This is a genomic window from Streptomyces sp. NPDC038213 (assembly GCF_055600495.1).
Window position 1 is genome coordinate 1 of sequence record NZ_JBVJYM010000029.1, and the last position, 55,069, is coordinate 55,069.

At 75.8% G+C, this 55,069-nt stretch carries 50 protein-coding genes (1 of these 50 cut by a window edge); 22 read left to right on the forward strand and 28 right to left on the reverse strand.

The genetic code is table 11. The features are described 5' to 3' along the window. Positions 1–92 precede the first annotated feature (92 nt). The 3 genes from ACZ7JZ_RS28835 to ACZ7JZ_RS28845 all read right to left on the reverse strand — a co-directional run bounded on the left by ACZ7JZ_RS28835 (position 93) and on the right by ACZ7JZ_RS28845 (position 2,166). Entirely contained in the window at positions 93–680 is a 588-nt protein-coding gene (locus tag ACZ7JZ_RS28835) for a hypothetical protein (protein ID WP_470944282.1), read from the reverse strand. Between the two features lie 149 nt (positions 681–829). Further along, positions 830–1,501, reverse strand: a complete 672-nt coding sequence (locus ACZ7JZ_RS28840; protein WP_470944284.1) for a hypothetical protein — start codon at positions 1,499–1,501, stop codon at positions 830–832. A 92-nt stretch (positions 1,502–1,593) separates the two neighbouring features. Further along, the gene (locus tag ACZ7JZ_RS28845; RefSeq protein ID WP_470944287.1) at positions 1,594–2,166 is read right to left on the reverse strand and encodes a TetR/AcrR family transcriptional regulator; all 573 of its coding nucleotides are present in this window, start codon (positions 2,164–2,166) and stop codon (positions 1,594–1,596) included. An 83-nt stretch (positions 2,167–2,249) separates the two neighbouring features. On the opposite strand from ACZ7JZ_RS28845, the gene ACZ7JZ_RS28850 reads away from it, so the two are divergent. Both ACZ7JZ_RS28850 and ACZ7JZ_RS28855 read left to right on the forward strand, forming a co-directional pair. Beyond that, entirely contained in the window at positions 2,250–2,843 is a 594-nt protein-coding gene (locus ACZ7JZ_RS28850) for a DUF2867 domain-containing protein (protein WP_470944290.1), read from the forward strand. A 74-nt stretch (positions 2,844–2,917) separates the two neighbouring features. Next, positions 2,918–3,859: a hypothetical protein gene (locus ACZ7JZ_RS28855; RefSeq protein WP_470944293.1), complete on the forward strand. Its 942-nt coding sequence runs from the start codon at positions 2,918–2,920 to the stop codon at positions 3,857–3,859. Between the two features lie 74 nt (positions 3,860–3,933). Here ACZ7JZ_RS28855 and ACZ7JZ_RS28860 read toward each other — a convergent pair whose 3' ends face one another. Together ACZ7JZ_RS28860 and ACZ7JZ_RS28865 are read right to left on the reverse strand one after the other, a co-directional pair. Beyond that, positions 3,934–5,937, reverse strand: coding sequence for an ATP-binding cassette domain-containing protein (locus ACZ7JZ_RS28860; protein WP_470944295.1), 2,004 nt, complete (start codon positions 5,935–5,937; stop codon positions 3,934–3,936). A gap of 363 nt (positions 5,938–6,300) precedes the next feature. Further along, the gene (locus ACZ7JZ_RS28865; protein WP_470944298.1) at positions 6,301–7,404 is read right to left on the reverse strand and encodes a DNA polymerase III subunit beta family protein; all 1,104 of its coding nucleotides are present in this window, start codon (positions 7,402–7,404) and stop codon (positions 6,301–6,303) included. A gap of 157 nt (positions 7,405–7,561) precedes the next feature. Between ACZ7JZ_RS28865 and ACZ7JZ_RS28870 the strand changes: the two genes are divergently transcribed. Further along, positions 7,562–8,224, forward strand: a complete 663-nt coding sequence (locus ACZ7JZ_RS28870) for a hypothetical protein (protein ID WP_470944300.1) — start codon at positions 7,562–7,564, stop codon at positions 8,222–8,224. A gap of 134 nt (positions 8,225–8,358) precedes the next feature. Here the strand turns inward: ACZ7JZ_RS28870 and ACZ7JZ_RS28875 are convergent, their stop codons facing one another. The 3 genes from ACZ7JZ_RS28875 to ACZ7JZ_RS28885 all read right to left on the reverse strand — a co-directional run bounded on the left by ACZ7JZ_RS28875 (position 8,359) and on the right by ACZ7JZ_RS28885 (position 12,600). Then, on the reverse strand, positions 8,359–9,546 hold the full coding sequence (locus ACZ7JZ_RS28875; protein WP_470944303.1) for a UDP-N-acetylglucosamine--N-acetylmuramyl-(pentapeptide) pyrophosphoryl-undecaprenol N-acetylglucosamine transferase: 1,188 nt from the start codon (positions 9,544–9,546) through the stop codon (positions 8,359–8,361). A 74-nt stretch (positions 9,547–9,620) separates the two neighbouring features. Beyond that, on the reverse strand, positions 9,621–11,249 hold the full coding sequence (locus tag ACZ7JZ_RS28880) for a flavin-containing monooxygenase (RefSeq protein WP_470944305.1): 1,629 nt from the start codon (positions 11,247–11,249) through the stop codon (positions 9,621–9,623). A gap of 349 nt (positions 11,250–11,598) precedes the next feature. After that, positions 11,599–12,600 carry an alpha/beta hydrolase gene (locus tag ACZ7JZ_RS28885; RefSeq protein ID WP_470944307.1) on the reverse strand — a complete coding sequence of 334 codons (1,002 nt, stop codon included), beginning with the start codon at positions 12,598–12,600 and terminating at the stop codon, positions 11,599–11,601. Between the two features lie 221 nt (positions 12,601–12,821). On the opposite strand from ACZ7JZ_RS28885, the gene ACZ7JZ_RS28890 reads away from it, so the two are divergent. Both ACZ7JZ_RS28890 and ACZ7JZ_RS28895 read left to right on the forward strand, forming a co-directional pair. Further along, positions 12,822–13,280 (forward strand): hypothetical protein, encoded by a 459-nt coding sequence (locus tag ACZ7JZ_RS28890; RefSeq protein ID WP_470944309.1) that lies wholly within the window; start codon positions 12,822–12,824, stop codon positions 13,278–13,280. 195 nt (positions 13,281–13,475) lie between these two features. Beyond that, positions 13,476–14,186, forward strand: coding sequence for a maleylpyruvate isomerase family mycothiol-dependent enzyme (locus tag ACZ7JZ_RS28895; RefSeq protein WP_470944310.1), 711 nt, complete (start codon positions 13,476–13,478; stop codon positions 14,184–14,186). A gap of 73 nt (positions 14,187–14,259) precedes the next feature. Here ACZ7JZ_RS28895 and ACZ7JZ_RS28900 read toward each other — a convergent pair whose 3' ends face one another. Next, entirely contained in the window at positions 14,260–15,708 is a 1,449-nt protein-coding gene (locus ACZ7JZ_RS28900; protein WP_470944312.1) for a M1 family metallopeptidase, read from the reverse strand. Between the two features lie 654 nt (positions 15,709–16,362). Between ACZ7JZ_RS28900 and ACZ7JZ_RS28905 the strand changes: the two genes are divergently transcribed. Next, positions 16,363–18,141 (forward strand): ABC-F family ATP-binding cassette domain-containing protein, encoded by a 1,779-nt coding sequence (locus ACZ7JZ_RS28905; RefSeq protein ID WP_470944315.1) that lies wholly within the window; start codon positions 16,363–16,365, stop codon positions 18,139–18,141. Positions 18,142–18,378: 237 nt separating this feature from the next. Then, a complete protein-coding gene (locus ACZ7JZ_RS28910) occupies positions 18,379–19,740 on the forward strand; it encodes an FAD-dependent oxidoreductase (RefSeq protein WP_470944487.1) in 1,362 nt (453 codons plus the stop codon). Between the two features lie 99 nt (positions 19,741–19,839). Here ACZ7JZ_RS28910 and ACZ7JZ_RS28915 read toward each other — a convergent pair whose 3' ends face one another. Together ACZ7JZ_RS28915 and ACZ7JZ_RS28920 are read right to left on the reverse strand one after the other, a co-directional pair. Beyond that, entirely contained in the window at positions 19,840–22,266 is a 2,427-nt protein-coding gene (locus tag ACZ7JZ_RS28915) for a caspase, EACC1-associated type (protein ID WP_470944318.1), read from the reverse strand. A gap of 2 nt (positions 22,267–22,268) precedes the next feature. After that, on the reverse strand, positions 22,269–22,904 hold the full coding sequence (locus ACZ7JZ_RS28920; protein WP_470944321.1) for an effector-associated constant component EACC1: 636 nt from the start codon (positions 22,902–22,904) through the stop codon (positions 22,269–22,271). Positions 22,905–23,174: 270 nt separating this feature from the next. Here ACZ7JZ_RS28920 and ACZ7JZ_RS28925 point away from each other — a divergent pair, with 270 nt between their 5' ends. The 3 genes from ACZ7JZ_RS28925 (at position 23,175) to ACZ7JZ_RS28935 (ending at position 32,085) form a co-directional block, all read left to right on the forward strand. Next, positions 23,175–30,413 (forward strand): RHS repeat-associated core domain-containing protein, encoded by a 7,239-nt coding sequence (locus tag ACZ7JZ_RS28925; protein ID WP_470944324.1) that lies wholly within the window; start codon positions 23,175–23,177, stop codon positions 30,411–30,413. Positions 30,414–30,415: 2 nt separating this feature from the next. Further along, positions 30,416–30,880 (forward strand): hypothetical protein, encoded by a 465-nt coding sequence (locus ACZ7JZ_RS28930; RefSeq protein ID WP_470944326.1) that lies wholly within the window; start codon positions 30,416–30,418, stop codon positions 30,878–30,880. Positions 30,881–30,960: 80 nt separating this feature from the next. Continuing rightward, positions 30,961–32,085, forward strand: coding sequence for a Dyp-type peroxidase (locus ACZ7JZ_RS28935; protein WP_470944328.1), 1,125 nt, complete (start codon positions 30,961–30,963; stop codon positions 32,083–32,085). A gap of 7 nt (positions 32,086–32,092) precedes the next feature. Here ACZ7JZ_RS28935 and puuE read toward each other — a convergent pair whose 3' ends face one another. Beyond that, positions 32,093–33,001, reverse strand: a complete 909-nt coding sequence (puuE, locus tag ACZ7JZ_RS28940; protein WP_470944330.1) for an allantoinase PuuE — start codon at positions 32,999–33,001, stop codon at positions 32,093–32,095. Between the two features lie 210 nt (positions 33,002–33,211). Between puuE and ACZ7JZ_RS28945 the strand changes: the two genes are divergently transcribed. Continuing rightward, positions 33,212–33,967, forward strand: coding sequence for a DUF4232 domain-containing protein (locus ACZ7JZ_RS28945; protein ID WP_470944332.1), 756 nt, complete (start codon positions 33,212–33,214; stop codon positions 33,965–33,967). Here ACZ7JZ_RS28945 and ACZ7JZ_RS28950 read toward each other — a convergent pair. From ACZ7JZ_RS28950 to ACZ7JZ_RS28960, 3 genes are all read right to left on the reverse strand, one after another. Then, positions 33,954–35,156 (reverse strand): NAD(P)/FAD-dependent oxidoreductase, encoded by a 1,203-nt coding sequence (locus ACZ7JZ_RS28950; RefSeq protein ID WP_470944334.1) that lies wholly within the window; start codon positions 35,154–35,156, stop codon positions 33,954–33,956. The genes ACZ7JZ_RS28945 and ACZ7JZ_RS28950 overlap by 14 nt on opposite strands. A gap of 123 nt (positions 35,157–35,279) precedes the next feature. Beyond that, complete coding sequence (gene sigJ, locus ACZ7JZ_RS28955; protein ID WP_470944337.1) at positions 35,280–36,224, reverse strand: RNA polymerase sigma factor SigJ; 945 nt, start codon at positions 36,222–36,224, stop codon at positions 35,280–35,282. A 210-nt stretch (positions 36,225–36,434) separates the two neighbouring features. Then, complete coding sequence (locus tag ACZ7JZ_RS28960; RefSeq protein WP_470944339.1) at positions 36,435–37,631, reverse strand: winged helix DNA-binding domain-containing protein; 1,197 nt, start codon at positions 37,629–37,631, stop codon at positions 36,435–36,437. A 161-nt stretch (positions 37,632–37,792) separates the two neighbouring features. Here ACZ7JZ_RS28960 and ACZ7JZ_RS28965 point away from each other — a divergent pair, with 161 nt between their 5' ends. The 3 genes from ACZ7JZ_RS28965 to ACZ7JZ_RS28975 all read left to right on the forward strand — a co-directional run bounded on the left by ACZ7JZ_RS28965 (position 37,793) and on the right by ACZ7JZ_RS28975 (position 40,267). After that, the gene (locus ACZ7JZ_RS28965; RefSeq protein ID WP_470944342.1) at positions 37,793–38,182 is read left to right on the forward strand and encodes a VOC family protein; all 390 of its coding nucleotides are present in this window, start codon (positions 37,793–37,795) and stop codon (positions 38,180–38,182) included. A gap of 109 nt (positions 38,183–38,291) precedes the next feature. Beyond that, complete coding sequence (locus tag ACZ7JZ_RS28970) at positions 38,292–38,918, forward strand: TOPRIM nucleotidyl transferase/hydrolase domain-containing protein (RefSeq protein WP_470944345.1); 627 nt, start codon at positions 38,292–38,294, stop codon at positions 38,916–38,918. A 104-nt stretch (positions 38,919–39,022) separates the two neighbouring features. Beyond that, positions 39,023–40,267, forward strand: a complete 1,245-nt coding sequence (locus ACZ7JZ_RS28975) for a serine hydrolase domain-containing protein (RefSeq protein ID WP_470944348.1) — start codon at positions 39,023–39,025, stop codon at positions 40,265–40,267. Between the two features lie 54 nt (positions 40,268–40,321). Here the strand turns inward: ACZ7JZ_RS28975 and ACZ7JZ_RS28980 are convergent, their stop codons facing one another. Beyond that, positions 40,322–40,684 (reverse strand): hypothetical protein, encoded by a 363-nt coding sequence (locus ACZ7JZ_RS28980; protein WP_470944351.1) that lies wholly within the window; start codon positions 40,682–40,684, stop codon positions 40,322–40,324. Positions 40,685–40,926: 242 nt separating this feature from the next. On the opposite strand from ACZ7JZ_RS28980, the gene ACZ7JZ_RS28985 reads away from it, so the two are divergent. Further along, positions 40,927–41,835 (forward strand): aminoglycoside phosphotransferase family protein, encoded by a 909-nt coding sequence (locus ACZ7JZ_RS28985; protein WP_470944354.1) that lies wholly within the window; start codon positions 40,927–40,929, stop codon positions 41,833–41,835. A 25-nt stretch (positions 41,836–41,860) separates the two neighbouring features. Here the strand turns inward: ACZ7JZ_RS28985 and ACZ7JZ_RS28990 are convergent, their stop codons facing one another. Both ACZ7JZ_RS28990 and ACZ7JZ_RS28995 read right to left on the reverse strand, forming a co-directional pair. Then, the gene (locus ACZ7JZ_RS28990; protein ID WP_470944357.1) at positions 41,861–42,202 is read right to left on the reverse strand and encodes a nuclear transport factor 2 family protein; all 342 of its coding nucleotides are present in this window, start codon (positions 42,200–42,202) and stop codon (positions 41,861–41,863) included. A 22-nt stretch (positions 42,203–42,224) separates the two neighbouring features. Next, entirely contained in the window at positions 42,225–42,845 is a 621-nt protein-coding gene (locus ACZ7JZ_RS28995) for a DJ-1/PfpI family protein (RefSeq protein ID WP_470944360.1), read from the reverse strand. Positions 42,846–43,001: 156 nt separating this feature from the next. Here ACZ7JZ_RS28995 and ACZ7JZ_RS29000 point away from each other — a divergent pair, with 156 nt between their 5' ends. Continuing rightward, positions 43,002–43,778 (forward strand): class I SAM-dependent methyltransferase, encoded by a 777-nt coding sequence (locus ACZ7JZ_RS29000; protein WP_470944363.1) that lies wholly within the window; start codon positions 43,002–43,004, stop codon positions 43,776–43,778. 143 nt (positions 43,779–43,921) lie between these two features. Here ACZ7JZ_RS29000 and ACZ7JZ_RS29005 read toward each other — a convergent pair whose 3' ends face one another. Continuing rightward, positions 43,922–44,812 (reverse strand): hypothetical protein, encoded by an 891-nt coding sequence (locus ACZ7JZ_RS29005; protein ID WP_470944366.1) that lies wholly within the window; start codon positions 44,810–44,812, stop codon positions 43,922–43,924. Next, positions 44,809–45,147, reverse strand: coding sequence for a PadR family transcriptional regulator (locus ACZ7JZ_RS29010; protein WP_470944367.1), 339 nt, complete (start codon positions 45,145–45,147; stop codon positions 44,809–44,811). Before ACZ7JZ_RS29010 ends, ACZ7JZ_RS29005 begins: the two co-directional genes overlap by 4 nt. A 289-nt stretch (positions 45,148–45,436) precedes the next feature. Here ACZ7JZ_RS29010 and ACZ7JZ_RS29015 point away from each other — a divergent pair, with 289 nt between their 5' ends. The 3 genes from ACZ7JZ_RS29015 (at position 45,437) to ACZ7JZ_RS29025 (ending at position 47,128) form a co-directional block, all read left to right on the forward strand. After that, positions 45,437–45,697: a hypothetical protein gene (locus ACZ7JZ_RS29015; RefSeq protein WP_470944370.1), complete on the forward strand. Its 261-nt coding sequence runs from the start codon at positions 45,437–45,439 to the stop codon at positions 45,695–45,697. A 233-nt stretch (positions 45,698–45,930) separates the two neighbouring features. Then, entirely contained in the window at positions 45,931–46,800 is an 870-nt protein-coding gene (locus ACZ7JZ_RS29020) for an arylamine N-acetyltransferase family protein (protein WP_470944373.1), read from the forward strand. A gap of 121 nt (positions 46,801–46,921) precedes the next feature. Beyond that, entirely contained in the window at positions 46,922–47,128 is a 207-nt protein-coding gene (locus ACZ7JZ_RS29025) for a cold-shock protein (protein ID WP_470944375.1), read from the forward strand. Between the two features lie 47 nt (positions 47,129–47,175). Here ACZ7JZ_RS29025 and ACZ7JZ_RS29030 read toward each other — a convergent pair whose 3' ends face one another. After that, positions 47,176–47,700 carry an RICIN domain-containing protein gene (locus tag ACZ7JZ_RS29030; protein WP_470944378.1) on the reverse strand — a complete coding sequence of 175 codons (525 nt, stop codon included), beginning with the start codon at positions 47,698–47,700 and terminating at the stop codon, positions 47,176–47,178. Between the two features lie 317 nt (positions 47,701–48,017). Between ACZ7JZ_RS29030 and ACZ7JZ_RS29035 the strand changes: the two genes are divergently transcribed. Further along, positions 48,018–49,010, forward strand: coding sequence for an RICIN domain-containing protein (locus ACZ7JZ_RS29035; RefSeq protein ID WP_470944381.1), 993 nt, complete (start codon positions 48,018–48,020; stop codon positions 49,008–49,010). A 62-nt stretch (positions 49,011–49,072) separates the two neighbouring features. Here the strand turns inward: ACZ7JZ_RS29035 and ACZ7JZ_RS29040 are convergent, their stop codons facing one another. The 3 genes from ACZ7JZ_RS29040 to ACZ7JZ_RS29050 all read right to left on the reverse strand — a co-directional run bounded on the left by ACZ7JZ_RS29040 (position 49,073) and on the right by ACZ7JZ_RS29050 (position 51,300). Next, the gene (locus tag ACZ7JZ_RS29040; RefSeq protein ID WP_470944383.1) at positions 49,073–50,131 is read right to left on the reverse strand and encodes a glycoside hydrolase family 43 protein; all 1,059 of its coding nucleotides are present in this window, start codon (positions 50,129–50,131) and stop codon (positions 49,073–49,075) included. Positions 50,132–50,225: 94 nt separating this feature from the next. Next, positions 50,226–50,555, reverse strand: a complete 330-nt coding sequence (locus ACZ7JZ_RS29045) for a branched-chain amino acid transporter permease (RefSeq protein ID WP_470944385.1) — start codon at positions 50,553–50,555, stop codon at positions 50,226–50,228. Then, positions 50,548–51,300 carry an AzlC family ABC transporter permease gene (locus ACZ7JZ_RS29050; RefSeq protein ID WP_470944388.1) on the reverse strand — a complete coding sequence of 251 codons (753 nt, stop codon included), beginning with the start codon at positions 51,298–51,300 and terminating at the stop codon, positions 50,548–50,550. Before ACZ7JZ_RS29050 ends, ACZ7JZ_RS29045 begins: the two co-directional genes overlap by 8 nt. A gap of 62 nt (positions 51,301–51,362) precedes the next feature. Between ACZ7JZ_RS29050 and ACZ7JZ_RS29055 the strand changes: the two genes are divergently transcribed. Next, positions 51,363–51,821, forward strand: coding sequence for an Lrp/AsnC family transcriptional regulator (locus tag ACZ7JZ_RS29055; protein ID WP_470944391.1), 459 nt, complete (start codon positions 51,363–51,365; stop codon positions 51,819–51,821). 47 nt (positions 51,822–51,868) lie between these two features. Here ACZ7JZ_RS29055 and ACZ7JZ_RS29060 read toward each other — a convergent pair whose 3' ends face one another. The 4 genes from ACZ7JZ_RS29060 to ACZ7JZ_RS29075 all read right to left on the reverse strand — a co-directional run bounded on the left by ACZ7JZ_RS29060 (position 51,869) and on the right by ACZ7JZ_RS29075 (position 54,337). Further along, positions 51,869–52,960, reverse strand: a complete 1,092-nt coding sequence (locus ACZ7JZ_RS29060) for a GNAT family N-acetyltransferase (RefSeq protein ID WP_470944393.1) — start codon at positions 52,958–52,960, stop codon at positions 51,869–51,871. Between the two features lie 207 nt (positions 52,961–53,167). Continuing rightward, positions 53,168–53,368 carry a hypothetical protein gene (locus ACZ7JZ_RS29065; protein ID WP_470944396.1) on the reverse strand — a complete coding sequence of 67 codons (201 nt, stop codon included), beginning with the start codon at positions 53,366–53,368 and terminating at the stop codon, positions 53,168–53,170. Continuing rightward, positions 53,365–53,598: a DUF6479 family protein gene (locus ACZ7JZ_RS29070; RefSeq protein WP_470944398.1), complete on the reverse strand. Its 234-nt coding sequence runs from the start codon at positions 53,596–53,598 to the stop codon at positions 53,365–53,367. The genes ACZ7JZ_RS29065 and ACZ7JZ_RS29070 overlap by 4 nt, the downstream gene beginning before the upstream one ends. A 142-nt stretch (positions 53,599–53,740) precedes the next feature. Next, complete coding sequence (locus ACZ7JZ_RS29075) at positions 53,741–54,337, reverse strand: hypothetical protein (RefSeq protein ID WP_470944400.1); 597 nt, start codon at positions 54,335–54,337, stop codon at positions 53,741–53,743. 354 nt (positions 54,338–54,691) lie between these two features. On the opposite strand from ACZ7JZ_RS29075, the gene ACZ7JZ_RS29080 reads away from it, so the two are divergent. Continuing rightward, on the forward strand, positions 54,692–55,069 hold the 5' portion of the coding sequence (locus tag ACZ7JZ_RS29080) for a hypothetical protein (protein WP_470944401.1). It continues 105 nt past the right edge of the window; the window shows 378 of its 483 coding nt (coding positions 1–378); it begins with the start codon at positions 54,692–54,694; the stop codon falls past the right edge of the window.

Here is a 55,069-nt window from a genome sequence, read left to right on the forward strand (position 1 = left end):
CAAACGAGCCGAGCATCGCAACGGGACACCACCCGCACCTGACACCGTCACCATCACTCGGCAGGACAGAACTTAAGTCACCAACATTGGGCCTAAGGGACCGCGGGCGGCAGGACGAGCGGCAGAGTCACGTCGTGGCCCGAGGGGGCCGGGGCGGCCTGCGGGTAGACCAGCCGGATCGAGGTGAAGCGGCTGGTGCCCGGACGGCCCGGCCAGGGCTCCGGCAGGCTCAGGGTGACCTCCACCGGGTACGGGCGGAAGCGCCCGGCCGCGCAGTACGGCACGCAGTCGTTGACCAGGTCGGTGCCGCGGGCCTTCGCCGTACGGGGGCCCCAGCTGGTCCACTCCAGGGAGACCAGGCGGTTGTTCCCGTCCCCGCAGGCCAGCAGGTACTCGGCGGGGCGCACGTGCGGCTCCCCGGCACAGTCCGCGACCGCGACCGCCACCGGCCCCGGGGTGCGGGCCGCGGGACCGCCGGACGGGACCGCGGCGGGGGCGGCCGAGGCCGCGGCCAGAACCGCGGCGGCGCAGACGAGCGCCGCCCTCCGGCCGCGGGCACCGGCGCCGCGCGCAGGCCGCCCCGCACCGGCGGGCCCCTCTGCGCCCGCCCCTGCACCTGCACCTGTGCCCGTACGGGATCCCGTACCCGGGCCGTCGCCCGTACCCGTGTCCGCGCCCATGGCCCCTCCTCGCCTCGCCCGGGACCCGCGGCCCGCCCGCCGGCCGCGTCCCGCACGGCCAGCATCCCCCAGGCGGGCGGGGCCCGCACCCGCTGCCGGGGCGGCGGGCCGGGGGACGGGGCGGATCCGCCGGGGTCCGCAGGGGCGGCCTACACGTGGGCCGTGCCGCCTCCGGCGGCCATGGCGGCCGCGATCCGGCGGTTGCCGTCGTCCCACTCCTCCCGGGGGACCTTCGGCAGGACGTCCCCCCACAGCGGCAGGCAGGTGCCGCGCAGCTGGAGCATTCCGGCGGGGCGGGCGATGAACCACAGGTGGAGGTGCGCGCCGCCGTCGCCCCAGCGGTTGACGTGGACCCGTGCGATCCCGCCGAGGGACATGACCGCCCGCTCGACCCGCTGCACCACCGGGCCGAACTCGGCCGCCCGCCCGGCCGGCATCCCGGACAGGTCCCAGTGGCCCCGCGGCATCAGCATCACCATGGCGGGCACGCCGCCCGGCTCGGCGAAGCCGCGGAGCTTCCAGTGCGCGTCGCTCCACAGGACGAGCCGGTCGGTGTCCGTACAGCCGTGGCAGGTGCCGCCGTCCTCGCCGTTGCGCGGCGGCTCCGGCAGGACGGGCTCCTCCAGCACGCGGATCCGCAGGTCGCCCTCGTACGGGAAGATCTCCCAGAAGGGGATCCCGTCGACGGGCATGGGGATCCGCTCGCCGATCGGGAGCCGCTTGACGTAGGCGCTGGGCCCGGCGGCGGGGGCGGGCCCGGCGGAGCGGGCCGGTCCTGCGGGTTCAGCGGGCTGAACGGGATCGTGGGATGCGACAGTCATGCCCCACCCTCGCACGGGCCGCTGACGGTCTCTCAGGCAGCCGGGGCCGCAGGGCCCGCGGGGAGGCGGATGACGGCCCGGCCCCGCAGTCCTTACGCGCCCGCCCGCGGCTCCGGCGTGCGCAGGAGCTGTTCGCCGGCGAGGCGGACCGCCTCGTCCCGGGTGCGCCCCGGGTGGTCCGCCGCGATGAAGTGCCGCCCGATCGCGAGGGCGAACGCCAGCACGCTGCGCGCCTCGACCTCGGCGGGGTCCCCGACGAAGGCGCCGAACATCTTCCGCAGGAAGTCCATGCGCTCGTTGTCGATGCGCCGCAGCCGGTCGGCCACGGCCGCGTCCTGCCGGGCCCAGACGCGCACCGCGATGTCGATCCGGTGCAGGTCCTCGGAGAAGGTGAGCTCTCCCGCGCGCCGGATCCGGTCGGCCGGATCGCCGCCCGCGGCCTCGACCAGCTCGATGACCTCGCGGGTGCTGCGGCGCTCCCACTCGTCGAGCATCTCCGCGAGCAGGGCGGGCCGGCCGTCGAAGTAGCCGTAGAAGCCGCCCTTGGTCACGCCGAGCGCGGCGGCGAGCGCCTCCACGCGCACCGCGTCGGGACCGCCCGCGGCCAGGGCGTCGAGACCGGCCTCGATCCAGCGGCCTCGGGGGGTGCGGGCCACTGCGGGCATCGGGTCGTCTCCTTGATCGCGTCGGAGTTGTACGTTAGCGTACAAATGAAGTGTACGGTGGCGTATAGAAACGAGGCCGGACCATGTCCCGCACAGCAGAGACCGCCTTCACCGAGCAGCCCTGGCGGATCCACGAGCTCACCCGCGATTTCACCGTCGAGGACGTCTGGTCCTTCCCCGCCCCCGGCGGCCGGGCCGACGAGTTCCCCGCCGCCTGCGCCGCCCTGCGCGCCTCCCTCGGCTCGAACGACTCCAAGGTCGCGCGCCTCCTCCTCGCCGCCCGCTGGAAGATCGGCGCCGTACTCGGCTGGGACGTCCCCGGGGAGGGGCTCGACGGCCGGGTGCCCTCGCTGCGCGACCGGCTCCCCGCCGACCTGCGCGACCTCCCGCACAGCCCGGAGGCCGGGGACGCCGCGTTCAGGACCGTCTACGAGCTGCCGTACGAGAGCGCCCGCGAGATCGCGAACAAGACCGTGCACGGGGTCATGCACCTGGGCTGGGTCGAGGCGCCGGACGGCGGGCGCGAGCTGCGGATGGCCGTGCTCGTCAAACCCAACGGCCGTGCGGGGCGCCTCTACATGGCCGCCATCCTCCCCTTCCGGTACCTCTTCGTGTACCCGGCCATGACCCGCCAGTGGACGCGTTTCTGGCGGGAGTACACGCGCGGGACGCGCTGAGCCCGGAGTACGGGCCACGGCCGGCGGGAAGGATCCGACCCGGTCGAACCGGACCCATCCCAGGAGGCGGGCCCATGCGCGCACGGGGCATCAACTACGACACCGGATTCCTGCCCGGCGGGGACCTCTCCCGCAAGGAGTTCGACCCCGGGGAGGTCCGCCGCGACATGGCCGTGATCGCCCGTGAGCTGCACTGCGATGCCGTACGCGTCTCGGGCCGCGACCCGGAGCGGCTGACCGCGGCGGCGCGCCACGCGGCCGGTGCCGGGCTGGAGGTGTGGTTCGCGCCGTTCCCCGTGGACCTCCCCGCCGACGGGGTGCTGCCCTTCCTGGCCGACTGCGCCGCCCGGGCCGAGGAGCTGCGCCGGACCGGCGCCGAGGTGGTGTTCGTCGCGGGCTGCGAGGCCAGCGCCTTCTGCCGCGGGTTCATCCCCGGGGAGACGTACGGCGACCGCCTGCGGACCATGGGGGAGGCCGACCTCGCCTGGTGGGGCTCGCTGGGCCCCGTACAGGAGCGGCTCAACTCCTTCCTCGCCGAGGCCGCGGCCGTCGTACGGGCCCGCTTCGGCGGCCGTCTCACCTACGCCTCGGGGCCCTGGGAGGCCGTGGACTGGAGCCCGTTCGACCTGGTCGGTGTGGATGCCTACCGGGCCGCCTACAACGCCGGCACCTTCCGCGAAGAGCTGCGCGCGCACCGCGCCCACGGCAAGCCGGTCGCCGTCACCGAGTTCGGAACCTGCGCCTACCGCGGGGCGGCCGGGCTCGGCGGCTCGGCCTGGCAGGTGCCCGCCGGCGCCGTTCCCGACGAGCAGGAGCAGGTCCGCTACCTCACCGAACTCCTCGCGGTCTTCGAGGAGGAGGGCGTGGACACGGCCCTGTGGTTCACCTTCGCGGGCTTCGGCCGGTCCGGCGCCGCCGACCTCGGCTCGTACGGGGTGGTGCGGATGCTCGACGGCACCCGCTGGGAACCGAAGGAGGTCTACCGGGCGATGGCGGCGGCCTACCGCCGGGACTGAGGGGGCTGGGCGGGGACGAGGGGCCGGGATCCGGTGCACTGCAGTCCCCGCCCCCCATCCGCCTACCCGCCCCGCTACCGGTCCGCGGACAGCCGGACCAGTTCCGCGAAGGTGCCGCCCTCGCGGGCCGCGAGCTGGTCGTACGTGCCCTGTTCCGTGATGCGGCCCTGGTCGAGCACGATGATCCGGTCGGCCAGCCGGCAGTTCTCCATGCGGTGGGTGACCACCACCGTGATCCGCTCCTCCTTCATGCCCCGCAGCCCCGAGAACACCATGTGCTCGCCCCGCGGGTCCATCGCCGAGGTCGGCTCGTCCATCACCAGGACCGCCGGGCGCCGGTGGAAGGCGCGGGCGCAGGCCAGCCGCTGCCACTGGCCGCCCGAGGGCTCGTGGCCGCCCCACAGGGAGCGGGCCAGCAGGGTGTCGAGCCCCTGCGGGAAGCGCTCGACGGCCTCCTTCATGCCGACCGAGCCCAGCGCGTCCCGGACCGCCTCCTCGCCGCGGTCCGGGTCCGGGCGGCCGAGGGTGATGTTCTCGCGCGCGGAGAACGGCCAGTGCCCGTACGACTGGGTGACCAGCCCGACGTGCCGCCAGGCCGAGCGCTGGTCGGCGGCCGAGGTCGCGACGCCGTCCCAGGAGACGCTGCCGCCGGTGGGGGCGGTGAGCGAGGTCAGCAGCCGGATGAACGTGGACTTGCCGGCCCCGTTCTCACCGACCAGCGCGACCACCTCGCCGCGGTTCAGGGTGAGGTCCACCGGCCCCAGCGCGGGGGAGTCCTTCCCCGGGTACGTGTACGTCGCCCCCTCGAAGCGGATCTCCTCCGGGCTCCCCATCGCGTGCGGGCCGCGCGGCCCCGACTGCTCGGCGGCCAGCACCAGGAAGGAGGCGTAGTCCCCGAGGTACAGGGCGTGCTGGAACATGGCGGCCCCGTAGACCACCAGCTTCGACAGGGCCGCCGTCGAGGTCCTCATGGCGACGATCGCGGTGGCCGCCGCGCCGAGGGCCATGTACCCGGCCGAGGCCAGCCCCGCGAGCGCCAGCCAGGTCAGCACGGTGAACAGGCCGGAGACCGCGGCGGCCGTCAGGTACACGGCCAGGTAGCGCGGTGCGGAGGCCACCATCCGGGAGTCGATGCGGGCGCAGACCGCCTCGTACCAGTGGTGGGCGTACGGGCGCATCCCGTTGCCGCGCAGCTCGTCCGCGAGCTTGTGGGTCGTGAGGTGCCAGCGCATCATGTGGCGGATGTTCCGGGAGGCCACGGTCTCGTTGTGGAGCCGGTAGTCGAGGCGGGCGGCGAAGACCGCGCCCAGCCCGCGGGGCACCACCGACAGCAGCAGGAGCGGCAACAGCACCGGGTGGACCACCGACAGCACGGAGGCCACCGCCAGGAGGTCGATCAGACCGCCCGTGAACCCGAGCGCGTCCTGGAGCAGCATCCCCGAGCGCGCCGAGCCGGTCTCCGCAGCCTCCGAGCGCTCCGTGAAGTCGGGCGCGTCGTACGCCGCGAGCTCCACGTCCATGTGCGCGTCCACCATCGCCAGATCGGCCCGCGTGGCCATCCCGGGATTGAGCCGCCGGGCCGCACTGCCCGCCGCGATCGACGACAGGGAGCCCAGCGCCGTCATCGCGGCGGCCGCGCACAGCGGCCACGCGGCCCCGGAGATCCGCTGCGCCACCGTGCCCTCCGCGAGCAGCGGGCCCATCGCCCGCGAGACGGCCGCCAGGGCCACCGCCGTGCACACCCCGCCGAGGAGCTGCGCGGACACCAGCCACACGAACGCGGCGCGGTTCACCTCCCAGGCCAGCCGGGCCGTCTGCACCAGTGCGGCCGGCACCCGGCGGGCCATCCGGGCCAGGGACAGCTGCTCCATCGCCTCCTTGTGGTGGCCCCCGGTGTACGTGAGCTCGGGCGGGGCCGGGAGCGCGGCCGCGCCGCCCGGATCCGCCGCCTGCTCCGCGTGGCCTGCCTGCTTCTGCGCGTTCTGCCGGTCCTGCGGGAGTCGGTGCTCCCGCCGCTCCTGCCGTGCTGACTGTTCCTCCGCGCGCTGCCGCGGCGGCCGGTACCCAGGTACGGACATGCCTGCTCCTCCAACGGGTCGGTGAAGACGGCCGGTCGGCCCCTCCGCCGCGCACCGCGCCGAGGCGCGGTGGAGCAGCCCGGCCCCGGGACGGGGCGGGCGGCACACGGAAGCGGAAGGGAACCGGAGGCAGTGAGTAGACAGCAGCCGGAGGGGCGGAGCAGTGCGATCCGGCCGACTCGGCCGCCCCGGCGCCACCGGCCCCCGGGCCCGCCGCGCAGGGCCGCCGCGAGGGTACGGGGAGCCAGGTTGGCCGGAACCCGCCGATGCCCGGGGCGCGCCGCGGGAAATGGCTTGCGGACCCCGCGGGCCCCGCTCCGGGCCCGGCCGGCCCGCACCCCCGTGACGGGCCGGCCGCACCGGTCAGTCCGCCAGGCGCACCGGCATGAGCAGGGAGAACGCCTCTTCGTCGTCGGTACGGCGGACCGCCAGCGGAGTCGTCGGCGACCCGGCCTCCAGCACCAGCTCGGCCCGCCCGGCCCGGTCGAGGGCCTCGATCAGGAACGCCCGGTTGACCGCCACCGCACCCTCGCCGGGCGCGTCCGGCGCGCACACCGAGGCCGTCCCCTCCGCCGTCACCCGCAGCAGGGCCACCTCGTAGGGCACGCCGTCCAGTTCGCGCGACTCGCCCGCCAGGACGGGGCCGTCCGCCACGGCCGCCCGGAAGGCCGCCGCGGCCACGGGCGCCCGCCGCCCGGCCGGGAGCCGCACGAGCCGCCGGTAGTCGGGGAACTCGTGCCCGGGGCACCGCCCGCCCGCCTCGCGGTCCCCGGCCTCCAGGTGCACCCGCCCCGCCGACAGGGCGAGCCCGACGGGCTCCCCGTCCCCGAGCAGCGCCCGCATCGCATCGACCAGCGCGGACGGTACGAGCACCTGGACGCGGCCCGGGTCGCCCGCCGCCGAGGCGTCGGCCCGGCCGACGGCCAGCCGGTACCTGTCGGTCGCCACCACGCGCAGCGAACCGCCCTCGAAGTCGAACAGGACCCCGCCCAGCATGGGCAGTTCGGGATCGGTGCTCGCGGCGAACCGGACCGAGTCCAGCGCGGCAGCCAATTCCACCCCGGACACGGTCAGTCGGGCGGACGGGGCGCCGGTGGTCGGTGAACTCATGGGAATCTCCCGCGTGTCGAGAAGGGAACGGACCGCGGAGAACTCGGCGCGCGCGGCGGACAGCCCGCCTTCGAGCCGGTCCAGGTGCGCCTGGAGCAGCTTCAGGACCAGCCCGCCGTCGGCGCCGGACCAGCCGGCCACCACCAGGCGGACGTCGGCCAGGGGCATCCCCGCCCGGCGCAGATGGGACAGCAGCCTGGCCTCCGCCAACTGCCCCGGCCCGTACCAGCGGTACCCGCTCACGGGGTCCACCCGGTCGGGGACCAGCACACCGGCCCCGTCGTAGAACCGCAGCGCACTCACGCTCAGTCCGCTGTCCCGGGCCGTCTCGCCGATACTGCGCATCTCGTTCTCCACACCCCGGACTCTGGTCCCTCCACCAAGTCGAGGGTCAAGCCCCGCTCCCGGCGGCTTCCGTACGGCTCCGGCGGGGTTCCCGCCGCCGTGACCCCCGAAGGCGTTAATCCGCGCGCCACCGCCCACGGCGCGGCGGACACTGCGCCACAGTGGGCGGATGCGCCGCCGCCAGCAGCTCCCGACCGTCCTCACGGCCCTGGCCGTGCTCGTCTGCCTCACCGCCACCGGATGCGTCTCCGTGGGCGGCCCGGCCGGTCCGGCCCGCCCGCCCGCCGACCCGAAACCCCCGGCCCCCCGGGCCGCCGCGGCGGCCTCGCCGCGCCCCGCAGCGGACACCGGCCGGGCGGCGGACACCGGCCCCGGCCCCGGGCGGTCGGACTGGTACGGAGCCCTGCCCCTCGGCCCCCTCCCCGGCGACGGCGGACAGCAGGAGCACGGGGAGCAGGGGGAGCAGCAGGACCGGCCGGCACCCCGGGCGCGGCGGACACCGGCGCAGCAGCAGACCGGGCAGCAGATCCGGCACGCGCCCCGGCAGCAGACCCGGCAGCGGACCCGGCAGGAGACGCCGCGGGCGAAGCCGCAGCGGAACCGGAAACCGGATGCGAAGCGGAAGAAGGGGTTGAAGGCGTCCGCGGCGCCCCGGCTGCGCCGTACGCCGCCCCGCCACCCGGTGCAGCGGCCCGCCCCGCGGCGCACGCCCCGGCTCCCCGCACGGGTCCAGGCCCCGCCGCGGGTGGACATGGCGGACCTCTGCAGGGCCTCGCAGGGCGTGACGAACCCCGCGGTCACGCGCCTGTGCAGCGGTACGTACGGCCGCTGACGCACCCGCGAGCAGGGACACGCACGCACTCAGGAGCCGACGTACTCGCGCAGTACGCGCTGGCGCGGGGATCCGGCGCCCCGCCCGCCGCCCCGCCGAGAGGCCCGGCGGGGCGGCGGGACGGGGGTCCGCCCTCAGTGGGCGGAGGCCGCCGACAGCAGGACGTCGACCAGGCGCTCCGCCGCGTCCGGGCGCCCGTACGCGCGCGCCCGCTCGGCCATCGCGGCCCGCCGCAGCGGGTCGGTGAGCAGCGGGCCCACGGCCTGTACCAGCGCCTGCGGGCCGACCTCGTCGATGAGGGCGACGGCCGCGCCCGCCTCGGCGAGGTGCCGGGCGTTGTGGGCCTGCTCGTTGCCCGCGGAGGTGGCCAGCGGGACGAACACGGCGGGCTTGCCGAGGGCGGTGAGCTCGGCGAGGGTGCCGGCGCCGCTGCGGGAGACCACCACGTCGGCCAGGGCCAGCACGTCCGGCAGCTCCGGGCCGACGAACCCGGTGAGGTGGTAGCGGCCCGCCAGCACCGGGTCCAGACCGGCCGCCGCGGCCCGCAGCTCGTCCACGTTCGCCGGACCGCACTGGTGGATCACGTTCGCGTGGCTCAGCAGCCAGGGCAGGACGTCGCGGACCATCCCGTTGATCTGCTGGGCGCCCTGCGCGCCGCCGGTGACGTACACCGTCGGCAGGCGCCGTTCGAACCCGTGCAGCGGCAGGGCGTGGAAGGCCTTCTCGCGGTGCCCGGACAGCACCTCGGGCCGCACCGGGTTGCCGGTGACCACGGCGCGGTCGCGGACCTCGGCGGGGAGCAGCGGCAGCGAGGACTCGGAGGACACCGCGATCCGCGTGGCCGAGCCGGCCAGCTTCCGGTTGGCCAGGCCCAGCCGGACGGTCTGCTCGTGCAGGACCAGCGGGCGCTTGCACAGCCGTGCGGCGAGCCCGGCGGGCACGGCGACGTACCCGCCGGTGGCCAGGACCACGTCCGGCGCGAACTCGGACACGATGGAACGGGCCTGGGCCACGCCCAGCGGCACGCGCGCCATGTCCTTCATGTTCGCCGCGGACAGCATCTTCAGCGGGTTCGCCGAGCGGCGGATCTTGCCCGTGGCGACGGTCTTGAAGGGGATCCCCTCGGCCGGGGCGACGCGCGCCTCCAGACCCTGCGGGGTGCCGATCCACAGCACGTCGAGGGTGCTGCCCTGGGCCGCCAGGCGCCCCTGGAGGGTGCGGATCGCGGTGAGCGCCGGGTACGTGTGCCCGCCGGTCCCTCCGCCCGTCACGAGGAGCCGGAAGGAGCGCGGGAGAGCAGTCGAGGTGTTCACCCGGGCCACCCTACTGTCTGCGCCGCGCGGCCCCCGGCGGGGGGCGCGGCCCGTCCGTGCCCCGGCCCGCGCCCGTGCCCGGGTTACGGGCGCCCCGGCCCGCCGGGGCGGGCTGCCGGGGTGCCGCCCTGCCGGCGCCGCGCCTGGTGGGGGAGGGCGCCCGCCAGGGTCCAGGTGTAGTCGTCGGGGGAGAAGGAGCGCAGCCGCCGGACCAGCCGGGCGGTGGACCAGGGCCAGCAGAAGGTGTTCACGCCGGGCAGCCCGAAGTACGCGCCCTGCCCGCCGGCCGTGTTGTAGACCGTGGTGTCGAGGGCCTCCCGCAGGGCGTGCTGGTGGGCCTCCTCGACCTCCGGTTTCACGTCGAGGGCGGCGCACCGGTGCGTGCGCAGATGCCGCAGGGCGTCCGTGACGTACCGCAGCTGGGCCTCCAGGACGGTGGGGGCGGGGGTGGTGCCGGTGAGCAGGTTGGGGCCGAGGAGCAGGAAGAGGTTCGGGTAGCCGCTGACGCTGGTGCCCAGGTAGGCGCGCCGGTTGCGGGCCCAGCTCTCGGCGAGGGTGTTCCCGTAGCTGCCGTAGAGCCGGCCGGCGAGGGGGAGGCGGCCGGGGTCGTAGCCGGTGGCGAGGATGAGTACGTCCGCGGGGGTGCGGCTGCCGTCGGCGCCGACCACCTCGGAGCCCTCGACGGCGGCCACGCGGGTGGGGTGCAGCTGCACGTTGGGCCGGGTCAGGGCCGGGTAGTAGGTGTCGGAGGCGATCAGGCGCCGGCCCCCGAGCCGGTAGCCGGGGGTCAGCATCCGGCGCAGGGTCCGGTCGCGGACGGCGGCCCGCAGGTGCAGGTGGGCGAGGGCTTCCAGCGGCGGCAGCAGCCCGGGGTGGCGCAGGGGCAGGCCGAGGACCTCGTGGGTCCAGCGGTGCGCGCCCCGCAGGACCCGCCGGGCGGCGGGATGGCGCACGAGGAAGCGGTGGAGGCCGGCGGGCACGGCGTAGTCGGGTTTGGGGAGCACCCAGTGGGGGGTGCTCTGGTAGACGTCGACGCGGGCGGCGCGCGGCTGGATCTCGGGCAGGAACTGCACGGTGGACGCGCCGGTGCCCACCACGGCGACGCGGCGGCCCGCCAGGTCCGTGCCGTGGTCCCAGCGCGCGGAGTGGAAGGACGGGCCCGGGAAGGTGTCGAGCCCGGGGATGTCCGGGCGGCGGGGCCGGTGCCGGTGCCCGGTGGCGACGACCACGGCGCGGGCGGTGTACGTGCCGGTGGTGGTCTCCAGGCGCCAGCGGTGGGCGCGCGGCTCCCAGCGGGCGCTGAGCACGTCCGTGCCGTAGCGGATCAGTTCGTCCACGCCGTGCGCGGCGGCGGTGGAGCGGAGGTAGTCGAGGATCTCGGAGCGGGGGGCGAAGCAGCGGCTCCACGGGTGCGGGGCGAAGGAGTACTCGTACAGCACGGCCGGTACGTCGCACCCGCAGCCGGGGTGCGTGCTGTCGCGCCAGGTCCCGCCGAGCCGCCCGGACCGCTCCAGGACGAGCACGTCCCCGAACCCGGCCTCCCGCAGGGCGATCACGGCCGCCACCCCGGAGAGTCCGGCCCCGATCACGGCGACCTCGCGGGTGCGGGGCTCGGCCCCCGGGCCGCCGTGCGGCTCCTGCCCGGGGTCCTCCTGCGGGGCGTGCCGCTCGCCGGTGCTGCGGCACTCGGTGCCGGATCCGTCGCGGGCCACGGGCGCCGCCTCCCTGTGGAGCGAGCCTCCCGGCCGGTGCCGGGCCGCCCCTTCGCGGGTCCCGGTTCCGGGACCCTGGGTGGTCACTCAGGGCGACCGATCGTAGCGGCATCCGTGACCGCCGCCGCCCGGCCGGGGACCCGCGTGCCACGTACGAGTGATCTTGCGGGGCGGCCGGAACCGGTCCCCGCCCGCCGCCCTCCCGCCCGCGCATGCGGCCGCCGGTCCGGTGGGTCCGGACCGGGCCGCGGGCCCGGGCGCCGCCCACGCCCCCCGTGCCGGGTCACCGCGTGCCTCCCCGCCCGACCGCCCGCGGCCGCCTCCCCGCCCGCCCGCTACGGCCGGTCCGTCACCCGCCCCCGGCGGCGCCGCCGCGGGCCAGGATCCGGCGCAGCCACCGGGTCCGGGCCTCCCGGGCGTCCCGGCTGACGGCCGCGTCCGGCGCGTACGAGTCGAAGCCGTGGAAGGCGCCGGGCCACACGTGCAGTTCGGCCTCGCCGCCGGCCCGCCAGAGCGCGTCGGCGTACGCGGTGCCCTCGTCGCGGAAGGTCTCGACCGAGCCCACGTCGAGGTAGGCCGGGGGCAGCCCGGACAGGTCGGCGGCCCGGGCCGGGGCCGCGTACGGCGGCAGGTCCGCGGAGCCGTACCGGTCGCCGAGCAGGGCCTGCCAGGCCGTCGCGTTCGAGGTCCGGTCCCAGGTGTCCACCCCCGCCATCTGCCGGCTGGAGTACGAGCCGCCCCGGTCGTCGAGCATCGGGCACAGCAGCAGCTGCCCGAGGGGTACGGGCCCGCCCCGGTCCCGGGTGAGCAGCGCGAGCGCCGCGGCCAGCCCGCCGCCGGCGCTCTTGCCGCCGATCACGATCCGGTCCGCGTCGATGCCCAGGTCTCCGGCGTGCGCGGCCGCCCAGACGAGCCCGGCGTAGCAGTCCTCCACGGCCGCCGGGTAGCGCGCCTGCGGAGACAGCCGGTATTCGACGGAGAGCACGGCCAGCCCCAGCGGGAGCGCCCAGGTGCGCAGCAGGTCGGGCAGCACGCACCAGGCGTTGCCCACCACCATGCCGCCGCCGTGCACGTAGTAGAGCAGCGGCAGCGGCCCCTGCACCCCCGCCGGGCGGCCGCTCACGAGGGTGACCTCAGGAGCGCCCTCCGGGCCCGGCACCCGCAGCTCCGCCACCTCGAACCGGCCGCCCTCCGACAGCTCCTCCACGCCCGGCCGGGGCCGCACGGCCCGGTCGCGCTCCTGGCAGGCGGCCAGGTTCTCCGGGGTGAGCGGCTCCCCGGCGCCGCCCTGGGCCGCGAGCGCCGCGGCGAGCTCCGGGTCGAGGGGCGGCGGGCCGCCCACGGCCGTCACGGGGTCCCGCCCCGGGTGGCGCCGGCCCGGCCGGCGAATGCTTGCGCATGATCCATGGTCCGAAGTCAACCACCCGCCCCGCACCGCCCGTACGGGCGCACCGCCCCCGGCGGCGCTCCCGCGCCGCACCGCCCCGCCGCCTGCGCCGGGCCCGCCCCGGCCGCCCGGCGGGTCCGGACCCTGCAAAACCGGTCGTGCGGCCGGTAAGGGATGCTGGACCCATGGACCTGAGACCGGAACTGCTCCCTCCGCGGCCGTCCGGCGACCGCCTGCGCGAACTGCGCGGCGAGATCGAGCGGATCGCCGCACTGCTGGAGCGGCAGCCCGGGGCGGGGGCCGAGGCGGTGCGCGCCTTCAACGAGGCGACGGGACACGCCTACGACGCCTGCGACTTCGCGTACCGCCGCAGCGCCGGGGACCTGGAGGAGTTCGCGCTGGAGGCGGCCCGCCCGGCCCGGCCGCGGGTGGCCGACGTCACCCGGGCCGAACTCGTCGAGATCGTCCGCAGGCTGATGTCGGACGCCGGCCGCGACGCGGAGTACTACGTGCTCCTCTTCGCGACGAACGTCCCCCGCCCCGGATCCGGCGACCGGCTCCCCGGCCCGGCGGACGGCCTCCAGAACGCCTCCGCCGCCGAACTCGTCGACGAGGCCCTCGGCTACGGCCGCTCCCTGCGCTGACGCCCGCTCCCTGCGCCGGGCCCGCTGATGCCGGCCGGCTCCTGCCGCCGTGCGGGGTCCGGCCCGGGCGGCGGTGCGCCGGTGCGGCGCCGCCGCCCGCGGGTACGCTGCGCGCCGGGCGGCCGCACCACCGCCGCCCGTGTCACGGGACACGAGGCGAGGCGGCGCGCGGGCGCCGGACGGGAGGCCGCGGCCATGGACGACGGCGGACGACGGGCGGGGCGCGCGGAGCTGTGGGAGCTGGTCCGGGCCGAGCGGGCCGCGCTCGCCGAGGACCTCGCCGGCCTCACCGCGGAGCAGTGGTCGACCCCGTCGCTGTGCACGGGCCTGACGGTCCGCGAGGTCCTGGCGCACCTCACCGCCGCGGCGAACCTGAACCCGGTGCGCTGGATGGCCGGGGTGGTCCGCTGCGGGTTCGACTTCGACAGGCAGGTGGCCGTACGGCTCGCCGAACAGCTCGGGCCCACGCCCGCCGACACCCTGGAGCGCTTCCGGAGGGCCGTGCCGAGCCGGACCAAGCCGCCGCTGCCCGTGGTGGCGATGCTGGGGGAGGCGGTGGTGCACGGCGCGGACATCCGCCGCCCGCTCGGCATCCCCCGCACCGGTCCCGTGCCCCCGCTCACGGCCGTCGCCTCGTACTACCGGGGATCCGACACGGTTGTGCTCGCGAAGGGCAGGATCGGCGGGCTGCGCCTGGTCGCGGACGACGGCCCCTTCGAGACGGGGGCGGGGGCGCTGGTCACCGGACCCACGCTGGCCCTGGTGATGGCCATGACCGGCCGCACCCCGTACCTGGACGAACTGTCGGGCGAGGGCGTGGAGCTGCTGCGCAGCCGCTGCCCGGCGGGGCGCGGGGCCGGACCCGCGGCCGGATCGGCAGGACCCCCGGGGCCCGCGGCGGGCTGAGGCGGGCTGAGGCCCTCCCGGTCCGGGCCCCGGTCCCGGCTGTGCGGCAGCTCCCGTCCGTCTCCCCCGCCGCTCAGTGGATCCGGTGCTCCGTCCAGAAGGGCCGCAGGTCGCGGGTGGTGGCCGCCTGCGCCGCCCGCTTGAACTCCGCGGTGGTCGCGATCCCGAGCCAGTTGTCCCGTACGTAGCGGCGCATCACGGCGGCCATCGCCGGGGAGCCCAGGGCGCGTTCGAGCTCGTGCAGGATGCAGGGGCCGCGGCGGTAGACCACCGCGCCGTACTCGGAGCGGCGGCCCTGCGCGTAGTAGCCCATGGACCGGGTCAGGGCGGCGGAGGCGCTGGGCCACGGCCCGTGCCGGCCGAGGCAGTTCTCGGTGTCGTCGCGGTAGTACAGCTGGGTCGCGTACTGGGCGAAGGACTCGTCCAGCCAGGGGGACGCGAACTGGTCGTTGCCGACGATCCCGTAGAACCACTGGTGGGCCAGCTCGTGGACCACCGCCGAGCCCTCGTCCGTGGTCCACAGGAGGACGAAGCCGGGGAACTCCATGTTCCCGAAGGTGTCGAAGCGGTCGCTCATCACGAGGTCGACCTCGCCGTACGGGTAGCGCCCGAACCGCGCGCCGAACTCGTCCAGGGACGCGGCGCCGTCCCGCAGGTCGGTCTCGATGCCCTGCACCGGGGTGCCGGCCGTCCAGTACGCGCGGAGGCGGACGCCGCCGGGCGAGACCACCTCCTTCGACCGGAACGGTCCGGCCGCCCAGGCGAAGTCCCGTACGCCGCGGGCGGTACTGGTCGTGACGGCGCGGCCGGGCGCGCCGGGGCGCCGCACGGTGGTGCCCGTCGCGGGCACGGCCAGGGTGCGGGGGTGGTCGAGACGGACCCGGAAGTCCCCGGCGAGGGTGTGGTAGCTCTCGCCGAAGCCCACGTCCGGGTCGAGGCGGGTGCCCTGCGCGCCGCGGACGGCGAGCAGGGGCAGGGCGTTGCCGACGTAGCGGTGCGCGCCCTCCCTGCCGAAGCGCTGGACGCGGTCGGGCACGGTGAGCGAGAGGTCGAAGGAGATCCGGGCACGGGCCCCGTACGGCAGCGGCCGGGGCAGGTCGACGCGCACGGCCGTGCAGTTCACGGCGGGCGGGCGCGGGGTGCCCCCGGAGAACCCGGCCACCTTCACGGGCGACGGGCTGCCGGGCGCCCCGCAGCCGTCGGTCCCGTTGCCCCACAGGCGCAGGTGGACCGAGCGCAGCGGGCTGCGGGAGGCATTGCGGAAGGACACCGTCTGGCGGCCCGTCCAGCGGATCCCGTCCCCGTCGGCGCGCAGGCGCACGTCGTACGAGGGCCGGTCCGGGGTCGCCCCGGCCGCCGCCCCAGCGGCCGGGCCCGCCGGATCCTTCGCAGCCGCTGCGGCCGCGGTACCCGTCGGGCCGGTGGGCCCCGGGCGCTCCACTGCCGCGGCACCCGGCGGGACGAGCGACAAGACGGCCGCCAGCGAGAGCAGCGGCGCACGCCAGAACCTGATCGAGGTCATGCCCATCACGCTAGGACCCGGTCCCGCCCGGACGTGCGAATTCCGCACCGATGCCTTCTGTGTAGGCCAATTCCTTTGTCTGAAAGGCTAGTTGAGTAACCGTCAGCTTGCCGTACAGTCGCTGGCCGCTCGCCGGGCCGGGGCCGGGCCCGGAACCGGCCGCAGGCCGACGGCTGCCCGCCGCCCGGCCGGGGCATGCGCCCGTGGCCCCGCCCCGATCCGGCGGTCGCCCGGCCGCGGACCCGGCAGCCGCTCGCCCAGGGCCGCGCACGGCCCCCGAACCCACCGCCACCCGGCCCCGGCCCGGCCAGGCCGACCCGTGGCCCGGCCCCGTCCGGACCGGCCCGTGGCCCGGCCCCGTCCGGACCGGCCCGTGGCCCGGCCCCGTCCGGACCGGCCCGTGGCCCGGCCCCGGCCGCCGTCCGCCCCCCGGGGGGAGGCGGCGGGCCGTGGGCGGAAAATGCCGGGCCGTCCGGGAGTCGTTGCTCCTACACTCGGAGCCATGGGTTCGTACTACTTCTTCCGCTGACGCGCAGCGCCGACGCGCGGTGACCCCCGGCCCACCGGCCGCGGTGCGGTCCCGCGCCTCCTTCCCGCGTCCGTGAAGCCCGGCCCGGTGCGCCCCCGCGCCCGGCCCCCACCCAGGGAAAGACCATGCGCCACCGCGCCCCCGCCCAGCTGTCCTTCAAAGACGTCTCGAAGGCGTACGCCGTACCCGCCGCCCCCTCCGCGCCGCCGCTGCGGACCGTGTTCGACCAGGCCTCCTTCTCCGTCCGCCCCGGCGAGCGCGTCGGCGTCATCGGGGAGAACGGCTCCGGGAAGTCGACCCTCCTGCGGCTGGCCGCCGGACTGGAGCGGCCCGACTCCGGGGAGCTGACCGTCGTCTTCCCCGGCGGGACCGCCCACCTCGCCCAGACCCTCGCCCTCGGCCCGGACCGCACCGTCCAGGACGCCGTGGACGCCGCGCTCGCGCCACTGCGCGCCCTCGAAGCGCAGCTGCGGTCCGCCGAGGCCGCCCTCGGCGCGGCGGGACCGGCCGGGCTGGCGGAGTACGGCGACCTGCTCGCGCGCTTCGAGGAGCGCGGCGGCTACACGGCCGACGCCCGGGTCGACTCCGCCCTGCACGGCCTCGGCCTGGGCGGGCTGCCCCGCCGCCGCGCCCTCGGCTCGCTCTCCGGCGGTGAGCAGTCCCGCCTGGCCCTCGCCTGCGTCCTGGCCTCCGGCGCCGAACTCCTCCTCCTGGACGAGCCGACGAACCACCTCGACCGCGCCGCCGCCGACTGGCTCCGCGACCGCCTGCGCGCCCACCGCGGCACCGTCCTCGCGGTCACCCACGACCGGGACTTCCTGGCGGGCTTCGCCACTGCGATCCTCGAGGTCGACCAGGACACCCGCGCGGTGCACCGCTACGGCGACGGCTGGGAGGGCTACCGCACCGCGAGGGCGGCCGCGCACCGGCGCCGGGTGCAGGAGCACGAGGAGTGGCGCGCCGAACTGGCCCGCACGGAGGAGCTGGTCGCCGCGGCCGGCACCCGCCTCGCCGCCACCGGCCGCGATCCGCGCGAGGGCTTCGGCAAGCACCGCCGCTCCTCGGAGGCCAAGCTCTCGGGCCGGGTCCGGGCCGCCCGCACCCGCCTCGACCAGCTGCGCCGCACCCCGGTCGCGGCCCCGCCCGCACCGCTCCGGTTCACGGTGACGCCCTTCACCCCGCCCGAGCCGGGCACCGCAGACCTCCCGAGCCCCGCAGGCCTCCTGAGCCCCACAGACCTCCCGAGCCCGTCGGGGGCCCCGAGCCCCCCGCCCGTGGCCGAGCTCACCGGCATCGCCGTCGGCGACCGGCTGCGCCTGGCGCACCTGCGGGTCGAGCCGGGCGCCCGCCTGCTGGTCTGCGGGCCGAACGGCGCGGGCAAGACGACCCTGCTGCGCGTCCTCGCGGGCGAGCTGCGCCCCGACGCGGGTACGGTCCGCCGTACCGCCGCCCGGATCGGATACCTCCCGCAGGAGCTGCCCGCGCACCCGTCGCCCGAGCCCCTGCTGGCCGCGTACGCGGCGGGCCTGCCGGGTCCGCCGGAGGAGTACGCGGACCGGTTCCTGGCCCTCGGCCTGTTCCGCGCCGCCGACCTGTACGTGCCCGTTGCGGCCCTCTCCGCGGGCCAGCAGCGCCGGCTGGCCCTGGCCCGGCTGGTCTCGGGCCCCGCGGACCTGCTGGTCCTGGACGAGCCGACCAACCACGTCTCCCCGGGCCTGGCCGAGGACCTCCAGGAGGCCCTCGCCCGCTACCCGGGCGCGGTCGTGGCGGTCTCCCACGACCGCCGCTTCCGCCGGGCCTTCGGCGGAGTCCGGCTGGAGTTGCGGGCGGGCCGGGAGCGCGTCCCGGTCGGGTCCGGCTCGGGCGGTTCCGGAGGTGCGGCCTCCGCGCGCGCCGCCCGCTGAGCCCCCGTACCCCGCCGAACGCCTGCCCTCCGGCCCGGAAAACCCCAGGCCGGAAGGCGGGTGTACGGTATGCGGACGGAATCGGACCGCTCGGCTCCGGGCCCGGACGGGCCCCTTCGGCCCCGCCAGCCCCATAAGTCTTGCTTATGGGGTCATAAAGCGAACCCGAGTACCAGGTAAGGCAAGCCTTAGTTTAGGCTTCTCTTCGATCAAGCTGTGACGTCGAAGGGAAACCCCATGCCCCGCGCCCTGCGCGTAGCGATCGTCGGTGCCGGCCCCGCGGGGATCTACGCCGCCGACGCGCTGCTGAAGTCCGACGCGGCCGCCGCTCCCGGAGTGTCCATCGACATCTTCGAGCGCATGCCCGCCCCCTTCGGCCTCATCCGGTACGGCGTCGCCCCCGACCACCCGCGGATCAAGGGCATCATCACCGCCCTCCACCAGGTCCTCGACAAGCCGCAGGTCCGCCTCTTCGGCAACGTGGACTACCCGACCGACATCACCCTCGACGACCTGCACTCGCTCTACGACGCCGTCATCTTCTCCACCGGCGCCACCGCGGACCGCGCCCTCGGCATCCCCGGCATAGAGCTCGACGGCTCCTACGGCGCCGCCGACTTCGTCTCGTGGTACGACGGCCACCCCGACGTGCCCCGCACCTGGCCCCTCGACGCGGAGAAGGTCGCCGTGCTCGGCGTCGGCAACGTCGCCCTCGACGTGGCCCGCATCCTCGCCAAGACCGCCGACGAACTGCTGCCGACCGAGATCCCGGCGAACGTGTACGAGGGCCTCAAGGCCAACAAGGCGCTGGAGGTCCACGTCTTCGGCCGCCGCGGCCCCGCCCAGGCCAAGTTCTCCCCGATGGAGCTGCGCGAGCTCGACCACTCGCCGAACATCGAGGTCATCGTCAACCCCGAGGACATCGACTACGACGAGGCCTCGATCGCCACCCGGCGCGCCAACAAGCAGGCCGACATGGTCGCCAAGACCCTGGAGAACTGGGCCATCCGCGACGAGGGCACCCGCCCCCACAAGCTCTTCCTGCACTTCTTCGAGTCGCCCTCCGAGGTGCTCGGCGAGGACGGGAAGGTCGTCGGCCTGCGCACCGAGCGCACCGAGCTGGACGGCACCGGCAACGTCAAGGGCACCGGCACGTACACCGACTGGGACGTGCAGTCCGTGTACCGCGCCGTCGGCTACCTCTCCGACGAGCTCCCCAAGCTCCCCTGGGACGTCGAGTCCGGCACCGTCCCCGACGAGGGCGGCCGCGTGATCGAGGCGGGTGCCCCGAAGCCCGCGACGTACGTCACCGGCTGGATCCGCCGCGGCCCCATCGGCCTCATCGGCCACACCAAGGGCGACGCGAACGAGACCGTGGCCAACCTGCTCGCCGACCACGCCGAGGGCCGCCTCCCGGCCCCCGCCAGCCCCGAGCCCGAGGCCGTCGACGCCTTCCTCGCCGAGCGCGGCGTCCGCCACACCACCTGGGAGGGCTGGCACCGCCTGGACGCCGCCGAGAAGGCCCTGGGCGAGCCGCAGGGCCGCGAGCGGATCAAGATCGTCAGCCGCGAGGACATGCTGGACGCCAGCGGCGCCTGACCTGCGGACGGCCTGCCGCCCGCCTGCGGCACGCCTTCCGGCCGCCGTCCGGCCGTCTTCCGCCCGCGGGCCCCGGCCCGCGGGCGGCGGCGTGTACCGCTACCGGTGCCTGCGCTGCCGGAATGCGCGTACGACCGGCCGCGCCGCGGCTTCCGGGCCCGACTCGCCATCCGCGACGGCGGGCGGTCGGCCCGCGGGAAGCGGCAGGCCGGCAGGGTCGAGCGGTACGGCCCGCACGCTGAGGCCGAGACCGGCGCGGCGGCCCGCCGCCACACAGCCGGCGGCCGTCGCGAGGAAGAGCACGGCCCTGAGCACCGCCGTCCCCGAATCGGTCGAGTCCCGGCCGACGTAGTCGAGGAACCTCTCCCACCCCACGTCGGCCAGGAGCGCGGAGTCGGCCTTCGCCCCGTCGGTGCGGGCGGTGACGTTGCGGGCGACCGCCCAGTACAGCAGCAGCACCCCGATCTGGGCCGCGGTCGGCCGCCACGGCGGAAGCCAGCCCTCCGGCTCACGGAGCGCGGGGCGGTAGCCGTCCCCGAGCCCGTACGCCCGCCACCCGACCGCCGCGGCTGCGGCCGCGCTTCCCAGCCCCGCACACTGGCTCAGCGAGACCGCCGCGTCCCATTCGTAACTGGTCGAGAACCACACGCCCCACACGAGCACCAGCGGTACGAGCGCCCAGGGCCCGGCGACCGCCGTGGCCCGCAGCACGGCGAGCCAACGCGCCGCGGGCCGTGTCCGCCACGCCTCCGCGGCCCGCAGCGCCTGCTCCCGCTCCACCCGCCGTGCCTCCGCGGCCCGCTCCGCGCGCTCCACCCCGCGGGCGCGGACCCGCAGCTGCCGTGAGCGCTCCTCGGCCTCCCGCTGGGCGAGCGCCTCCCGCCGGGCGAGCGGGCCGAGCTCCCGTGCCACCAGGTCGGCGAGCACCGGGTGCCGTCCGTCGGCGGCCCGCAGCAGGCTGTCGTACCAGGGAGGGAGCTTCTCCGGGGGCTGCGGAGGGCCGGGGCGCGCACCGGCCGGTCCCGGGGGCCCGGCCGTGGGCAGCAGCCCGGCGAGCAGGACGCCCGGTGCGATCTCCGCGGCCCACCGCCGGACGGTTTTCGGCCACCAGACCTGCGGCCCGACCGAGGCCTCCCAGGCCGTGCAGGCCTCTTGCCAGGACTCCCGGACCCCGCGCAGCGCGGCCAGCCGGCCGAAACCGGCGAGGACGTCGAGCAGGGGCGTCCCCGCCAGCTCGGCGAGCAGTTCCGACTCGGCCTCGGAGCGCTGGCTTCCGGCGAGGCAGGCCGCGGCCAGCGCGTCGTACGTGATGCCCAGCCCCCGGAACACGACGGGTCCGAGCGGGTCGAGCCACCGCAGCAGGTACAGGACCTTGACCTCGGGTGACAGCTCCGGGTCCGTCAGGTACCGGTCGACGAGCGTGATCCGGCCCTCGACGTCGTCGCTCCGCGGGTCGTCGAACTGCCGGAGCCAGCCCAGCAGATCGGCCCAGGCCTCCGACGGCGCACCGGGGCCGCCCATGTCGGCGAAGAACCGGTCGGCGGCGGTCAGCCCGAGCAGCCGGAGCGTGGCGGCCAGTTCGCGCCGGGTGGAGTGGAGCGAACCGGCGAACGCGAGGGGCCGTGCGACGGTCCGGTCCGCCCGGACGGACTCCGGGGAGACCGCGGCGGTGGGCGGGAGGCCGCCGCCGGACCTGCGCGGCAGCGACACGGCCACCCCCGGCGGGGCCGCGGCCCCGCCGGCCCGGGCGGGCCCCGCCTCCCTCCTGCGCGCCCCACCCGCCCCGGCCGCATTGCGCACGAGCGCCAGCCGGCCCGCGGACGCGCCCGCCCGGACCTCCGGGACGGGCAGGCGGCGCGCCCGGGCCCGGTGCCGCAGCGAGCGGGCCACCGACTCCAGCGACAGCAGGGGACCCGCCCCCGGGATCCCGGTGCGCAGCACGTCCAGCAGCTCCCCGGTGAAGGCGGTGTGCTCGGCGCCCTCGGGGGCGAGGGCCTTCGCGGTCGCGGGCGTGGCCGTGAGGACGTAACTGCCCTCGATCTCCAGCTCCTCGGGGGCGACCGGGCCGTCCGGCGCCTGCGGGCCCATCCCCTGTACGGCCCAGCCGCTGAAGCAGCAGTCGAGGACCACGATCTTGTTGGCGGCGGGGGAGTCCTGGACCACCTCGTGCAGCAGGGCGTACGGGAATCCGGTGACCGCGAGCTCGCTGCGGCTCGTCGCGGGCAGCGCGAGGTACAGGTCCCCGCCGCGCCGCACCATGCCGTGGCCCGCGAAGTAGACCAGCAGGGTGTCCCCGGCCTCGTCGGCGAGCTTCTGGAGCCCGCCGAACACGGTACGGGTGTCCGCCGGGTCGAGTGCGACGGTGCAGTGCTCCGGCGCGAAGCCCCCCGAGGGCCCCGTCAGGACCGCGCCCAGGTCCCGCAGGTTGCGGGCGACGGCGGGCAGCTCCGCCATCTCCTCGTGGGCGTAGACGGCGGAGCCGAAGAGGTACGCGCGGGAGCGCGCGGAGTCAGGCAGCCGGGTCATCGTCAGGCAGCCGCGTCATCGCCGCCGTCGGCCCCGCCGCGCCCGCAGTCCGGCCCCGGGCGTTCCAACGCCCGCCCGGCGCCGCCCGCGTCCCCGCCGGGGCCGGGATCCGCGCCGGTAGCCGCGCCCGTCGCCGCAGCGCCCGCCTGCGGGCCCGTACGGGCACCCGTACCCGACTCGGCGCCCGGACCCGGCGCCGTGCCCGTACCCGGCTCCGCGCCCGGCTGCTCCATACCCGAACGGGCCCCGCCCCCCGCCCCGTTGCCGCCGTCCAGATGTCCCGACAGGGCCGCGACGAGCCGTGCCACCTCCTCCGGGCCCCCGCCGAACTCGAAGGACACCCCGTCGGGCCGGGTCACCCGGACCCCAGGGGACGCCGCAGCGTCCCCGCCGCGGCGCCGCGGCGGGCGCTGGCCCAGCCAGAGGTCCACGCACTGGAGCAGCACCGCGAGCACCCCCGCACCCAGCTCCGCGCACTGGAGCACGAGTTCGGTGCCCCCGCCCATGGTGCCCGGCTCCGGCGGCGCGGCCTCCTGCCGCACCCGCACCCGCCCCCGCAGGGCCGGTTCGGCCCGCAGCCAGGTGCCCAGGTCGGTCAGGTCCTCATCGTCCCCCGGGACGCCGATCCGCAGGTCCATGCAGCCGCTGCTCCTTCCGCCCGCCACCGCGGTCCGGTCCGCCTGCCCGCGCCGAGAGGTCCGCCGGGGATCTGCGGGGGAATCCTAGGCCGTCCCCCCGGCCCCGACCGCAGAGTTCCAGCCACAACACCCGTTGACAGTAAGCAAGATGGACATTCTGGTGGTCCAACAGGCCATATTTCGGGCTCTGTTCGCCTAGGGTGAGCCCTCCCTGCCCCCGCAGGCAGGGGGTTTCGCTCTGGGGAGGGCGTAGTGGGGGAGCGGTTTTCCATGCGTGCTTCGGCGCGCCCGCGTACCGGTCTGAGTCCGCGGCTCGATGCACGTCCACCGGGCCGGCTGCGCGCCCGCGCCTTCGTGGCGGGGGTCCTGACCCTGGCCCTGGCCGGGGGAGCGGTGTCCGCCGAGGCGCTGGTGCCCGACCGGGAACGGGCGGCCGCGGCCGCCCCCGCCGCGGACCCGCCGCCGAACGGCGCCGCACCCGCCGGTCCCGAGTCGGCTTCCGGCCCGCAGGGCGCCGCCGCGGCCGCCGTCAAGAACGCCGTCTACGCCTACGACGCCGCCGGCCGGCTCGCCGGGATCACCGACCCCGCCGGGGAGACGGCCCGGTACCGCTACGACGCCGCGGGCAACCGGCTGGCCGTGGAGCGCTACCCGTCGGCGCGGCTGTCCGTGCTGTCCGTGGTACCGGTACGGGCCCTCCCGGGGGCCTCCGTCACCCTCTCCGGCACCGGCTTCTCCGCCACCGCCGCCTCGAACAAGGTCACCTTCGGCACCCGGGCCGCGACCGTCCTCAAGGCCTCGGCGCAGCAGCTCGTCGTCAAGGTCCCCACGGGCGCCGCGACCGGCAGGGTCACCGTCGGGGTCGGCAGCGCGAGCGCCGCCGCGGCCGAGTCCTTCACGGCCGCCGTACCGCCGAAGATCACCGCGATGGCCCCGGCCGAGGGGCAGCCCGGTACCGAAGTCACCCTCACCGGCGCCGGGTTCGCCGCCGCCGCGACCGACAACGCCGTGCGCTTCGGCGGGATCCTCGCCACCGTCACCGCCCGCAGCGCCACCGCCCTCAAGGTGAAGGTGCCGATGTCCGCGGCCGGCACCACTGCACCCGTCGAACTCGCGACCCCGGACGGCACCGCCGTCTCCGCGGCCCCGTTCGCGGTGGGCCGGTGGACCGGGGAGGTCGAGACCAGCGCCCTGACCTCGTACACCGACACGACCCCGCCGGTGGTCGGCACCACCGCCCCGCGCAACGCGTCCGAGGTCCGCTTCGACGCCGCGAAGGGCGACCACGTCGGCTTCGCCTTCACCGACTCGACGTACCGCAGCGACCTCTCCCTCGAACTCCTCGACCCGCAGGGCAAGCCGGTGGGGGGCGACGGCACGGTCAGCCGGTACACCACCCGCTGGGGGGTCACCGCCCTGCCCGCCGCCGGCCGCTACTCCCTGCTCGTCAAGTCCGGCAGCACCTACAACCCGGGCACGGTCAAGGTCACCGTGTCCAAGGCCCTGACCCTGCCGCAGCTGACCGCGACCGCGGCCCCGGCCACCGGCAGGACCGCCCGGATCGGCCAGGGGGTCCACGCCTCCTTCAAGGCCGCGGCCGGCGCGGACGTGTCGGTGGCCGCCACCGCCGGGTCCTTCGCGTCCGGGGCCTCGCTCGCGGTGTTCTCGCCCTCCGGCACCCTGATCGGGGGAAGGACGGACATCGGTTCGGACGGTTCGGCCGTCCGCCGCTTCGAGGACCTCACGGAGGCCGGCACGTACACCGTCTTCGTCGTCCCGTTCAGGGCCGAGACGGGCGCCGTCACCCTCACCCTGTCCGCCGACGCCCGCCCCGCGCTCACCCTCGACGGGCCGTCGGCCCCCGTCGACCTGGCGCGGGCCGGACAGCGGATCCGGGCGGAGTTCACCGCCCCGCCCGGCGGGAGCGCCGGATTCGCGCTCACCGGCAACACGATCCCCGTCCAGAGCCAGATCTACCTGTACGGGCCCGGAGGCCACTACCTCGGCTACGCGTACACCAGGCGCGACCAGGTGCTCTACATCAAGGACCTCCAGCCGGGCGGGAAGTACGCCGTCACCGTCACCCCCGAGGCCGCGGTCACCGGCAAGGCCGTCCTGTGGCTGTCGGGCCGCAAGGAGGTGGCGCTGGCCGCGAACGCGCCCACGGCCGGCACGGTCTCCCGCCCGGGCCAGACCCTCGACTTCACGGTGGCCGCCACCGCGGGCAGCGGGGCCGCGGTCCTGCTGGAGGGGCCCACCTTCGGCCCCGCCCGGGTCGTGGCCGAAGCCCCCGACGGCACCCCGCTGACCGTCAGGATGTACCTGTCCGACGAACTCGACGTGGACCTGAGGGCCCCGCTCGCCGCCGGCGAGCACCGGGTCCGCGTCGCCCCCGACGAGCCGCTGACCGGGAAGGTCACGGCCACGCTCCGGCCGGACGTGTCCGGCGGCAAGCTGACCGTCGGCGGCGCGCGCAAGTCCGCCGAGATCACCGGCCGCGGCCAGAACGCCCGCTACACCTTCGACGGTACGGCCGGGCAGCGGCTCACCCTGGACGTCGGCGCCTCCCCGTACGGCTGGCTGCTGTCCGTACGCCGCCCCGACGGCCGGCTCGTCATGGACGGTGCCAACGTCTCCGACGAGGACCCCGACGTCCGGCTCGCGGACCTGCCCGAGACCGGCACGTACACCCTCACCGCCGCCCCGAACCAGGCCCGTACCGGCACCTTCAGCCTCGGACTGAAAACGGCCGCCGCGGCCGCCGGACCCGCACCGGGTCCCGTCCCCGGGGCGGCGCCGAAGCCCGCGCCCGCCGCGAAGCCCGCGGCGCCCGTCGACCCCGTCGGCCCCGACGCCTGGCGGCCCGCCCGCGCCCAGCTCGACGGGCACGTCTGGACCACCGGCCGCGGCAGGGCCCCCGCGGCCCCCGCCCCGCTGCGCGCCCCGGCCGGCCGCACCGCGCTCGCCGGACACGTCCTGCGGCTCGACGGCACGCCCCTGCCCGGGGTCTCGGTCCGCGTCGGCAGCACCACCGCCCGGACCGACGCCCGCGGCCGGTTCCTGCTCGCCGGGATCGGTGAGGACGCCACGACCCTGGTCGTGGACGGTTCCTCGGCCGACACGGCGGGCCGCCGCTACGGACGTTTCGACATTCGCATCACGCCGCGGGCGGGCCGTACCGTCGATCTGGGCTTCCCGGTGTGGATGACCCCGCTGGACACGCGGCACACCGTGCGCTTCCAGGCGCCCGCCCGTCAGGACGTGGTCCTGAAGACCCCGCACATCCCGGGGCTCGAGGTCCGTATCCCCAAGGGCTCGGTGGTCCGCGACGACAGGGGCCGGGCCGTCACCGAGCTGGGCATCACCGCCGTGCCGATCGACCGGCCGCCGTTCCCGCTGCCGGAGAACGGGGTCGTGCCGGTCTACTTCACGGTCCAGCCCGGTGGGACGTACGTGTTCCCGGAGGGCGCGCAGGTCGTCTACCCCAACTACACGCGCGAGGCCCCCGGCACCCGCGTCAGCTTCCTGGACTACGACCCCGCGAAGAAGGGCTGGCACGTCTACGGGAAGGGCCGGGTCTCCGCCGACGGCCGCCGGGTCGTCCCCGACCCCGGCACCCGCGTCTGGTCCTTCCACGGCGCCATGTTCAACATCGACGGCTCCAGCCCGCCGAAGACCAGCTGGTTCAAGGACGCCGTGGACTGGCTCTCCGGCGACCCCGTCGACCTCGCGACCGGCCTGATGACCGACTCCCGCACCGACCTCGCCGTCGGCGGCGCCCTCGGCTCCGCCCAGGTCGCCCGCACCTACTGGCAGGGCGACGAGTACAAGCGGGCCTTCGGCATCGGCCGCGACCTGTCCTACAACGCCTTCCTCCACTCGACCCAGTACTACACGGTCGTCGACGTCCACCTGCCGGGCGGCGCGAAGATCCCGTTCAAGCGCACCAGCCCCGGCAGCGGCGCCTACGGCGCGGTCTTCGAACCCACGGGCACCGCCTCGGAGTTCCACGGTTCGAAGATCGCCCACGAGCTGGTCGACGGGTCGAACTCCTGGGTCCTGCGCTTCCGCGACGGCGGCTCCTGGGTCTTCCCCTGGTACTCCCCGCTGCGCGAGATCCGCGACCGCCACGGCAACAAGACCAAGATCACCCGCATGGGAGGCCTGGGCGACGAGAAGGGCCCGGCCGCCCGCGTCGACGCCCCCGGCGGCCGCTGGCTGGCCTTCACGTACGACCAGGAGCAGCGGGTCCGCCAGGTCCGGGACAACACCGGCCGCACGGTCGGCTACGCGTACGACTCCGCGGGCCGCCTCGCCACCGTCACCGACCCCGCCGGCAAGACCACCGCGTACACCTACGACGGCACGAGCAACCGCATCAAGTCCATCAAGGACCCCCGAGGCATCACCTACCTCACCAACACCTACCACCCCGACGGCCGCGTCAAGACCCAAAAGCTCACCGAGGGCGCCTCCTACGCCTTCACGTACAAGGCCGAGGCGGGCGGCGGGAAGTCCGTGCGCGTCACCCAGCCCGGCGGAGCCGTCCGCAAGGTCGTCTTCGACGCCGAGGGCCGGGGCCTGGCGGAGACCCAGGCCGACGGGTCGCCGCTGGCCCGCAAGGCCGTCTACCAGCGGGGCGCGAACGGCCGCATCGAATCGGTCACCGACCACTTCGGGCGGCGCACCGAGCTGAAGTACGACGCCAACGGGAACATCACGAAGGCCGTCGAACTGGCCGGCACCGCCGACGCGCGCAGCGGCTGGACCACCGTCTACGGCGGCCCGTTCGACCAGCCGACCAAGGTGACCGACCCGCTCGGCAACAGCACCGCCTACACGTACGACACGGCAGGCAACCTTAAGAAGGTCACCGACGCCGCAGGCCGGGTGACCGCCTACAGCCACCACCCCACCGGGCAGCCGAAGAACGTCAAGAACCCGGACGGCGCCGTCGCCTCCTACGGCTACCGGCACGGCGACCTCCACGCGGTCCGCGACCCCCTGGGCCGCACCAGCACCCGGTTCACCGACGCCGCGGGGCGCGCCTCCGCCCTCACGGACACCGCCGGCGCGCGCACCACCGTCGCCTACGACAAGCTGAACCAGCCCGTGCGCGTCACCGACCCCCTCGGCCAGGCCTCGGCGTTCGGCTACGACGAGAACGGCAACCTGCTCCGGTTCGCCGACGCCCGCGGCAACACGGCCGTGTGGACGTACGACAAGGCCGACCGGCCGAAGACCGCCACCGACCCCCTCGGCCGCCAGGCCCTGTTCGGCTACGACTCCGCGGGCCGGACCGTCTCCGCCACCAACCGCGCCGGCCAGGTGTCCACCGCCGCCTACGACCTGCTCGACCGTACGACGACCTCGGCCACCGGGGTCACCGCCACGGGCGCCGAAGCACGCACCGTGTTCACCTACGGCGCCCTGGACCGCCTGGACAAGATCACCGACACCCGGGCCGGCACCCAGTCCTTCCGCTACGACCCCCAGGGCAGGCTGCGCCGGACCACCGGCCCCACCGGCACCGTCGCCTACACCTACGACGCGGCCGACCGCCGCGCGACCATGACGGCCGCCGGGGTCAAGACGGTCTACCGCTACGACAGGACCTCGGCGCTGGAGGCGGTCACCACCGGCAGCGACGCGGTCGTCTTCACGCGCGACGCGGCGGGCCGCCGCAAGACCGCGACGTACCCCGGCGGCGTCGTCCGCACCACCGGCTACGACGCGGCCGGCAGCATCACCTCCATCGCGTACAAGAAGGGCGCCGCCACCGTCGGCGACCTCCAGTACACGAGGGACGCCCTCGGCCGGCAGGCCCGGCTCGCGGGCTCGCTCGCCGGCGTGGTCCTGCCCGCCGCCGAATCGGGATCCGTCTTCGACAAGGACAACCGGCTCACCTCCTTCGCCGGCCGGAGCCTCACCTACGACAAGGAGGGCCGGCTCGCGGCCGACGGCCTGCGCACCTATCAGTGGAACGCCGCCGGACAGCTCACCGGGATCACGGGGTCCGGCCTGAAGTCCGGCTTCTCGTACGGCCCCTCGGGCGACCGCACCGCGAAGACCTCGGGCAGCAGCACCACGCGCTTCCTCACCGACGGGTCCAACCCGCTGGTCGAGCAGAGCGCCGCCGGGGCGACCTCGGCCACCGTCGCCTCGGCGGGCCTGGACGACTACCTGACCCGCACCGCGGGCGGCAAGACGCAGCTGTACCTGACCGACGCCCTCGGCTCGGTGCTCGCCCTCGCGGGCACCGACGGGAAGATCTCCACCCGCTACGCCTACGACCCGAACGGCACCGCCGTGCGCAGCGGGGCCGCGACCACGAACCCGTACACCTTCACCGGCCGCGAGGCCGACGGCACCGGGCTGCAGTACCACCGCAACCGCTACTACGACCCGCAGACCGGCCGCTTCCTCTCGCAGGACCCGATCGGCCACGCGGGCGGCTCGAACCTCTACCAGTACGCCCTGTCCGACCCCACCACCTACACCGACCCCACCGGCAACAACCCGCTGATCGTCGGCTGCCTCGCCGGGGCCGCCGTCGACGGGTTCAGCGAGTGGGGGGTCCAGCGGCTGTCCGGCCGGAAGGTGGACTGGGGTGACGTCGGGGTCGCGGCGCTCGTGGGCTGCGCGGGCGGGATGCTCGGGCCGCTGTTCGCCGCGGCCAAGTGGCTGGGGCGGGTCGCGAGGGCCTGCGCGCTGCCCAACAGCTTCGCCGCGGGCACCCGGGTCCTGATGGCCGACGGCACCCGCAAGCCGATCGAGGAGGTCCGGCCCGGCGACCGGGTGGCCGCGGCCGACCCGCGCACGGGCAGGACCGGAGCACGCGAAGTGACGGCGCTCATCCGCGGATCGGGGGAGAAGGAGCTCGTCGGGCTGACCGTCGCCACGGCCGAAGGGGACCGGGGCACGGTGACGGCCACCGCGGACCACCCGGTGTGGGCGCCCGACCGCGGGGAGTGGGTCGGCGCGGGCACCCTCGCGGCCGGCCGGCCCCTGACCACCGCGGGCGGCGGGGCCGCCCGGGTCACGGCCGTCCGGCACCGCACCGCGGTGGCGGAGGTCTACAACCTGACCGTCGCCGACCTGGGCACGTACCACGTGCTGGCGGGCGGGGTCCCCGTCCTGGTGCACAACTCGTGTGCGGGCGCCGCGGGCGGCGACCTCCTGGCCGCGGCCGTCAAACCCGTGAGCGGGCAGCTCACGGCGGCCGGCCGCGCCCTCCAGAAGCACGGCGACACCAGTGCGGGCAACCTCGCCAAGCGCGGCGCGGCGCACGTGGGCCTCTACGACTTCGGCCGGGTCACCAACAGCGAGCGCTCGCAGATCGCCGCCGAGATGATCGAGGAGATCCTCACCAACCCCAGCGCCACCACGACCGTGCGGTCCGCCGCCGCCCACTACGGCGGTACCGTGCGCGACGTGCGCATCCCCGGCGGCTGGGGGGCGCGGTGGAGCGACCGGGGCGGGGCCCTGACGTTCGAAGGGTTCCTGTAGAGATGGCGGAGGGAGCGGTGGTGGCGTACGACAGCCGCCTGTTCGAGGCGGACGGCGCGCTCCGGGACGTGTGGGTCCCGGACGTGGGCGAGGGGGACTGGAGCCGGGTCGTCGAGCGGCTCTGCCGGCGCGCGGACGAGGTGCACTTCTCCACGACCCTGCCGGAGGTGCCGTTCGACGTGAAGGACCGCGCCGGCGCGCTGTTCCCCCTCCTGGCCGCGCACCCGGAGGACAGCGCGGGCCTGTCCGTCCGCCTCGGCGGGGTGTGGTTCGCGTGCCACTTCTTCGACCCCGGGGAGATCGAGTTCACCTTCGACCCGGAGGACGTGCGCGACGCGGAGTCCTTCCGCGCGGTGGCGGAGTTCATGGCGGAGACCGGGCGGGCCTGCGGGAAGAGGGTGGTCATGACCACGGAGGCGGTCGACCACCGGGGGCTGCCCGCGCTCCTGGAGTGGGTCCCGCAGTGACCGCGGACGCAGCCGGCACGCCGGGGCACCCGGCACCGGCCGGTCCGCAGTCCCGTCCTCCGGCGGTCCGGCGGCCGCGTGTGGCGGGGCAGGCACCGGCCGGCCGGGCCTCTGCGGCCCGGGAGCCGGCCCCCGCCCCGGCCGCGGCGGGCCTGCGCCGCCGCACCCTCCTCACCGGTGTCCCGGCCCTGGCCGCGGGCGCCGGGGCGGCCGCCTGCACGGCCGGGGACGGCTCCGGCAGCACGGGCGGCTCCGGCGCCGCGGGCCCGGCCCTGCCCCCGCAGCTGCGCGGAGTCGACCCGCCCCCGTACGTCGCCCTCCTCGCCCTCGACTCCGTGTCCGGTAACCCCCTCGGGTCGCTGGCCGCCCTGGCCCGCCGCACCGCCGAGGTCTGCGGGGACGAGGGCGGGATCGCGCTCGGCGCCGCCGCCTTCGCCGCGGCCCCCCGCAGCCGCCCCCGGCTCCTGCGGGAGATGCCCCCGTACGCCGGGGACCTGCTCGACCCGGCCCGCTGCCACGGCGAGGTGCTCCTCCAGGCCGGCGGGCGGGACGCGGCCACCGCTGCCGGGCGGCTGCGGCAGATCCTGGCGGCGGCCCCCCACTGGCGCGAGCGCTGGCGGGCCGACGGCCGGCGGCCCGGCGGCCCCGGGCCCGGACTGACCCGCAACCCCTTCCACTTCACCGAGGGGTTCGGGAACCCCGACGGGGAGCGCGCCGTGGCCGACCGGGCCCTCGTCCGCCCCGGCGACGGCGAACCCGCCTGGGCGGCGGGCGGCAGCTACCAGGTCGTCCGGATCGTCCGGCTGGCCACCGCCCTGTGGGACGCGGACCCGGTCGGGGAGCAGGAGCGGATCATCGGCCGCCGACGCGACGGCCGCTGGCTGGACGGCACCCCCGCCGGCGAGCGCCCCGAGTTCGGCGCCGACCCGCGCGGCCGCACCACCCCGCTCGACTCCCACGTCCGCCGCGCGGCCCCCGACCGCCGCTCACCGCCTCCGCTGGTCCGGCGCAGCTACGCGTACGACCGCGGCGACGGGGACACCGGGCTGCTCTTCAGCTGCTTCCAGCGGGATCCGGCCGCCGGGTTCGAGGCCGTACAGGCACGCCTGGAGGGCGAGTCCATGGCGAAGTACCTGCTGACCACGGGCGGCGGCTACTACTTCGTCCCGCCCGCCGCCGACTCCTGGCCCGCCGAACTGTCCTGACGGTGCGTCAACCGCGTGGCGGGTGGGTCGCCAGCCAGTGCCGGGCGATCTGCTCGCGGGTCGCGACCCAGGCCCCGCCGCGCTGGGCCACGTACGCCAGGAACCCGTCGAGGGCGCGGATCCGCCCGGGACGGCCGGTGATGCGGCAGTGCAGTCCGACGCTCATCATCCGCGGCCGGTCGGCGCCCTCCGCGTGCAGGGCGTCGAAGGCGTCCACCAGGTACGCGAGGAAGTCCGCGGCCGTCGTGAACCCGTGCACGATCAGGAACTTGAAGTCGTTCGTGTCCAGCGCGTACGGCAGCACCAGGTGCGGGCGTCCGGCCGCCTCCACGTAGTACGGCAGATCGTCCGCGTAGTCGTCCGAGTCGTACAGGAACCCGCCCTCCGCGGCGACCAGTTCCCGCGTCCGCAGGCTCGTCCGGCCCGTGTACCAGCCCACCGGCCTGCGCCCGGTGAGCCGCCGGACGGTGTCCACCGTCCGCGCGATGTCGGCGCGCTCCTCCGCCTCGGGCACCCCGCGGTAGTCGGTCCAGCGCCAGCCGTGCCCCGCGACCTCCCAGCCCGCCGCGCCCATCGCGCGGGCCGCCTCCGGACTGCGCTCCAGCGCCTGCCCCACGGCGTACGCGGTCAGCGGGGCCCGGTGCGCGGCGAGCGTGCGGTGCACGCGCCAGAAACCGGCGCGCGCACCGTAGGCGAACATCGACTCCGCGTTCAGGTCGCGGCCGCCCGCCACCGGCGGGGCCCCGATGATCTCGTGCAGGTAGGACTCGGAGGCCGGGTCGCCGTCCAGCACGCTGCGCTCCCCGCCCTCCTCGTAGTTGAGGACGAGGCTGACGGCCACCCGGGCGCCGCCGGGCCAGGCGGCGTGCGGCGGCTCGGCCCCGTAGCCGGTGAGGTCGCGCTGGTGCTCGGACACGGCGGCACCCTACTGCGGCCGCGGGCGCGCGCCGCGGAAGGGACACGGAAGGGGGCCCTCCGTGTCCTGGCTTGGTAACAGCCCGCGACCAGGGGGAATCCGGTGGATCCGGCGGGGGCACCGATGCGTCACCGTTCACGGAAACCGATGCACGCACGACCGACGCACGCACACGGACAGCAGGTTCCACAGATTCCACGGGGGTTCACGATGCGCACCACTCGCACTGGGCTGAAGCACTGCCTCGTCGCCGCCGCGGCCGTCGCCGCGGCCCTGTCGCTCACGGCCTGCCAGGGCGACGACGGACCGGACCGCGCGGGAGGCGCCGGCCGCACGAGCGCCCCGGGCGCCGGCGGGTCCGCCGCTCCCGGCGAGGGCGGGACGGCCCCCTCCGGCAGCCAGGGCGGCACCGGCACCACCGCACCCGGCACCGACGGCGGGCAGGACGGCGACGGCAGCCGGGACGGCGGTACGGACGGCGACCCCACCGCCGTCCCCGGCCCCGGCGGCCACGGGGACAAGGGCGTCGCCCCCTGCACCGATGCGAACATCAAGGTGACCGGCGAGTTCGAGCGCCAGGACAGCGCCCAGAACATGTTCCTCACCGCCGTCAACACCGGCAGCCGCCCCTGCACCCTGTACTTCTACCCGATCATCAGGATCGACGGGTACGGCAGCGAGGAGGAGCCCCCGCTGCCCATGGAGTCCCCGGCCGCCGGGCCCGCCACGATCGCACCGGGCGGGAAGGCGTACGCGGCCCTGCGGCTCTACCGGGGCGGCAACCAGACCGAGGCCGTCACCACCGTCCGGCTCGCCTTCCACGACCGGATCGCGAACGACGAGGTCGGCAGGCCCCTCGTCGTCCGCTACCCGGACCGGTTCGTGAACGTCGACGACCGGGTGGCGGTCACCTTCTGGAACCTCGACCAGAGCGCCGTCAAGAAGTACGCCTTCAAGGCGCGGTGACCGCCGCGGCCGCCGGCGCCGCCGCCCGCAGCACGCGGCGGCGCCGGACGGGCATCCCGAGGGTCGGGTTGGCCACGCCCCAGGCCGCGCCCTTGCAGACGATCTCCTTGTAGAAGGCCGCGAGCCGGCCGGTGAGCGCCGCGTTCTTGGACCGGTCGTCGGCGGTGACGTACTGGATCAGCCCCTCCCGGCGGCCCAGCGAGATGCACTGGTTGAAGTAGCGGATCGGCGTGTGGGGGACCTTCCCGCCGGTGAGGCGGGCCGCGATGGTGTCGGCTGCCTGCCAGGCCGTGAAGGTGCCCGAGGCGCACGACATGCGCAGCGGCTTGTCGCCGGGACCGGCGGCCAGGGCCGCGTCCCCGACGGCGTACACGTCCGGGTGCGAGACCGAGCGCATCGTGGCGTCCACCACGATCTGCCCCGTCGGGCCCACCTCCAGGGCAGTGGCCCGGGCGATCGGGTGCACCGCGAAGCCGGTGGTCCACACCGTGACCTCGGCCGGGATGCTGCCGCCCGCGGCCGTGGCCACCCCGTCCGCGCCGACCGCCGTGACGGTCACGTTCTCGTGCGCCGTGATGCCCAGCCCGCCGAAGACCTTCCGCAGGTGCCCGGCGCCCTTCGGCGACAGCCAGTCGCCCAGCCCGCCGCGGGCCGCGAGGGCCACGTCCAGGTCGGGCCGGGCCTCGGCGATCTCGCTCGCCGCCTCCAGCCCGGTCAGCCCGCCGCCGACCACGAGCACCCGGCCGCCCGCCGCCAGCCCCGCCAGCCGCTCGCGCAGCCGCAGGGCACCGGCCCGGCTCGACACCTCGTACGCGTGCTCGGCGACCCCCTCGGCGGCCCGGTCCTGCCAGCCGCTGCCGAGGGCGTAGACCAGGGTGTCGTACGCCAGCTCCCCGGCATCCCCGGCATCCCCGGCCGGAGCCAGGGCCACCGTCTTGCGGTCCACGTCCACACCTGTGACCCGGGCGAGCCGCAGCTCCACCGCGCTGCCCCCGAACATCTCGGCGAAGGGGCGCGGCGCGAGGTCCTGGCCCGCGGCGAGCTGGTGCATCCGCACCCGCTCCACGAAATCGGCGTCGGCGTTGACGAGCGTGATCTCCACGTCGTCACGGTGGAGGCGCCTGGCGAGCCGGCCGGCCGCGACGGCTCCGGTGTAGCCGCCACCCAGAACGACGATGCGGTGCTTCATGTCCATGCTCCTGTCTGCGCGGGTCCGCCGCTGTTCACTGCCCTTGCGCACCTTGAACCGGGCAGCCCCGCTATTCCTGACAGGATCCGGATGTGAGCTGGACCACACTCCTTCGCGGGGCGGTCAGAACGCGCTGAACAGCGGTTCTCCGTGCTCCTCCGCGCCCCACACGCCCGTCGCCCGCTCGAGCTTGTCGGGGTTGACCTGGTTGCGGAAGGCCGCGATACCGCCCGCGACCACCTCCAGGCACATGATCCCGACCACCCGCCCCCCGACCACCGCCACGACGGCCGGGCCGCCGTTGGCCGTGGTCAGGTGGATGTCGGCGCTGCCCCCGACGAGGGCCCGCTTCGCCGGAGCCGGCTTGAACAGCCCCCGCATGAACCGGGCCACCGCGACGGCGCCCTCGAAGGGCTTCGTCCGCGCCGGGACCTTCCCGCCGCCGTCCCCGACGGAGAAGGCGTCGGAGGTCAGCAGCTTCACCAGCGGCTCGGTCCGGCCGCTCGTGGCGGCCGCGAGGAACTCCTCCACGATCTGCCGGGCCGCCGCCCCGTCGATCTCGCTGCGCGCCCGGCCGTCCGCGATGTGCTTCTTCGCCCGGTGGTAGATCTGCTGGCTGGCCGACTCGGACAGGTCGAGGATCGCCGCGATCTCCCGGTGCGGGTACGTGAAGGCCTCCCGGAGCACGTACACCGCCCGCTCGTTCGGCGGGAGCCGCTCCATCAGCGTGAGCACGGCGTACGACACCGACTCGCGCTGCTCCGCCGTATCGGCGGGCCCGAGCATCGGGTCGCCCTCCAGCAGCGGTTCGGGCAGCCACTGCCCCACGTACGTCTCGCGCCGGGCCCGCGCCGAGGACAGCTGGTTCAGGCACAGGTTCGTGAGCACCTTGGTCAGCCAGGCCTCGGGGACCTCGATCCGCTCCACATCGGCGGCCTGCCAGCGCAGGAACGTCTCCTGCGCGGCGTCCTCGGCCTCGCTCGCGGAGCCGAGCAGCCGGTACGCGATGGCCTCCAGCCGGGGCCGGGCGGCCTCGAAGCGGTCGACGTCGTTCAGGGTCAGCGGCATGCCCGCATCCTAACCGGGGCCCGCCGGCCGTCCCCGGCGGCGGTCCAGGAGTGACGCTCCGTCAGAAACGCCGTCCGGCGGCCGGGTTCCCGTCCCCGGGACGCCCGCGGCGGGCCCTGTGCGCCCTGCCCCCGCCGACCGGCACCGCCGCCTTGGAGGTTCGGCCGAAGGCCGCCGGATCTGCTGGTGGGGAGCAGTCCTGACGGGAGATCAGCAGGCGGCGCCCGGCAGGACGCGCACCTCGCCCGCGGGCAGCCGCGGCCACCAGTGCCCGTAGCGGGAGTACACGGCGGGGTCGCGCCCGGCGAGCAGCGCAGTCAGCGAGCCGGCCTCCTCGGCCAGCCCCTCCCAGGCCGCGGCGGACAGCGGGCGGAAGGCCGTGGCCTCGATCCCGCCCGCCACGGGCCGCCACACCCCCGCCACGTACCCGTCCACGAGCAGCGTCGGCAGGACGTCCCCGTTCACCCGCACCACCACCCGCCGCAGCTCCTCGGGGATGACCCGGCTCCGGTCCGCGTACGCCAGCAGCAGGCTGTCCCACATCGCCATCAGCCGGGGCGGGGCCGGTACGTCCGCCGCGGGCCGCGAGGCCCCCGCGAGATCGAACAGCTCGGCCCCGTCCGGCCCCTCCAGCCGCTCCACCAGCCCGTCGAGTGCGCGCAGGGCCTGCCGCACCGCCCCCCGCTGCACCATCGAGAACTGCGCCGCGTCGGCGACGGACGCCGGGCCGAACCCCCCGAGGTAGCGCAGGACCAGCGTGCGCAGCGCCTCCGGATCGGCCGCCCGTACCGCCGGTCCGGGCGCCGCCCCCGAGGCCACGAACGACGGCCGGTCCCCGAAGGACCACGGGACCGCCGCCCGCGCCGCCCCTGCCGGTGCGCCGCCCCCGGCCGCGGCGGGGCGCGCAGGCGCGTGGTGCAGGGGCGCGTACCCCTTCAGGCCCCACCACGCCCCCTCCTTCCGCTCGGCGCCCACCCGCTCCGCCAGCCACTCCTGCATCTCGGCGGAGCTGCGCGGCCGGTCGGCGAAGGCCAGCAGCTGCGGTACGAGCCGCTCCGCGTCCGCCGGGGTCAGCCCCGCCGCCGCGAAGCGCGCCCCCAGCCGGGAGGCGAACAGCGTGCCCTGCACCGCCCCGCGGAACACCGGGTAGTCCTCCGCGAGCACCGCGTGCAGCGTGATCCGCATCAGCGTCGCCTTGACCAGCGTGCGCCCGGCGAAGGCCGCGTCCACCTCGTCGGGCCGGAAGCCGGACAGCCGGTTCCACAGGGCGAGGTACGGGGAGGCGGGCTGCTGCGCCTGGAGGGCCACCACGCGACGCACCCCCTCGGCCACGGACAACGGCTGCCGGGACAGCAGGAGTTGGCGGTCGAGCGACGACCGGTTGAGTTCCCCCGCGGTGATCTTCATACGGCACGATAACCCCCGTCCGCCCCGGCTCGGGCCCGGTGGCGGGGCCCGCCGCGGGGGCCGCGGGCACCCCGGGGTGGCGGCAGCGGGCGGCCGCGCCCGCAGGTGCATAGTGGGCACCCGGCGGCCGGGACCCGCCCGTGCCCGAACCGGGAGCCCCCATGAGGATCCACCTGACCAACGTCTTCGTCGACGACCAGGAGAAGGCCCTGCGCTTCTACACGGACGTGCTCGGCTTCACGCCCAAGCACGACGTGCCCCTCGGCGGCGGGGCCCGCTGGCTGACCGTGGTCTCGCCCGAGGACCCCGAGGGAACCGAACTGCTCCTGGAGCCCTCCGGGCACCCCGCGGTGCAGCCCTACAAGACGGCGCTGGTCGGGGACGGCATCCCGGCGGCCTCGTTCGCCGTGGACGACGTACGCGCCGAGCACGCCCGGCTGAGCGCCCTCGGGGTCGCCTTCACCCAGGAGCCGCTGGACATGGGCACGGTCACCACCGCCGTCCTCGACGACACCTGCGGCAACCTGATCCAGCTCATGCAGATCGGCTGACGGGGCGGGAGCCGCGCCGGGCGGACCGCACCCGACCGCAGCCGCCCGGCAGCCGCTCCGGGCGGAAAATCCGTGGCGCGCCCGCCGCCCGGGGCGCAGACTCGGCCGCATGCCTGATACGCCGAGCATGCCGGGCTTCCGCGAGGCGGTCCTCGCCTGGGCCGCGGGCGCCCCCGGCGGCACCGCCCGCGACCTGGCCGCGCGGCTGCCCGTCCGGGCCGTCGTCCTCCTCGAAGGCCCCAGCGACGTTGCGGCCGTCGACGCCCTGGCCGCCGCCCGGGGCCGCGACCTCGCCGCCGAGGGGGTCTGCGTCCTGCCGATCGGCGGCGCGATGAGCGTCGGCCGCTTCGCGCAGCTGCTCGGCGCCGAGGGCCTCGGACTGCGCCTGACGGGCCTGTGCGACGAGCGGGAGCGCGGCTACTACGCCCGCGCCCTGCACCGGGCCGGGGCCCCGGAGCAGGACTTCTTCGTCTGTGCGGCCGACCTTGAGGACGAGCTCGTCCGCGCCCTCGGCGTCGACCGGGTACGGGAGCTGGTCTCGGAGGAGGGGGAGCAGCGCGCCCTCGACACCTTCCTGCGCCAGCCCGCCCAGCAGGGCCGCGCACCGCAGGCGCAGCTGCGCCGCTTCTTCGGCACCAAGAAGGGCCGCAAGATTCGCTACGGCGGGGTGCTCGTCCGCGCCCTGCCGCCCGGCCGGGCCCCCGCCCCGCTGGAAGCCCTCTTCGCCGCCCTCTGAGCGCCCGCCCCGCCCGGGGCACCGGGCCGCCCCCCGGGTGATCTTCCCGCGGGTCGGGCCCCGCCGCCCCCCGCCCGCCCGCGGCACCCGCCCACACTGCGGGCATGGAACCCACCCGCCGCCGCACCGGCGCGCTGCTGCGCCTCGCCACGGTCACCGCGCTCGTCGCCGCCCTCGGCGCCCCCGTCACGACCGCCGCCGCGGGCGCGGACCCGGCCGACGGCGGCGGCAAGCGGCGGGGGCACTGCGTCAGCTCCCCGGCCCCCCACCGCGGACCCGCGGCCGAGATCCTGCGGATCGCCGGTGAGGCGAAGACGGAGATGGACCTCAAGTCGGTGATCGTGCGCGTCACCGTGGACGGCCGCGAGGTCGTCACCTCCGCGCTCGGCGAGTCGATGACCGGTGTTCCCGCCGACCCCGCCATGCACTTCCGCAACGGCAACATCGCCATCAGCTACATGGGCACCGCCCTGCTCCGGCTGGTGGACCAGGGCCGGGCGGACCTCGACGACCCCGTCTCGCGCTGGCTGCCCGACCTCAAGCACGGCCGGCACATCACCCTGCGGATGCTCGGCGCCTCCACCTCGGGCCTGGTCGACTACGTGACCACCCCGGGCTTCGCCGAGACCGTCTACGCGAACCCGTTCCGCCAGTGGACCCCCGAGGAGCTCGTCGCCGTCTCCACGGGCAAGCCGCTCTGGTACAAGCCCGGCACCAACTGGAACTACTCGCACGCCAACTTCGTGCTCCTCGGCGCCGCCCTGGAGAAGATCGCCGGCAAGCGCCTCGACGCGGTCCTCAAGGAGCAGGTCCTCGGCCCGCTCGGACTGCGCGAGACCCGCAACAGCTTCACCCCGGAGATCCCCGGGCCCGTCCTGCACGCCTTCACCGCCGAGCGCGGGACGTACGAGGAGTCCACCTTCTGGAGCCCCTCGTGGACCACCGCCCCCGGCGCCGTGCAGACCACCGACATCTGCGACCTGGCCCGCGGGGCCGCCGGCATCGGCTCGGGCGAACTGCTCTCCCCGGCCTCGTACGAGCAGCTCCTGAACCCGGGCACCGTCGGCCTCGGCCACGCGACGAAGAAGTGCCCCGCCACCGTCTGCCTCGCCCAGACCGAGGCCACGCACTACGGCATGGGCCTGCTCGTCCTCGGCAACTGGACGGCCCAGCACCCGCTGCTCTTCGGGTTCACGGCCTCCCAGGCGTACCTGCCGCAGCAGCGCCTGGCCATCGCCGTCTCCACCACCAAGGGCCCGGCCACCCCCGGCGGCCACACCGCCCACACGATCGCCCAGCGGATCGCCGCGGCCCTCGCCCCGGACCACCCGATCCCCGACTTCGGCTGAGCCCCGCGCGGCAGGGCGGCCCGGATCCCGGCTGGGCCCGGGCCGCCCCCGGCCTCAGGAAGTGCGCTTGATGGTCCAGGTGTTGGGGCTCAGGCTGGGCACGGCGGAGTAGCGGCAGCTGCTGGAGTAGTACGTGCTCACGATCGTCCAGCCGGCCGGCGGCCACGCCGAGCCGCAGGCGTTGACCTGGGTGCCCACCGGCAGCCCGGTCAGGTCCTTGATCTGCTTGGAGTTCGGGTTGAAGCCCGAGCCGCAGCCGCTGCTGTTCCACCACTGGACGTCCACCCAGCCGGCCGGGGTCATGGTGCTGCCGCAGACGTTGAGGGTCTCGCCGGGGGCGGCGGAGGCGGGGGCGGTGCCCATCGCCAGGGCGGTCACGGCAACGGCGGCCAGGGCGGCGATACGGGTGCGGATCACGGGGGTGTCCTCTCGGCGGGCGCCGGTCTCGCCCGCCGGGGGTCGGCGGGTCCCTCCGGGCCCCGGGGCATTGCTATCGGACCCCGGCCGACCGCGGACAGTAACCTTTTGGGCATAAGCTTTCGGCCTATGCCGTCCAATACCCCCCGACAGGACCGCAGTTGCCGTACCAGGCCGTTTGCAGTCCGCAACCGGGCGAAAACCACTCGCCCTTCCGGCCGGTCGCGAGCGAGACTCCTGCGGTGACGCTCCACGAGGATGAGATCCCGGCCGACGAGTCCCTCGTCCGCTCCCTGCTCGCCGCCCAGCGCCCCGAGTGGGCGGACCTGCCCCTCACCCGGGCCGGCGCGGGCACCGACAACACCATGTACCGGCTCGGCGGGGAGCTGCTCGTACGGCTGCCGCGGACCCCCGCGCACGCGGCCGCGCTGCGCAAGGAGCGGGAATGGCTCCCGCGCCTGGCCCCGCAGCTCGGCTGCCGGATCCCCGAGCCCGTGCACGCCGGGGCGCCGACGGACCGCTTCCCCGCCGAGTGGTCGGTCTACCGCTGGATCGAGGGGGCCGAGCCGGGCCCCGGCACCGTCCGCGACTGGGCCGCCTTCGGCGCGGACCTGGCCGAGGCGGTACGGGAGCTGCACTCCGCCCCCCTGATGGGCGCGGCCCGGGGGGCCGGGCTGGACTGGTACCGCGGCGGCAGCCTGGGCGACTGCGACGAGTGGGCCGTCCGCGCCATCGAGGACTGCCGGGCCCTCGAGGGCGCGGACCTCGACGCGGACGCCCTGCACCGGATCTGGCGGGCGGGGGCCGAACTGCCCGACCCCGCCGGTCCGCACGTGTGGCTCCACGGGGACCTCAGGCCGGCCAACCTCCTCGTCGCGGACGGCCGGCTGCACGCCCTCATCGACTTCGGCGGCCTGTCCGTCGGCCACCCCGACGCCGAGCACGCCCCCGTCTGGGACCTGCCGGCCGAGGCGCGGGAGGCCTACCGCGAGGCCCTCGCACCGGACGGGGCCGCCTGGGCCCGCGCCCGCTCCTGGGCGGTGGCCGTCGCCGCCGTCGGCCTGCCGTACTACCGGGAGACCTTCCCGTCCTTCGCGGACGAGTGCCGGGCCCGCCTGCGGGCGGTGCTCGCCGAGGCGGGGAGCCGCTGACCCGGAGCCCGCCCCGGCCGTCCCCTCAGACGGCGAACCACACCCTCTCGATGCGCTCCGGCCCCACCTCGTACATCGCCACGGCGGACACGGCCGCCCCGCCGCCCATGAAGCCGGTCACCCGCTCCTGGTCGATGACGATGCGCCCGTGCGTGACGCGCGAGACCAGTTCGGCGTTCAGGCCGGGGCTGGCGTCGAACAGGGCGGCGTACCGGGTCCGGAAGGCCGGGCCCGACCGGTCCGCCAGCTCCTCCCCGGAGGGGAAGGCGTGCACCGGCACGTCCTCGGCGTAGAAGCCGAGGAAGGCCTCCAGGTCGCGGGCGTTGTAGGCGGCCAGCTGGCCGTCGACGATCTCTTCCGGAGTCATCCGGGTCTTCCTTTCGGGGGCGTCAGCCCAGGGTGCGGGCCCGTTCGACGACCTCGGCCGGGGCCTTGGCCACCGAGCCGCAGTCGAAGGGCGGTTGCGGGTCGTACTCGGTGTACAGCTGGATGGCCTGCGCCGTGACCTCGTCGGTGAGGAGGGCGGCCAGCCGGACGGCCATGTCGATGCCGGAGGAGACCCCGGCCGCGGTGATCACCCGGCCCTGGCGGACCACGCGCTCCGCGCTGTAGACCGCCCCGTGCGCCTCCAGGTCGGCGACGGCGGCCCAGTGGGTGGTGGCGGTGAGCCCGTCCAGCAGCCCGGCCGCGCCGAGCACCAGCGAGCCGGTGCACACCGAGGTGGTGAAGCGGGTCCCCCCGTGCATCCGGCGCACCCAGGCGAGGAAGGCGGGGTCGTCCGACATGGCCCGGAAGCTGCCGCCGCCGGGGACCAGCAGCACGTCGCAGTGCTCCACGTCCGCGTACCGGGTCGGCACGTGCACCGGCATCGAGCCCAACACGTCCTGCACCAGGCCCGGTTCATCGGTGACGAAGCGCACGGTGGCGCCCGGCACGTACCCCAGGACCTCGTACGGCCCGACGGCGTCGAGCGGCTCGAATCGGTCGAAGAGCGGGATCACGATGTCCATCGCCGCAGCATATCGAGGCCCTGTCGAACCCTGCGGGCACCCTCCGGCCTGCGGATTCGGGGACCGGCATAGACCCTCGATTTATATATGTCGGTGAACGGCATATAGTGGCGGCATGAAGCCGGACCCCGGCGCACTACGGACATGGAGCAGCCAGTGGCCACCAGGAAGAACCTCACCGCCAACCGGGAATCCCTCGCCCACAAGCTGCGGTTCGCCGCCACCAGGCCCGAACGCATCGCCCCGTACCTGAAGCGGGCCGCCCGCGACCGCTGGCTGGCCCTCAAGCACCCCGACCACGTGGCCTACTACCGCGCCGTCATGGCCTCGGACGCCCGGCGCAACCCGGAGGCGGCCGTGGGCAGCCAGACCCACGACCGGTGGCTGGCCCTGGGGGAGATGCAGTTCGACTACCTGGTCCGGCACGGCCTGGACCCGGCCTCGCGGATGCTCGACATAGGCTGCGGCAACCTGCGCGCGGGCCGGCTCTTCATCGACTACCTCGACAAGGGCCACTACTACGGCATCGACATCTCGCCGGAGATCCTGATCTCCGCCAAGGAGACGCTGACCGCCCACGGGCTGCAGGCCAAGGTCCCGCACCTGACCCTGACGAAGAACCTCACCCTGGACTTCCTGCCCGAGGCCCACTTCGACGTCGTCCACGCGCACAGCGTGTTCTCGCACTCGCCGATCGAGGTCATCGAGGAGTGCTTCGCCCACGTCGGCCGGATCCTGGCCCCCGGCGGGCACTTCGACTTCACCTTCGACCGCACCACCGGCGCCGAACACCAGGTGCTCCGCGAGGACTTCTACTACCGCACCGAGACCCTGATCGACCTCGCGGCCCGGTACGGCCTGACGGGCCGCTTCATGACGGACTGGGAGGAACTGGGCCACGGCCAGTCCAAGATCCGCCTCACCGCCACCTGAGCCACCACGCCCCGACCGGGAAAGCCCGCAACGCGAAGGCCCGCAACGGGAAGGCCCGCAACGGGAAGGCCCGCAACGGGAAGGCCCCGGCCCCCGACCCCTGCGGGGGTCGGGGGCCGGGGCCTCGCCGGAAGGGAGGCGGCTCAGGCCGGAGTGGCCCGTCCCGAGTCCCGGCCCCGCCACAGCCGCAGTACGACGGCCCCGGCACCGATCAGCGCGAGCGCCGGCAGCACCTCGTCCTGGGCGACGACCCCCGCGGCGTACCCGGCGCACAGGAACGGCAGCGCGGCCAGCGCGAACTCGTCGGCCCGGCGGATCCGTGCGAGCGCCGGCCGCCCCGCCAGGACCAGCCCCGCCCCCAGCGGCACCCCGAACTGCCACAGCACGAACTGCCCGAACCCCCCGACGTCCGCGAGCGACAGCAGCACCAGCGACAGCGGCGCCCAGAGGGCCAGGGCCACGATCCCCGCCCCGGTCCGCACCCGCGGCGCCGGCCGCAGGTCCGGCGGACAGGCCAGGGCCATCAGCGCGATCGCCGCCGGCAGGAGCAGGAAGCCCGCGAACTCCCACGGCAGCGACAGGGACTGCGGCAGAGCGGCGACGAAGTACGCGACCACCGACGCCGCCATCCCCGCCAGCGCCCACCAGGCCCCCGCGAACCGCCCGGCGAGCGCGAACACCGCCCCGAGCAGGGCCACCAGATGGCACCCGGCGACCACATAGCTGAGCGGCACCAGGAAGTCCCGGCTCTGCGTGACCCGCACATCGGTCAGCAGGGACACCAGGTGGAACGCGGCCAGCGAGCCCAGGGCCGCCAGCGCGAACGGCGCCGCGGCGGCGAACAGCCGCCCACCCCGCTGGGCCGACCCCAGCCCGGCCCGCATCCGCAGCGCGTGCGCCGCGATGTCGCCCGCCTCCCGCCAGCGCGCGAACCGCCCCGCCCCCTCGGTCGCCTCCCGGTAGGCCTCGGCCATGTCCGCACCGAACTCGTGCCGGAACCGCGCCGGGTACAGCCTCAGCAGCGGCATGCTCATGCGGTCGCCGTCTCTCCGGAGACCCCCAGCCGCCGCGAAGCCTCGCGGGCCGTGGCCGCGATCCGCCGCGCCTCGGCCGCCAGCCCGTCGCGCCCCGCGGCGGTGAGCGTGTACGTCCGGCGCAGCCGGCTGTCCACGACCTCCTCCTCGTAGACCTCGATCAGCCCCTGGCCGAGCAGCCGCTCCAGCGCCCCGTACAGGGTCCCGGTGCGCATCTTGACCCGGCCGCCGGAGATCTTCTCCACCTCGCGGGCGATGGCATAGCCGTGCCGCGGCTCGTCCGCGAGGGCGGTGAGGAGGAGCAGCGTGGGCTCCTGCATCGCACGATCACTCATGCCGCCATGGTAAGTCACCCACCGGCATATATCGGGGTCCTCCCCCCTGCCTCCCGCAGGCGTCCGCGGGAGGCGAGGGGATACCGGGGACGCCGTCCGGACCGCGGGCGCCCGCGGTCCGGACGCGCCGGTCCCGCCCGCGTCAGTCCGTCGACATCTCGGTGTCGTCCTTCCCCGGCGTCCAGTCCGTCGTCGTGTCCTCCTTGTACGTCAGCACCGGCGACCACTTCGTCGCCAGGTCCGCCCCGCCGACCTGGAGCGCTTCCTCACCGCCCTGTTCTCCGGACGCGTGGTCCCGGCCCCGCAGCTCGCCGAGATGTTCACCGTCCCGGACATCAAGGGGGCCTCGTACGGCGCCGGGCTCCAGCGCTTCGTCGTCAACGGTACGGAGATCTGGGGGAAGACGGGATCGCGCCCCGGCTTCCACACCGTGGTCGCCGCCACCCGCGACCTGTCCCGCACCGTCGTCTACTCCGTCACCAGCAAGTCGGCCCGCGAGGACGGCTTCGCCCTGGTCCAGCGCTTCGCCCTCCCGGCGTTCAACCGCTGACGCCCCGGCCCCGCCGTACGGCCGCCCCGCCGCCGCACGGCCGCCCCGCCGCACGGCCGCCCCGCCCCCCGCCGTACCGCCCCCGGCCTACGACCAGCGGACCAGGGCCGAAGCCCCGCCGCACCCGTCCACAGGCCGACGCGCGGGCCCCCGCGCCCGCCTAACCTCGTACAAGAGGGCGCCGGACGCCGCGCCGCACCACAGACAGACGGGACGGGCCAGTGACGGCACCAGTGACGGGACCAGCGCAGACCGGGCCGCCGCCCGCGGACTGGCAGGGCGGCCTGCTGGACCTCGACGCGTACCTTGACCGGATCGGCTTCGACGCGGAGCGGGCGCCCACCGCCGAAGCCCTCGCCGCCCTCCAGCGGGGCCACGTCACCTCCTTCCGCTTCGAGAACTTCGACGCGGTCCTCGGCAACCCGGTCCTCCTGGACGTCCCCTCGGTGCAGGACAAACTGCTGCACCGGGGCCGCGGCGGCTACTGCTTCGAGCACGCCGCCCTGTTCGCCGCCGCGCTGGAGCGCCTCGGCTTCGCGTTCACGGCCCTCAGCGGCCGGGTCACGCTCGGCTCGGAGAAGACCACACCGGCCACCCACGCCCTGCTGCTGGTCCACATCCCCGGCGAGGACCGCCGGATGCTGTGCGACATGGGCTTCGGCGCGGGCCCCCTGGAGCCGCTGGAACTGGCGGACGGGACCGCCTCGGACGCCGGCGGCTGGCGGGTCCGCCTGGAGCGCCGGCCGGGGGCCGACGGCATCGACCACTGGTGGATGCACCAGTACGGCCCGGAGGGCTGGATCGACCGCCACACCTTCACCCTGAACCCCCAGTACCCCGTCGACTACGTGGGCGGCAGCCACTACGTCGGCACGCATCCCCGCTCGCCCTTCACCCGGCGCCCGTTCGCCCAGCGCTTCGACGCCGACCGCCACCAGGTGCTCGACGGGAGCACCTGGCGCACGGTCCTGCCCGACGGCACCCACTCCGTGCGGACCGTCGGCGCGCAGGACCTGGAGCGCGTCCTGGTGGAGGAGTTCGGCATCCCGGTGTCCCCGGAGACGGCGGCCCGCCTGGCCGCCACCCTCCCGCCCGCATCCTGACCGGACCCGCCCACCCGGCCGCCCGCCCCGCGCGTGCGGTTTCCGTATCGGCCGAATGGGCATGATCGGCCCAGTGCCGCGGCGAACCGACCCCGGCAGGACCGAAGCGAGGGGTGCAGGGATGCCTCAGCAGGGCACCGTCAAGTGGTTCAACGCCGAGAAGGGCTACGGCTTCATCGCCGTGGACGGCGGCGGGGCGGACGTGTTCGTCCACTACAGCGCGATCCAGAGCGACGGCTACAAGTCCCTGGACGAGAACCAGCGCGTCGAGTTCGAGGTCTCGCAGGGCAACAAGGGACCCCAGGCGGAAGCGGTCCGCCCGCTGTAGGCGGAGGGTGCCCTCCCCGCTCCCGGGAAGGGCACCCCGGTCCCCGGTCAGCGCCAGGTCTGGTACGGGCTCTTCTGCGCGTGCGTTCCGCACGGGAAGGTCCGCAGGCCGAACGGCTGGCTGTCGTCCAGGCACAGACCGGTGTGCTGGTTCTTCAGCTCGACGGCGCCGTCGGGGTACTGGTGCACGAACCAGCTCTGGTCCTTGGCCTTGTCGCACGGGTGCGAGGTGAGCTTGCCCTGCGGGCTGTCGGTCAGGCAGCGGCCCGTCTTGATGTTCCGCAGCTCCCGGGTGGCGTCGGCCCAGCGGTGGACGTTCCACTTCTGGTGGTCGTTGCCGTAGCAGTTGACCGGGCGGATCCCGTGCTCGCTGTCGTCCAGGCAGCGCTGCGTCGCGTCGTTGCGGAAGGTCTGCACGCTGTCGAGGGCGTCGGCCGGCGCCGCACCCGCAGCGGCGGCCGGGCCGGCCGCCGCCAGCCCCGCTGCCAGCAGGACGCAGGCGAGCGAGGTACGGAACCTCCGCACCGCGGGGGTGGTGCCCTGAGCGGCGGCGGTCTGCGCGGTCGTGTTCATGTGAGGGGTTCTCCTGTTCGTCGAATTTGCGTTCGTTGGCATGTCGTGGCCCCGCAGGCCCCCGTCGGGGGAGCGCTGAGGCGGATCGCCGTACCGGCGGCGCACACACCGTCACCCACGCTTTTTGCAAGGCGCTTGGGGAGATCGGCGGGGCCGGACGGAACCGAGTCTGCGGCCGCCGCCGGAGTCGGCGCAACGGCATCCCGTTTGCTTCAGCGATGTCGGGATCCCTAAGGTTCTGACCTGCCGGGACACGACCATCCCGGGACAAGGGACGGCCTTCCGGAGCCCTGCGGGGGCCGCGGGAAGGGGCGGCGATGACAGGCCTCGACGGGCGGCGCAGCCGCGGGGAAGAGCACGCGGATCCGGCGCGGCAGCTCGGCAGCGCACTCAGGGAGCTCCAGCGGGCCTCCGGCCGCACCCTCCGGTCGCTGGAGTCCGAGGTGCTGATCAGCGACTCGTCCCTGTCGCGTTACCTGCGCGGCAGCACGGTCCCGCCGTGGCCGACCGTCCGCGACCTCTGCCGCGCGCTGGGCGCGGACCCCGCCGACTACCGCGCCCTCTGGGAGGCCGCGGACCGCCAGCAGCCCTCCGCCGCGACGACCCCGGCGGCCCCCGCAGCCGGAGCGGGACCCGCCCCCGGACAGGCCCCGCCGCCCGCGGAGGGCTCCGCCGGCGGCCCCGGTACGGGCGCCCCGTCCGGCCGGGGGCCGGACCGGGCCCCCCGCATCCCCTGGCCGCGGTCCGCCCCGGCACCCCGCACGGACGGGACCCGGCACCGGTTCCGCTGGACCTGGGCGGCCGCCTGCTGGGCGGCGGGACTGCTGTGCGGGGCCGCGCTCGTGTGGGCCGGGCCGTGGACCCCGGCCCGCGAGGCCCCGGGCGGGGAGCGGACCCCGCGCCAGGAGGCCGCGGCGGCGGTCGGGCAGGGCGCGCCCCGCCTCGCCGAGCACAGCCGCATCTTCGTCCACCGCGTGACCGGCAACTGCCTGGACCACAGCCTCGACAAGGGCCTGCGCGCCTTCACACCCAACGGCATGAGCTACCAGCGCTGGACGGTCCGCACGGCCCCCGACGGCACCAGCCGGCTGCGCAACCACGCCACCGGCGCCTGCCTCGCGCTCGCCGCCTCCGGGCTGGGCGGCGCGGCCTGTGCCGATTCGGACCCCGGCCAGCGGTGGGTCCTCACGCCCTTGTCCGACGCCTCCGTCGAGCTCCGCTCCCGGTCCGGGGGCAGCTGCCTGGACGACGGGCCGCAGGGATTGAGGGCGGTGGCCTGCAACGGCACGCCCCGCCAGCGCTGGGGCTGAGGCGCGTACGCACCGGGACCGTCACCTCAGCCCGGCGGCCCCTCAGCCCGTCACCCCGCCCGTCACCCCCGCCCCTCCACCACCACCGGCACCCCCTCCGCGAAGTCCAGCCCCGCCGCGTACAGGAGCCTTCGGCGCGTCCCGTCGGGGCTCCAGCCGTGGAAGAGGATCCGGTCCCGTCCGTCCGGCCCGGCGACGACGTCCTGTCCGCCGGGCCCCTGGACCGCCCCGCCCGTGGAGGCGGTGGACAGAAGGGGCTCCGCCGCCTTGACGTACGGGCCGGTCAGCCGGGACGCCACCGCGTAGCCGGTCTTGTAGTGCTCGTCGCCGTACGGGCCCGCCGAGTAGAAGAGCACGTACCGCCCGTCACGCCGCACCAGTGTCGGCGCCTCGACGATGTCCCCCTCCCACTCCCGGTCCTGGCGGATCAGCTCGACCGCCGCGCCGGTCACGCGCGTGCCGTCCGCGGAGACGGGCTGGAGGTGGATGCGGGTCGGAAGTCCGCAGCAGTTGCCGTCGCCCTTCCACAGCAGGTAGCGGCGCCCGCCCTCGGTGTGGCTGGAGGCGTCGATGGCCCCGCCCTGCTCGGCGGGGCACACCAGCGGGCCGTCGCCCACGGGGGTGAACGGCCCCTCGGGCGAGGCCGCGACCGCGGCCCCGATGCACTGGCGGCCGCTCGCCCGGTCCCGCGCGGTGTACTGCATCGTGTAGCCGCGGCTGTGGGCGAAGACCTCGGGGGCCCAGACGAGCGTGCGCACCGGCTCCGCCCAGTCCCCGAGCCGGGGCAGCGGGTCGGCCGCGGCGGGGGTCCAGTGCACCAGGTCCGCGGAGGTGGCCCGCTGCACGTTCACGTCCTGGCCGTGGGTCGCGTACGCGTGGTAGGTGCGGCCGACCCTGAGGACGTCGGGGTCGGGGAAGTTTCGGTCGAGCACGGGCCCGCCCCAGGACACCCGGCCGCCCGCCGCCCCCTCGGCCCCGGCGGGCGGGGCCCAGAGCAGTACGGGGATCAGGGCGAGCGCACCCGGCAGCACCGCCGGGACTCTCCGCACGGCCCGGAGCACGGTCCGTACTCCCGGGATGGTCAGGCTCGTCAGGACTGTACGGAACCCCTGCTGCACCACGCGTCGTCTCCTCGGACCGGTCCGGCACGCGGGCGGGGAGGCCTCCCCGCCCACCGGGACCAACGCCCCCGGCGCCCTCCGGTTGCGCGCCGCCTCAGGGTGCGAAGACCGCGCTGACCAGCAGCACGTGCACGGCGGTGCCGCCGAGGATGCTGAGCAGGGCGTTGCGCCGCCACAGGTGGAGGCCGGCGGTCGCGCCGAGGGCGAGCAGCGGGGCCAGCGAGCGGGCGTGCCCGAGGGGCAGGTCGCGCAGGCAGTACACCACCAGGATGAGCATGACCCCGGCCGGCATCCGCGTGCTCAGGTAGCGCACGGTGCCGCTCGCGCGCAGGGGGGCCAGGACGGCGAAGGGCAGGGCGCGCAGGGCCCAGGTGACGGCGGCGGCCACCAGGACCGCCGCGACGGCGTATCCGGCGTCAGGCACGGCGCGGCCTCCCGGCTCCGGCCGCGTACCGCACCAGCAGCCCGGCGGTGAACAGCACGAACGCGGCCGCCAGCAGCTGCCCGGGGAAGAGGACCCGGGCGGCGAGGGCACTGAGCAGGGCGAGCACCGGGGTCGGCAGGTCCCCGCGCAGCCCCCGCAGCGCTTCGAGGGCGAGCACGGTGAACAGCGCGGTGAGGGCGAAGTCCAGCCCGGTGACCCCGGCGGGGATCAGTGCCCCGAGCAGGGCCCCGGCCACGGCGCTCCCGGCCCAGTACGCGTGCAGGTAGAACTGCATCCACAGGATGCGCGGGCCGGACCAGGTGCGCACGCCCCGCGCCGACCCCAGCGCGTAGGCCTCGTCGCACAGGGCGAAGGTGCTGTACGCCCTGCCCAGCCGGCCCCGCACCCGCTCCAGGGGGAACGACAGGGCGTAGAACACGTGCCGGACGTTGACCAGGAACGCGGCGGCGGCGACCGAGGCCAGCGGCGCCGCGGCCACGACCAGCCCGATCAGCAGGAACTCGAACGAGCCGCCGAAGGCCACCGCCGCCGACAGCCCCGCCCACCACCAGTCCAGACCCGACTGGGCGGCGAGCGCCCCGAAGGCGAGCCCGAGCGGGACGAAGCCGAGGCCGACCGACAGCGAGTCCCGGAAGGCGGCGCGGGCCGCGGACCTCCCGGTGTCGACCGCCTCCGGCGGGGGCGGGGCCGCACCCGCGGCGGCAACCTCAGAACCTATGTGCATGGAGACATTTTAGAAAAGATCAGGCCTCATTTGATTGCGCATCATGCCGATATCCTCGCCGTATGAGCAATGAAACCAGCCTTGATGCCACTGATCGCGAAATTCTGTTCCACCTGAGCCAGGACGGTCGGCTCACCAACGTGGAGCTCGCCAAACGCGTCGGCCTCACCCCGCCGCCCTGCCTGCGCCGGGTCAAGCGCCTGGAGGAGGCGGGGGTCATCACCGGGTACCGCGCGGCCGTCGACCCGGCCGCCCTCGGCCGGAACCTCGAAGTCCTCGTCGACGTGGAGATCTACGCCAACGACCGGAGGACCGTCGAGGAGTTCGAGACCATCGTCGCCGCGTACGAGGAGGTCATCGAGTTCCGCCGGATGTACGGGCGCCCCGACTACTTCATCCGCGCCGCGGTCGCCGACCACGTCGCCTACGAGGCCTTCCTCACCGGCCGGCTCAGCGGGCTCCCCGCCGTCCTGCGCGTGACCTCGCACCTCACCATGAAGATCATCAAGGGCTCCGCCTGACCAGCCCGGCCCGCCTGACCGGCCTGCCCCGCCCGGCCGCCCCGCCCTCACCGGCCGCGGTCGCGCAGCCGGCCCACCGCCCCCAGCGTCCCGACGGCCGCCTCCTTGAGGCCGGGCCGCTCCCGCACGAACCGCCGCACGGCCCGCGAGGGCTCGCGGCTCAGCCAGTGCAGCGCCGCCCCGGGCCGGCGCCGCAGCACGGCGCCCTCGTGCACCACGAGCTCCCGGGTCTTGAGCGAGTCCTTGTACGCCGCGTCGCCCCGGCCGAGGTCGAGCAGGCAGATCCCCTCGGCGGCCGCCGCCTCGATCATCCGCAGGTAGAGGATCCGCCCGGGGGAGTACGTGGCGAAGTTCCGGTCGTACGCCGGGAACCAGCACGACAGCACCGTGCGCGACCGCAGCCCGAAGTGGGCGGCCACCGGCACCCCGTCCGCGTACAGCACCGACAGGAGCCCCGAGCAGGCGGGCGCGTCCGTACCGGCGAGGTGCTGCACGAGGCCGTTGATCCAGCCCTGGGCGAAGCGGTCGCGCCGCCCGGTGCGCCGGTACTGGGCGGACTTCCACTCCATCAGCGCCTTCAGGACCCTCGGGTCCCGCTCCTCGAACACGAAGCGGAGGGGGCCGGCCGTGCGCGCCAGCCGCCGCTCCTGCGCCAGCGTCGACTTCAGGAAGCGGCGCGAACCCTCCCGCAGCCGCCCCTCGTAGCGGGCGTAGCCGCCGGTCACGTCGATGACCGGGGAGGCGAAACCCTCGGTGGCGTACGGCAGGAACAGCTCCTGGCCGCTTTCCAGGTGGTTGAACTCCCACACCGACAGGGACCCGGCGCGCAGCAGCTCGTGGGGATCGACCTGCACCCCGGGGCGCAGGACCGCCCCCTGGCAGTCGGACACGCCGAGGCCGATCGCCCGGCCGCGGCCCCAGCGGCCCCGCTCGAAGGGGAAGAAGCCGGCGGCCTCGCCGGCCCGGCGCACCACCGCGACCCGGGCCCCCGGCCGGACGCGGCCGACGGCCTGGCAGAACTCGGGGCTCATGAAGGGGTTCGCCACCTCCGCGGTGGCCTCGCGCAGCTCGCCCCACAGCGCGACGTCCGCCGGGCTCAGATCGGCAGGGCGGACCACGTCGATGCGCTGTACGGACACGTAGGCTCCCGGGCTGCGGCTGCGGCCGTCGAAACGCCGGAGAGCGCGTACGGCGCCATGACGTGGTCCATCATGGGCGACGACGCGCCCGCCCCGCGCCGGAAAGCTCCTTCCGGGTGATCCGAACCTTCGCCCTAGGAGGCCTCCCATCGGGTCACGCACGCCCGTCCGGGTCCAACCGTGCGTGACCCTGCACGTCCGGCCGCATCAGTCGGGCGGCTCCTGCGGCGGGGGAGTGGCGGGCGCGGTCCGCTTCCCGCCCTCGCGGCGCACGGCGCGCTCGGCGCGCTCGCGCTCCTCCGGGTCGCCGGCCTCGCCGGGGGCCTGGGAGGGCGGGGTCGGCTTGCGCTCGGCGGGCGCCGGGCGCCTGTTCGGTGTGTCGGAAGGGCCGGATGTGCCGGGTGTCATGGCTCGTCCTTTCGTACCCGGGACGATTCCTCGGGGGGCTGCCAGGAGTCCTCGCGCGCTCGTGCGGGGGGCGGCTGTTCGGCGGGCCGGACGCCTGGGTCCTTGCGGGCCCGGACGCGGTGGGACCCGTACCAGAACGCGCCCACCAGCACGGCCGCCACGGCGACGCCGACGAGGATCAGCAGCAGTCCGGGGAAGCCGTCGGCGGCGAGGTGAAGGGAAGGGGTCATGGCGCGCGTCTGCCCGCGCCCTGCGCTCCCACACACGGGCGCGGTGACGGAGGGGGCGACCGGGACGGCAGGCGGGCCGCAGCCCGGGGCCGTACCGCAACCCCGTACAGCAGACGCCCCGCCGCCGGCCCGACCGGCAGCCCTACTTCCCCTCCGCCAGGCGGCGCACCTGCAGGTGGACGTGCCCGGCCCGCAGTGCGGGGGCGTTCGCGAGGTCGTCGGTCTTGTTGAAGACGATCCGGTTGTCGCCCGCGGCGGCGTACGCGAAGGCCATCCGGAGGCGGCCGCGCCCCTCGGTGCCGCCGGCGGGGCTGTCGAGGCGGAAGGCGACCACGGGCACGGCCGCCCGGCCGAACGGCACCGGGTGGATTTCGTACTCCACCTCGCCCTCCGGGCCGGGGAACCGCAGGGTCGGGCAGCCCCCGTAGACGGCCTTCGCCAGCCTGTCGAAGGCGGCCCGGCCCTCCCCGGCGGGGTAGCTGCCGAGGCTGACGTGGACGCGGTTCGCGGGACTGTTGTCCCCGGTGATGTAGACCTGCTGGGCCTGGGCGGCGGGCGGGCCGAACAGCACGGAGACGAGCGGCTTGCAACCGGCCGGGACCGCGGCGGCCACCTTCTCCAGCGCCGCCCGGCTCTCCGGGCCCGCGGACTCCGGCACCTCCTCTGCCCGGGTGCCCGCCCCCACCTCCGCCGCCGGGAGGAACCGCGCCGTGAGCGCGCCCCGGTCGAGCGGTGCCATGCTCCGCCAGGGCGCCGTACTGAGCGCAGGCACGGGCGAGGGGGAGCGATGCGTGGAAGGCGCAGCGGACACCCCGGCGGCGGCGCTCTCCCGGCCGGCGTCCCCGGACGCGCACCCGGCCAGCAGCACGACACCCAGCGGCACCGCCGCCCAAGCGGCGCGAATGGTCCTGTACTGCACGTTTCCCCCGGTGAGCCGATCGCCTTCTTGCGGAGTGAGACCCTAGATCAGCCCCACCAGGCCCCCACGCCCGCCCCCGCCTCCGCTCCTGCGTCGCAGCCCTCGAACCGTAGGATCCGCGCGTGACGCGGTTCGGCAGGGAACCCGCAGGTGTGAAGCTGCGTCAGGGGGACCGTGACGGACAACGAACGTGAGCCTGCCCGGCAGCCGGGCGAACCGCGGGGGTGGCCGCCTGCGCCCGCCTCTCCTGCTGGCATTTCTCACCGCCGCCTCGCCAGGTCCGTCGGTCGGGCCGAGTGGGCGCTGCTGGCGTTCTCCGTCCTCGGCGGGGTCGCGGCGGCCTGGGCGGCGGTCAACCTGGCCTGGAGTGCCCGCAGCCACTGCGTCTCGGACTGGGACGCCGGCGCCCGGTACGAGCTGTTCTACCTATTCGTGTTCGTGGTCATGGTCCCCGCCTGTGCGGTGCTGGGCGCGGCCGTGTGCCTGCTCCCCCGACGCTGCCCGCTGTGGCTGCGCGGGTCGGCCGTGGTCCTGGTGTTCGCTGCGGTGGTG

Coding starts and splice junctions, on each gene's coding strand:
- ACZ7JZ_RS28835 (WP_470944282.1), bottom strand. CDS start 680: ATGGGCGCGGACACGGGTACGGGCGACGGCCCGGGTACGGGATCCCGT.
- ACZ7JZ_RS28840 (WP_470944284.1), bottom strand. CDS start 1,501: ATGACTGTCGCATCCCACGATCCCGTTCAGCCCGCTGAACCCGCAGGA.
- ACZ7JZ_RS28845 (WP_470944287.1), bottom strand. CDS start 2,166: ATGCCCGCAGTGGCCCGCACCCCCCGAGGCCGCTGGATCGAGGCCGGT.
- ACZ7JZ_RS28850 (WP_470944290.1), top strand. CDS start 2,250: ATGTCCCGCACAGCAGAGACCGCCTTCACCGAGCAGCCCTGGCGGATC.
- ACZ7JZ_RS28855 (WP_470944293.1), top strand. CDS start 2,918: ATGCGCGCACGGGGCATCAACTACGACACCGGATTCCTGCCCGGCGGG.
- ACZ7JZ_RS28860 (WP_470944295.1), bottom strand. CDS start 5,937: ATGTCCGTACCTGGGTACCGGCCGCCGCGGCAGCGCGCGGAGGAACAG.
- ACZ7JZ_RS28870 (WP_470944300.1), top strand. CDS start 7,562: ATGCGCCGCCGCCAGCAGCTCCCGACCGTCCTCACGGCCCTGGCCGTG.
- ACZ7JZ_RS28890 (WP_470944309.1), top strand. CDS start 12,822: ATGGACCTGAGACCGGAACTGCTCCCTCCGCGGCCGTCCGGCGACCGC.
- ACZ7JZ_RS28895 (WP_470944310.1), top strand. CDS start 13,476: ATGGACGACGGCGGACGACGGGCGGGGCGCGCGGAGCTGTGGGAGCTG.
- ACZ7JZ_RS28900 (WP_470944312.1), bottom strand. CDS start 15,708: ATGACCTCGATCAGGTTCTGGCGTGCGCCGCTGCTCTCGCTGGCGGCC.
- ACZ7JZ_RS28905 (WP_470944315.1), top strand. CDS start 16,363: ATGCGCCACCGCGCCCCCGCCCAGCTGTCCTTCAAAGACGTCTCGAAG.
- ACZ7JZ_RS28910 (WP_470944487.1), top strand. CDS start 18,379: ATGCCCCGCGCCCTGCGCGTAGCGATCGTCGGTGCCGGCCCCGCGGGG.
- ACZ7JZ_RS28915 (WP_470944318.1), bottom strand. CDS start 22,266: ATGACCCGGCTGCCTGACTCCGCGCGCTCCCGCGCGTACCTCTTCGGC.
- ACZ7JZ_RS28920 (WP_470944321.1), bottom strand. CDS start 22,904: ATGGACCTGCGGATCGGCGTCCCGGGGGACGATGAGGACCTGACCGAC.
- ACZ7JZ_RS28925 (WP_470944324.1), top strand. CDS start 23,175: ATGCGTGCTTCGGCGCGCCCGCGTACCGGTCTGAGTCCGCGGCTCGAT.
- ACZ7JZ_RS28930 (WP_470944326.1), top strand. CDS start 30,416: ATGGCGGAGGGAGCGGTGGTGGCGTACGACAGCCGCCTGTTCGAGGCG.
- ACZ7JZ_RS28945 (WP_470944332.1), top strand. CDS start 33,212: ATGCGCACCACTCGCACTGGGCTGAAGCACTGCCTCGTCGCCGCCGCG.
- ACZ7JZ_RS28950 (WP_470944334.1), bottom strand. CDS start 35,156: ATGAAGCACCGCATCGTCGTTCTGGGTGGCGGCTACACCGGAGCCGTC.
- sigJ (WP_470944337.1), bottom strand. CDS start 36,224: ATGCCGCTGACCCTGAACGACGTCGACCGCTTCGAGGCCGCCCGGCCC.
- ACZ7JZ_RS28960 (WP_470944339.1), bottom strand. CDS start 37,631: ATGAAGATCACCGCGGGGGAACTCAACCGGTCGTCGCTCGACCGCCAA.
- ACZ7JZ_RS28965 (WP_470944342.1), top strand. CDS start 37,793: ATGAGGATCCACCTGACCAACGTCTTCGTCGACGACCAGGAGAAGGCC.
- ACZ7JZ_RS28970 (WP_470944345.1), top strand. CDS start 38,292: ATGCCTGATACGCCGAGCATGCCGGGCTTCCGCGAGGCGGTCCTCGCC.
- ACZ7JZ_RS28975 (WP_470944348.1), top strand. CDS start 39,023: ATGGAACCCACCCGCCGCCGCACCGGCGCGCTGCTGCGCCTCGCCACG.
- ACZ7JZ_RS28990 (WP_470944357.1), bottom strand. CDS start 42,202: ATGACTCCGGAAGAGATCGTCGACGGCCAGCTGGCCGCCTACAACGCC.
- ACZ7JZ_RS28995 (WP_470944360.1), bottom strand. CDS start 42,845: ATGGACATCGTGATCCCGCTCTTCGACCGATTCGAGCCGCTCGACGCC.
- ACZ7JZ_RS29005 (WP_470944366.1), bottom strand. CDS start 44,812: ATGAGCATGCCGCTGCTGAGGCTGTACCCGGCGCGGTTCCGGCACGAG.
- ACZ7JZ_RS29010 (WP_470944367.1), bottom strand. CDS start 45,147: ATGAGTGATCGTGCGATGCAGGAGCCCACGCTGCTCCTCCTCACCGCC.
- ACZ7JZ_RS29025 (WP_470944375.1), top strand. CDS start 46,922: ATGCCTCAGCAGGGCACCGTCAAGTGGTTCAACGCCGAGAAGGGCTAC.
- ACZ7JZ_RS29030 (WP_470944378.1), bottom strand. CDS start 47,700: ATGAACACGACCGCGCAGACCGCCGCCGCTCAGGGCACCACCCCCGCG.
- ACZ7JZ_RS29035 (WP_470944381.1), top strand. CDS start 48,018: ATGACAGGCCTCGACGGGCGGCGCAGCCGCGGGGAAGAGCACGCGGAT.
- ACZ7JZ_RS29050 (WP_470944388.1), bottom strand. CDS start 51,300: ATGCACATAGGTTCTGAGGTTGCCGCCGCGGGTGCGGCCCCGCCCCCG.
- ACZ7JZ_RS29055 (WP_470944391.1), top strand. CDS start 51,363: ATGAGCAATGAAACCAGCCTTGATGCCACTGATCGCGAAATTCTGTTC.
- ACZ7JZ_RS29065 (WP_470944396.1), bottom strand. CDS start 53,368: ATGACACCCGGCACATCCGGCCCTTCCGACACACCGAACAGGCGCCCG.
- ACZ7JZ_RS29070 (WP_470944398.1), bottom strand. CDS start 53,598: ATGACCCCTTCCCTTCACCTCGCCGCCGACGGCTTCCCCGGACTGCTG.
- ACZ7JZ_RS29075 (WP_470944400.1), bottom strand. CDS start 54,337: ATGGCACCGCTCGACCGGGGCGCGCTCACGGCGCGGTTCCTCCCGGCG.